The 57,671-nt window shown below is 34.0% G+C and carries 39 protein-coding genes (1 of these 39 cut by a window edge); 17 read left to right on the top strand and 22 right to left on the bottom strand.

Annotated elements, in window-relative coordinates; translation table 11 throughout:
• Positions 1 to 299: 299 nt before the first annotated feature.
• From HGP29_RS09755 to HGP29_RS09775, 5 genes are all read left to right on the top strand, one after another.
• Positions 300 to 995, top strand: a complete 696-nt coding sequence (locus tag HGP29_RS09755; RefSeq protein WP_168882211.1) for an aspartate/glutamate racemase family protein — start codon at positions 300 to 302, stop codon at positions 993 to 995.
• A gap of 114 nt (positions 996 to 1,109) precedes the next feature.
• Entirely contained in the window at positions 1,110 to 2,030 is a 921-nt protein-coding gene (locus HGP29_RS09760) for an SDR family NAD(P)-dependent oxidoreductase (protein ID WP_168882212.1), read from the top strand.
• A 79-nt stretch (positions 2,031 to 2,109) separates the two neighbouring features.
• A complete protein-coding gene (locus HGP29_RS09765) occupies positions 2,110 to 2,679 on the top strand; it encodes a class I SAM-dependent methyltransferase (RefSeq protein WP_168882213.1) in 570 nt (189 codons plus the stop codon).
• A 49-nt stretch (positions 2,680 to 2,728) separates the two neighbouring features.
• Entirely contained in the window at positions 2,729 to 3,079 is a 351-nt protein-coding gene (locus HGP29_RS09770) for a cystatin domain-containing protein (protein ID WP_168882214.1), read from the top strand.
• A gap of 61 nt (positions 3,080 to 3,140) precedes the next feature.
• Complete coding sequence (locus HGP29_RS09775; protein WP_168882215.1) at positions 3,141 to 3,431, top strand: antibiotic biosynthesis monooxygenase family protein; 291 nt, start codon at positions 3,141 to 3,143, stop codon at positions 3,429 to 3,431.
• 60 nt (positions 3,432 to 3,491) lie between these two features.
• Here the strand turns inward: HGP29_RS09775 and HGP29_RS09780 are convergent, their stop codons facing one another.
• The gene (locus HGP29_RS09780; RefSeq protein WP_168882216.1) at positions 3,492 to 4,037 is read right to left on the bottom strand and encodes a hypothetical protein; all 546 of its coding nucleotides are present in this window, start codon (positions 4,035 to 4,037) and stop codon (positions 3,492 to 3,494) included.
• 225 nt (positions 4,038 to 4,262) lie between these two features.
• Between HGP29_RS09780 and HGP29_RS09785 the strand changes: the two genes are divergently transcribed.
• Positions 4,263 to 5,216, top strand: a complete 954-nt coding sequence (locus tag HGP29_RS09785) for a helix-turn-helix transcriptional regulator (RefSeq protein WP_168882217.1) — start codon at positions 4,263 to 4,265, stop codon at positions 5,214 to 5,216.
• A gap of 46 nt (positions 5,217 to 5,262) precedes the next feature.
• Here the strand turns inward: HGP29_RS09785 and HGP29_RS09790 are convergent, their stop codons facing one another.
• The 12 genes from HGP29_RS09790 to HGP29_RS09850 all read right to left on the bottom strand — a co-directional run bounded on the left by HGP29_RS09790 (position 5,263) and on the right by HGP29_RS09850 (position 29,325).
• Entirely contained in the window at positions 5,263 to 6,735 is a 1,473-nt protein-coding gene (locus HGP29_RS09790; RefSeq protein WP_168882218.1) for a right-handed parallel beta-helix repeat-containing protein, read from the bottom strand.
• A 12-nt stretch (positions 6,736 to 6,747) separates the two neighbouring features.
• The gene (locus tag HGP29_RS09795; RefSeq protein WP_168882219.1) at positions 6,748 to 8,187 is read right to left on the bottom strand and encodes a sulfatase; all 1,440 of its coding nucleotides are present in this window, start codon (positions 8,185 to 8,187) and stop codon (positions 6,748 to 6,750) included.
• A gap of 21 nt (positions 8,188 to 8,208) precedes the next feature.
• Entirely contained in the window at positions 8,209 to 9,846 is a 1,638-nt protein-coding gene (locus tag HGP29_RS09800; RefSeq protein WP_168882220.1) for a right-handed parallel beta-helix repeat-containing protein, read from the bottom strand.
• A gap of 72 nt (positions 9,847 to 9,918) precedes the next feature.
• A complete protein-coding gene (locus tag HGP29_RS09805; protein ID WP_168882221.1) occupies positions 9,919 to 11,391 on the bottom strand; it encodes a sulfatase in 1,473 nt (490 codons plus the stop codon).
• A gap of 131 nt (positions 11,392 to 11,522) precedes the next feature.
• Positions 11,523 to 12,971, bottom strand: coding sequence for a sulfatase family protein (locus HGP29_RS09810; RefSeq protein ID WP_168882222.1), 1,449 nt, complete (start codon positions 12,969 to 12,971; stop codon positions 11,523 to 11,525).
• A 124-nt stretch (positions 12,972 to 13,095) separates the two neighbouring features.
• Entirely contained in the window at positions 13,096 to 14,778 is a 1,683-nt protein-coding gene (locus HGP29_RS09815; RefSeq protein WP_168882223.1) for a RagB/SusD family nutrient uptake outer membrane protein, read from the bottom strand.
• A 45-nt stretch (positions 14,779 to 14,823) separates the two neighbouring features.
• Positions 14,824 to 17,979, bottom strand: coding sequence for a SusC/RagA family TonB-linked outer membrane protein (locus HGP29_RS09820; protein ID WP_168882224.1), 3,156 nt, complete (start codon positions 17,977 to 17,979; stop codon positions 14,824 to 14,826).
• A 218-nt stretch (positions 17,980 to 18,197) separates the two neighbouring features.
• Positions 18,198 to 20,165, bottom strand: a complete 1,968-nt coding sequence (locus HGP29_RS09825; protein WP_168882225.1) for a hypothetical protein — start codon at positions 20,163 to 20,165, stop codon at positions 18,198 to 18,200.
• A gap of 933 nt (positions 20,166 to 21,098) precedes the next feature.
• Positions 21,099 to 25,190 (bottom strand): hybrid sensor histidine kinase/response regulator transcription factor, encoded by a 4,092-nt coding sequence (locus tag HGP29_RS09835; RefSeq protein ID WP_168882227.1) that lies wholly within the window; start codon positions 25,188 to 25,190, stop codon positions 21,099 to 21,101.
• A 10-nt stretch (positions 25,191 to 25,200) separates the two neighbouring features.
• On the bottom strand, positions 25,201 to 27,636 hold the full coding sequence (locus HGP29_RS09840) for a sugar-binding domain-containing protein (protein ID WP_168882228.1): 2,436 nt from the start codon (positions 27,634 to 27,636) through the stop codon (positions 25,201 to 25,203).
• Positions 27,637 to 27,785: 149 nt separating this feature from the next.
• Positions 27,786 to 28,421 (bottom strand): HAD family hydrolase, encoded by a 636-nt coding sequence (locus HGP29_RS09845; RefSeq protein WP_168882229.1) that lies wholly within the window; start codon positions 28,419 to 28,421, stop codon positions 27,786 to 27,788.
• Between the two features lie 133 nt (positions 28,422 to 28,554).
• Positions 28,555 to 29,325 (bottom strand): GIN domain-containing protein, encoded by a 771-nt coding sequence (locus tag HGP29_RS09850; protein ID WP_168882230.1) that lies wholly within the window; start codon positions 29,323 to 29,325, stop codon positions 28,555 to 28,557.
• Between the two features lie 311 nt (positions 29,326 to 29,636).
• On the opposite strand from HGP29_RS09850, the gene HGP29_RS09855 reads away from it, so the two are divergent.
• Entirely contained in the window at positions 29,637 to 31,037 is a 1,401-nt protein-coding gene (locus HGP29_RS09855) for a basic amino acid/polyamine antiporter (RefSeq protein WP_168882231.1), read from the top strand.
• A gap of 275 nt (positions 31,038 to 31,312) precedes the next feature.
• Here HGP29_RS09855 and HGP29_RS09860 read toward each other — a convergent pair whose 3' ends face one another.
• Together HGP29_RS09860 and HGP29_RS09865 are read right to left on the bottom strand one after the other, a co-directional pair.
• The gene (locus HGP29_RS09860) at positions 31,313 to 32,686 is read right to left on the bottom strand and encodes a histidine-type phosphatase (protein WP_168882232.1); all 1,374 of its coding nucleotides are present in this window, start codon (positions 32,684 to 32,686) and stop codon (positions 31,313 to 31,315) included.
• Between the two features lie 266 nt (positions 32,687 to 32,952).
• Positions 32,953 to 35,043, bottom strand: a complete 2,091-nt coding sequence (locus tag HGP29_RS09865) for an FUSC family protein (protein ID WP_168882233.1) — start codon at positions 35,041 to 35,043, stop codon at positions 32,953 to 32,955.
• Positions 35,044 to 35,287: 244 nt separating this feature from the next.
• Between HGP29_RS09865 and HGP29_RS09870 the strand changes: the two genes are divergently transcribed.
• Together HGP29_RS09870 and HGP29_RS09875 are read left to right on the top strand one after the other, a co-directional pair.
• Entirely contained in the window at positions 35,288 to 36,271 is a 984-nt protein-coding gene (locus tag HGP29_RS09870; protein ID WP_168882234.1) for a helix-turn-helix domain-containing protein, read from the top strand.
• A gap of 154 nt (positions 36,272 to 36,425) precedes the next feature.
• Positions 36,426 to 37,643, top strand: a complete 1,218-nt coding sequence (locus HGP29_RS09875; RefSeq protein ID WP_168882235.1) for a Gfo/Idh/MocA family protein — start codon at positions 36,426 to 36,428, stop codon at positions 37,641 to 37,643.
• A gap of 314 nt (positions 37,644 to 37,957) precedes the next feature.
• Here the strand turns inward: HGP29_RS09875 and HGP29_RS09880 are convergent, their stop codons facing one another.
• Positions 37,958 to 38,803 carry a helix-turn-helix transcriptional regulator gene (locus HGP29_RS09880; protein WP_168882236.1) on the bottom strand — a complete coding sequence of 282 codons (846 nt, stop codon included), beginning with the start codon at positions 38,801 to 38,803 and terminating at the stop codon, positions 37,958 to 37,960.
• An 83-nt stretch (positions 38,804 to 38,886) separates the two neighbouring features.
• Positions 38,887 to 39,447, bottom strand: a complete 561-nt coding sequence (locus HGP29_RS09885) for a carboxymuconolactone decarboxylase family protein (protein ID WP_168882237.1) — start codon at positions 39,445 to 39,447, stop codon at positions 38,887 to 38,889.
• A gap of 276 nt (positions 39,448 to 39,723) precedes the next feature.
• Between HGP29_RS09885 and HGP29_RS09890 the strand changes: the two genes are divergently transcribed.
• Positions 39,724 to 41,406, top strand: a complete 1,683-nt coding sequence (locus HGP29_RS09890; protein WP_211093254.1) for a thiamine pyrophosphate-binding protein — start codon at positions 39,724 to 39,726, stop codon at positions 41,404 to 41,406.
• 82 nt (positions 41,407 to 41,488) lie between these two features.
• On the opposite strand, the gene HGP29_RS09895 is transcribed toward HGP29_RS09890, so the two are convergent.
• The 3 genes from HGP29_RS09895 to HGP29_RS09905 all read right to left on the bottom strand — a co-directional run bounded on the left by HGP29_RS09895 (position 41,489) and on the right by HGP29_RS09905 (position 45,456).
• A complete protein-coding gene (locus tag HGP29_RS09895) occupies positions 41,489 to 43,054 on the bottom strand; it encodes a DUF1254 domain-containing protein (protein WP_168882238.1) in 1,566 nt (521 codons plus the stop codon).
• A 109-nt stretch (positions 43,055 to 43,163) separates the two neighbouring features.
• Positions 43,164 to 44,093: a helix-turn-helix domain-containing protein gene (locus HGP29_RS09900; protein WP_168882239.1), complete on the bottom strand. Its 930-nt coding sequence runs from the start codon at positions 44,091 to 44,093 to the stop codon at positions 43,164 to 43,166.
• Positions 44,094 to 44,103: 10 nt separating this feature from the next.
• The gene (locus HGP29_RS09905; RefSeq protein ID WP_168882240.1) at positions 44,104 to 45,456 is read right to left on the bottom strand and encodes an MATE family efflux transporter; all 1,353 of its coding nucleotides are present in this window, start codon (positions 45,454 to 45,456) and stop codon (positions 44,104 to 44,106) included.
• A gap of 296 nt (positions 45,457 to 45,752) precedes the next feature.
• Between HGP29_RS09905 and HGP29_RS09910 the strand changes: the two genes are divergently transcribed.
• Entirely contained in the window at positions 45,753 to 47,177 is a 1,425-nt protein-coding gene (locus HGP29_RS09910; RefSeq protein ID WP_168882241.1) for a DUF3500 domain-containing protein, read from the top strand.
• 97 nt (positions 47,178 to 47,274) lie between these two features.
• Here HGP29_RS09910 and HGP29_RS09915 read toward each other — a convergent pair whose 3' ends face one another.
• Positions 47,275 to 48,723 (bottom strand): NAD-dependent succinate-semialdehyde dehydrogenase, encoded by a 1,449-nt coding sequence (locus tag HGP29_RS09915; protein ID WP_168882242.1) that lies wholly within the window; start codon positions 48,721 to 48,723, stop codon positions 47,275 to 47,277.
• 131 nt (positions 48,724 to 48,854) lie between these two features.
• Between HGP29_RS09915 and HGP29_RS09920 the strand changes: the two genes are divergently transcribed.
• From HGP29_RS09920 to HGP29_RS09935, 4 genes are all read left to right on the top strand, one after another.
• Positions 48,855 to 49,289, top strand: a complete 435-nt coding sequence (locus HGP29_RS09920) for a hypothetical protein (RefSeq protein WP_168882243.1) — start codon at positions 48,855 to 48,857, stop codon at positions 49,287 to 49,289.
• 397 nt (positions 49,290 to 49,686) lie between these two features.
• Positions 49,687 to 50,475: a GNAT family N-acetyltransferase gene (locus tag HGP29_RS09925; RefSeq protein ID WP_168882244.1), complete on the top strand. Its 789-nt coding sequence runs from the start codon at positions 49,687 to 49,689 to the stop codon at positions 50,473 to 50,475.
• The gene (locus HGP29_RS09930) at positions 50,414 to 52,885 is read left to right on the top strand and encodes an AMP-binding protein (RefSeq protein WP_168882245.1); all 2,472 of its coding nucleotides are present in this window, start codon (positions 50,414 to 50,416) and stop codon (positions 52,883 to 52,885) included. Before HGP29_RS09925 ends, HGP29_RS09930 begins: the two co-directional genes overlap by 62 nt.
• 49 nt (positions 52,886 to 52,934) lie before the next feature.
• On the top strand, positions 52,935 to 53,654 hold the full coding sequence (locus HGP29_RS09935; RefSeq protein ID WP_211093255.1) for a transmembrane-type terpene cyclase: 720 nt from the start codon (positions 52,935 to 52,937) through the stop codon (positions 53,652 to 53,654).
• Here HGP29_RS09935 and HGP29_RS09940 read toward each other — a convergent pair.
• Positions 53,644 to 54,609 (bottom strand): TDT family transporter, encoded by a 966-nt coding sequence (locus tag HGP29_RS09940; RefSeq protein WP_168882246.1) that lies wholly within the window; start codon positions 54,607 to 54,609, stop codon positions 53,644 to 53,646. The two genes, HGP29_RS09935 and HGP29_RS09940, sit on opposite strands and share 11 nt — an antisense overlap.
• A gap of 202 nt (positions 54,610 to 54,811) precedes the next feature.
• Here HGP29_RS09940 and HGP29_RS09945 point away from each other — a divergent pair, with 202 nt between their 5' ends.
• Together HGP29_RS09945 and HGP29_RS09950 are read left to right on the top strand one after the other, a co-directional pair.
• On the top strand, positions 54,812 to 55,648 hold the full coding sequence (locus HGP29_RS09945) for a CPBP family intramembrane glutamic endopeptidase (RefSeq protein WP_168882247.1): 837 nt from the start codon (positions 54,812 to 54,814) through the stop codon (positions 55,646 to 55,648).
• Positions 55,649 to 56,394: 746 nt separating this feature from the next.
• Positions 56,395 to 57,671 carry the 5' portion of a SusC/RagA family TonB-linked outer membrane protein gene (locus tag HGP29_RS09950; RefSeq protein WP_168882248.1) on the top strand. Its footprint extends 1,855 nt past the window's final position, so the window shows 1,277 of its 3,132 coding nt (coding positions 1–1,277); the start codon lies at positions 56,395 to 56,397; the stop codon falls past the right edge of the window.

The following is a 57,671-nucleotide window of genomic DNA, read 5'->3' on the forward strand; positions in this document are numbered from 1 at the left end:
TAATATAAGTTGGAATTTTACAAGTAGAACATTTGTTCTATCATTAGTTACCCTCTATTCAGTTTAATAAATTACCGTTTTGATATTGTTCTATTTAGGCACTAACCCAAATACTTACGAATTGATTGTAACCCAATAACAACAAGAATTTAATTGCCATCTTCTCGTTAAGACTACTCCTAATAGTACATATTGATGATATCTAAAGGTATCCCTTAACAACGTATATTTAAACTGTTATTTGCACTTAAATAATAACCGGGACTTAGTATCGTAGTTTACCCAAAAACGAACTTAAAATGAAGAAAATTGGATTAATCGGAGGTATGAACTGGGAATATTCTCAGATCTACTATCAGATAATTAACAAAAAAGTAAAGGAACTTCTTGGTGGTCTTCACTCTGCTAAATGCATTATGGAATCATTGGATTTTTCAGAAATTGATCGACTTCAACACAAAAACGATTGGGATGGCTTAACGAGACATATTACTGATGCAGCCATTAACCTCCAAAATGCTAAGGCAGATGTTATTGTCCTTTGTACTAGCTCAATGCATCAATGTAGTACTGATATTATAGAAAATACAGATATACCGTTTTTACATATCGCTGAGGCAACAGGCAAGTCAATCAACAAGAAAAATATTAATAAAGTACTTTTACTTGGTACGAAGTCTACCATGACAGACGGTGTCTACAAAGAAATTCTTCAAAGAGATTTTAATATTGAAGTGATTACTCCAAATGAAGAGGATATAGAAATCGTTCATGAAATCATTAATAACGAATTATCTATTGGGATTACTACCCCTGAATCAAAAGAAACAGTTATGCATATAACGCAAAAAGCTATTCAACAAGGTATTGAAGGTATCGTTTTAGGAGCAATCAATTTACCTTTATTGATTAATAATTTTGATTTCGAAGTTCCTGTTTTTGATTCAACAAAAATACATGCTGAAAGTGCCGTTTTATTTTCTTTGATTCAATGATAACATTGTACACATCTTTGAACCAAAACTACATTTCTTTAAACCAATACTACAAATTTATATTGACCCTGAGCTCTAATTTTGTGATTAAGAAATTATATTACTTCAGCTATTATGAACAAAACAATCTTAATTACAGGAGCCAATTCGGGAATTGGAAAAGAAACAGCAAGACAACTAGCACTGCTAGATACTACTGAAAAAATCTATTTGGTTTGTAGAAACCTTGACCGAGCAATATTAGCCAAAGATGATCTTGAAAAGTCTACAGGTCGGAGTATTTTCGAAATTATCATCATGGATGTTGCTAATATAGACAGTGTCAAAGATGCTCTAAAGTACATTTACGATCCCATTGATGCGGTTATATTAAATGCTGGGGGATTAGCGGGAAGCTCTCCCGAACAAATTACCAAAGATGGTGTCACTTTTATATCAGCATCAAATTTACTAGGCCATGTGGTCCTTGTAGAAGAACTGCTTAAACTTGGAAGAATCAATAATACCGTACTTTTTGCTGGGACAGAAGCCGCAAGAGGTGTTAAAGTGCTAGGTGTTAAAAGACCAGCACTCAATAATTCTGTTCAAGAGTTCACCTCCATATTAAACGGGCAATACTTTGGTGATTCTATGGACAATATGGAGGCCTATTCTCTTGTAAAATATATAGGTGCATTATGGATTTCTTACATGGCAAAACAGCATCCGCATATTCAACTGATTACAGTGAGTCCAGGGGGTACACAAGGGACCTCTTTCACCAAGGAACTTCCATTCTTTCAGAAATTTATGTTCGACTATATAATGATGCCTTTTCTTTTACCTCTTATGGGAATGACACACAGTTTACAGAAAGGCAGTCAACGTTTTGTTGATAGTATACAAGATCCAACTCTTTCAAATGGCGGATTTTACGCCAGTAAAGAAAAAGTAACTGCAGGTCCTATGGTGGAGCAAAGTTCATTTTTTGGTAGTTTAAAAAATGAAGGTTTTCAAAAAAATGCCTATGATGCCATACAGTCTTTTTTAGCTTAAAAATAAATACCTCATTATCTACACAACTAAATAGATAATGAGGTATTTTTGTGTAGTTAATCCTAAACAATCAATAAATATGAAAGGGGAATACTACAAAACAAAAGAATCTGTAGATGAGTACATCCAGAAGGCTAAAGATGTGAATGGAAAAGCCTTAATAGATCAACTTATTACGTATCTTCAACCAACATCTTCTGTTCTAGAAATTGGCTCTGGCCCTGGAACAGACTGGGAGATACTTAGTGCAACTTATCAAGTCACTGGATCAGATTTTTCTAAAGAGTTTATCCAACGCCTTGCTAAAAAATTTCCTAATGGGACATTCTTACACTTGGATGCTTCTACCCTACTTACAGCACAGAAATTTGATGCTATCTATTCCAATAAAGTGCTACATCACCTAACTGATGAAGAGTTACAACATTCCATCCACAGACAATTTGATTTACTAAATGATAAAGGTATCATCTGTCATTCGTTCTGGAAGGGAGAAGAAACAGAATACTTTAAGGGCTTGTTAGTGAACTGTCATACAAAGGAATCGTTAAACAAGTTCTTCGGACAACAATTTGAGTTAATCTTTTTGGAAGAATATTCTGAATTTGAGGAAAAAGATTCTCTACTTTTAATTGGTATGAAAAAATAAATTGTATTTTTATAAGTACAATCAACTCAAAACATTAATCTCTTAATAGATGAACTCATTAAAACATACCTTATTTCTATTAGTTACTGTTGTATTTTTTTCAAGCTGTGGAGGTGATAATGCTAAAAACGACGAAAGCCACAAACAAGAACAATTAGTAGGTGGTTGGAGCGAGTCGGAAGTGACTCCAGAAGCTGAAAAAGCGCTCGACTATGTGCTAAAACAAATGAACACTTCAGCAAAACTAGATAAAATCACCCACCTGAGGACACAAATTGTCAGTGGTAGGAATTATGATATCGACTTCTTGATGGATAATGGAAAAGCTTGGAATGTAAAAGTATACCAAGATCTACAAGGTAATTATGAAATTACCAAAACCGCCACAAGAATCAATTAAACATATAGGAGGGAAAGTATTTCTCTCCTTTTTTTATATACTAACAAATGAATTTTATACTATGATTTTAGAAGTTGCTATTCTTCAAGTAAAACAAGGTGAAGAGAACGATTTTGAGAGGGATTTTAAAGAGGCGGGTCAATATATTAGTTCTATTCAAGGCTATCATAACCATACTTTAAAAAAGTGTTTGGAAGTAGAAAACAAATATATCTTGTTAGTGAACTGGGAAACATTAGAAAACCATACGGTTGACTTTCGACAATCTGATGTATATCAGCAATGGAAAGCAAAGTTGCATCATTATTATGACCCCTTCCCAACAGTAGAACATTATGAGACCATCTTATAATAAAAAAAGAGAAGCCAAATACATAAATATTTGGCTTCTAGACACTTTAATACATCAGAATTAATAAATCAGTTTGTTGGAAATATCTTCTACTATATCCCCTGTTTTTGACACTACTCTTTCTAAATTTTGAGAGGCCTTATCGACATTTAATTTCGAAGAATCACTCATTTCATCTAATAAATTTCTTCCTTTACAAATCAACTCTTCCAAGTGATCTTGTAAATTGATCAACTCGTCTACTGTTTTCTCTGTAATTTCATTTTTGGCTTCCGCTTTTAATAAGTTTGAGTTACTTATCATTTCTTCAGCATTTTCTTTTAAAGAATCCAAAATTTTATCATTGGTATTTTCTGAAAAATCAAGAAGTGCTTTGTTCATATTCGTCACCTTATCAATAATATCTTTTGATGTTGTTTCTATATGATTTAAACTTTCTAATGCATCGATCTCTTTCTGAAGAATCGTATCATTAATTTTTAATGATGCTTCAGCCTTTAACTCTGTTTTCTTTTTATCAGTAACCTCCTTAATATCATCAATATGTTGTTGGTAACTCAGGATATTGGCTTGTACTTTTTGTACTGATTCTTGTAATGTGTTCATCTCTATATTTTGTTTTTGTGATGATACAAATGTCAGTATTCAAACAATATATCAGTCTTAGTTATTGATTTATAATTCTCTCTTTTTGATATCTTATTGTTAAAATTTCAACAAGTCAATCTCTACTGATTTACAATATATTATGACATGAAATCATTTATGGTAATGTTTATCATCAGTAAAGCTGGATGAATGCAATTAGTTTTACCTCAAATTTGAATCAAAATGAGAGAAGTCTATATCGATGAAATTTCATACAAAGAGGTCTTTAGAAGTTTGTCCGATCGGTTTGATGGTGTCACTACTGATGACTCTTTAAACATCCATCTTAATGAAGAAAAAATATTTGCCAAAGGGCATCAAATCAATGCAGACCTAGAGATCACCCAATTCAATGCCTATTTAGAAGAACCAATCAGAATTATTCGAAGAAGTTTACATGAAAATGTATTCGTTATTGTCTATTTCTTAACACCTTTTCAGCTGACCAATGACATTGATGCAGCCTATCAAATCAAGAATAAAAAATATTGGTCTAACCTAAAAAGAGATGAAGTATTTTATTTTGAAGGGCATCAGGAAATATCATTTATTACAATAAAACTCACTCGAAATTTTATTGAAAAGTACAATGTCAATAATCAAAATTTCACAACTCAGTTACTAGATACAAAGGATCCATTTATTATCTATGAGAATATTTCTAGTGCATCTGTAGAAGTACTGAAAGAGATAAAGGAATGTGACTTCAATAACGAAATTGAACTCTTAAAATTAGACTACCTTACTTATAAGCTATTGTATAACTTTGCCAATAAAGTGGCCTACAGGTTTGGTGTACAGGCTTTCCCAAGGTTATTGCCTGATGTCGATGTAGAAAGAGTATTTAAAGTGAAAGACTATATAGAAGAGAATTTTGAGGAAAAAATCACACCTGAACAAATAGCAGAAATAGCTCAGTGTAGCTACAGTAAATTACGTAAACTGTTCAAAGAGGTCATAGGTCAATCTATTTTGAAATACACTAATGATTACAAATTACAAAAAGCACATTCATGGCTCACTAATGGAGCTTATAATGTTTCTGATTGCACTTATCAGTTAGGTTTTAGTAGTATGACACATTTCAGCAAATTATTCGTAAATAAGTATGGCTGCCTACCTAGCGACTTGAAATAATAAAAAAGCCTACGATTCGTACCGTAGGCCTGGATAAAGATAGAAATTATTGGTATTTCTTGTCTCTAAAATCACCATTTTTTACTGTTCTCTCTACAAAGTGATAGAGCTTCATAAACTCTTCATCATTTTCGAAGAGTGGGTGATCTTTAAGAGAATCTAAGATCTTTTGTGGATTTCGCTCTTCATAATTAAAATCCTTTTGTATATCATTTTCTTTCCTTTCAAATTCTATTGCTCCTCGAGGAAGAATCTTTGCTTCAGATTGGTTTCTAACTACATTCTTTTCGAAAAGTGTTTGGACTGGGTACTTCTTGCCCCAATCTTGAAATTCTACAACATGGTTTTCCATTTCTGGATTTTCCTTATCCGGAATAACGACAATATTATGATGAATATTAGTGTTCTCAACTGGTCCAGTAATATGGAAAGTAGGAGCAAAGAATCGCTTATTGTGAGCCTTATACGGACGAATTCCATCGTTAATACTTAAGTTATATTTTACTTCGGTATTCTTCGTTCCTTGATTCATTGGCTGTCCTAACTTAAAGCCATTATTACAAATAAGAATAAAACCGCCCCAATTATCGTAACTTAGGTTGTATTGGAAAGTAGTATTATTACAGTTAAAATCAGAATCATAGCCTTGACCATCCCACTTTGCTCTATGATCACTTACACTATTAAATTGTACTAGTGTATTGTCACTACTCCAAGGCCAAATACCTGCAGCTGCATCACCTTTTGGCATAGAGTCAATGCCTTTTCTAATCACATTGTATTCGATCAAAGCTCCATCACATCCTAATGGAACAATGCCATCTCCAGGGATATTCTCAATTAAGTTTCCTCGAACCACCACTTCCAAACTAGGGTACCAAGCTGTTCTTTTGATATTTCCTTTTGAATTGATTGCATTTCTCTCACAATGGTGCATATAGTTGTTCAGAATTTGAAGATCTATAAATCGAGTTTTCACTTCATTTCCCATATTCTGCCAAAGGATCGCAGAACCGCCACCTTTTTTCTTTTCCAAAAGACCATTTACATCAAATATTTCAAGTCCTTCTAATACTATATGATGACAGTCTCCAAAGTTCTCGGCTCTTACCACTACTCCTCTTCTCTTTGCTGCAGGCTTTACTCCTTTATTCGTAATCTTCAGGTTTCTAACCTCCCAATACTCTACATTGTACAAATAAAGAGTAGACTCTTTATACCCTAAACCATTAATTTGAGGATGATCGCCTTTACCATATCTATCTATAGAAATAACTTTCCCTTTTTTACCAGATCCTTTAGGCATTAACTGTCCTTCATAGGTTGTACCTGCAGCAAATAGAATCTGATCTCCAGGTTGAAAAGTTTGTTGATTGACCTTCCAAATCGTTTTCCAAGCCGACTTCTTAGAAGTGCCATTATTTTTATCTTTTCCATTATTTGCATCTACATAATAAGTGGTACAAAACGCAAGATGTGATACAAAAAATAGACTAATGAATAGAGCTAAAGTTTTCATAATCCTCAATGTTTATAATGATGCTGCTGGCTTATTCCAAACAACGGATTTCATTTTCTCCTCATACTCAGCCATTAATTGCTTGTATTTTTTGTCTTTTGCTAGATTTTCCCATTCATGTGGATCCTTCTTTAAATCATAGAGGTAACGTTTTCCATCAGGTGTAATCGTAAACCTGTAACGGTCAGTTACCACACCATAGCTATCTTTGGCACAAGTAAATGTTATATTTTCCCATTTTGGGTTTTTCTGAGTAAGTAATGGCACTAAGCTATTACCGTGAAGCTTTATTTCTTCTGGTAAGGTAACTCCAGCCAACTCCATTATAGTTGGGTAGATATCGATATTTTGAACAATATTTTCTACCTGTTTTCCTTCTTTAGAATGTGGTAATTTTATAATTAATGGACATCTTAAAGCGACATGGTATCCAGTATTTTTTCTCCATTTACCATGATCCGTTAAATGGTAACCATGATCTCCCCAAACGACAATAATCGTATTATCATACAGGCCTTCCTCTTTTAACGCCTGTATTACTCTCCCCATTTGTGCATCAGCATAAGTGGTACTTGCCATATATCCTCGAATCAACTTTTGTGCAGTCTCATCATCTACTCCCTCATTCCATATCTCACTACCTTTTCGACCTTGATATGGATCTTTTGTTAGATCTCGATCTGCATTTTTGGGTACATACGCTAGCTTTCCTGCATCTTGTGGGTACATATCAAAGTACTTCTTTGGTGCTACCCACGGCATATGGGGACGAGCAAAACCACACGAAATCATAAAAGGTTTAGATTTATCCCTTTTCTCTTTGATGAAAGAGATAACATCTCTAGCCGTCTTACCATCATTAAGTAGTTCATCTGGTCCATCAACAGCGGCATACATCAAAGATGCAGGCCCAGAGTCCTTCTCATAATATGTTTTTATTTGATCAGCTCTCCCACCAATTTCTACGATTTTACTTTCAATTTTCTCACCACCATCATGGTATTTTCCTTTCCAATATTTTCCAGGTATATCCCAGCTCTCTTTTTCAGAAGTAGGAACATTTCCATGATATATCTTTCCACTAGTAGCTGTCCAATAACCATTGGATCTCAACTGATTTGGCCAAGTTTTTTGTACTTGAATTTGCTCTTGGAATTTAAATTTCTTCCCATCAATCCAAGTTTTGTTATTAAACCGGACGCCAGTCATCATCGCCGCTCTTGAAGGGCTACACAATGGATAGTTTACATATGCTCTGTTAAACTGCACCGCTTGATTTGCTAAGGCATCAATATTTGGTGTAAGTGGCTCAGGTTCTCCATATGCACCAATTTGAGGTCTCAAATCATCAAAAGCGATAAAAAGAATATTAGGTCTTTCCTGATCTTGAGCGTACAATAATGTTCCACTACATAAACAGCCAAGAAAGAAGATAATTTTTTTCAGTTTCATCTTATTGAGAAGTTAGGCCTGTTATTTCATTTCAATGGCTCCTAAATCTGGAGCATCTTTTATTGGATTGCCAAGAATATCCTTCTCTACTTTTTCTCCGATATATAACCCCTTCTTATCCCCTGGAATTTTCTCAATCTCAATTCCTTTATTTTTTACTAATGCAGAATTAGTAGGCATAAAATCAGTTGGAAGGTTACCATTTTTATTCTTGAATTCTGGATTACCAAATTCTGGTTGGCTATCTGCGATAGGAGATTCTACTGGCCAATTTTCCTTTTTTAAGTATAAATTATTCTTAAATACGATATTCTCTACCAATACTTCTCCTTCTTCTTCAGGTTTGTATTGATCTCCTAGTACTTGCTTGCTTTCGCCTTCGAAGTAAAAAATATTGTTCGCAATCAAGACCCCTTTTGATGCTCTATCTACAGCAATTTTCACAAGAATATCACTCTTTACATAGATCGTATTATTATAGAAGTAGCTATTGTAAGGGCCTTTTCTTTGGCGTCCTTTTCCATTAAAACCACTTAACCAAAAGATTTTTCCTTCTTGAGATGCAACACCTTTTTTCTTTACTCTATATCCGTCATTAATACTTACATTATATCTGTAAGCACAGTTATAGTTGTTGCCTAAAATCTCACAGAAACCTCCAGCATTGTTCTCACTAATATTATATTGAACGATTACATTTGAGCAATTAAAATCTATATGGCATCCTGCTGAATCTGCAGGACCATTGGCATTTCTAAATTCATTTCTCTCAATCAAGACACCATCACAACCCCAAGTCCAAAGGCCACTACCTCGTCCCCACTTTCTAGTATCATTATTACTACCAGACTTGTTCACGATGTTATGATGAATATGACCATCATTAATTCCACTCATTTGTATACCAGGGCCACCAACTTCTATTACTTTATTGTTGGCTATAACAAGGTTTTTGATAGAAAGAGATTTTCCATTTACCTTGATACCAGTGTGTGCTACATTAGAAATTTCACAGTTGGTAATAGATAAGTTTTTAAAACCAGAGTCCTTCACTTTATTCAGTGCTCTAATTCCCCAACCATACCCTTGAGTACCATTGGGGGTAAATGTTTCTTTCTTTCCTCTTTTAAACCCTTCGTCCATTAAAAATACGTCTCTCACTTTCACATGGTCGATGGTAATATTCTCATATTCTCCTACTTGATCACTTAAAACTAAGATACCACAGCGCATTGTATTTTTGTTTACCTTAGCTTCATCAACACCCCCAGCATTGGCAGTTACCTCTAAATTAGTCACCTTAATAAAACTACTGTTTTTAATTAAGATGCCATTAAAGTATCCTTTTGCATCAATAATTGGTAAGGCATCACTCTTATCATCTTTGGATTGGTAGTTACTAATCTCAATCCATTTATTTTTACGGCCAGCAATGTTTTCTAATTCAATATTTCCATAAAAAACACTTCCATTTGCTAATAAAACTTTATCCCCTGCCTTTAGGTTAAGGCGGTTGATTTTCTTTAGAGTTTTAAAAGCGTGTTTTGCTGACGTTCCTTCATTCTTGTCCTTTCCATTTTTTGCATCTACGTAATAAGTAGTTGCAATGGCAGACTGGGTGAAGAAAAGCATTGTTAGTCCTAACAGTAATAATTTCATTTTCTCTTTATTAGTCAAAAAATATCACATCATCATCTTGTGAAGTAAATCAAAATACAAGACGAAGAAACACTATTTTAGATTTTTTTTCTTCTTCTTTTTCTTCTTTACTGGTGCTTCTTTAAATTCTTCTTGTCCCTCTCCCTGAACACTCCATTTTACGATATATTCTTTTACTAATGGAGCCTCTCCTTTTGGTAGGTATTTTGACAATTCGGCTTTCTTTTCTTGGTAACTTGCATCCTTGGCAAGGTTAGTCCATTCATTATGATCGTTGGTATGGAAGTATAATTCTTCAGTACCATCATAATAACGAATATATCTATAGTCTTTTGTTCTTACCGCATAATTCCCTTTACCCCAAGAAGTAATTGCTGGTTCATCCAATATCTTCGAAGGTTGCTTAACAATTCCTTTTAGCGATGCACCATCTACATAATCTGGTGTTTTTACATTGGCATAATCTGCAACAGTTTTATATACATTGATCAGTGAAATCGCCTCATCATAAGTTCTTCCATATTTTACCTTTTTATCTCTTGTATCATAGATGATAAAAGGAACTCTTGTCGCTTCTTCCCATAGTGTAAACTTTTTAAATGACATCTTTTCACCTAAATGAAAACCATGGTCTGACCAAACAATTACAACTGTATTATCTGCATAATCACTTTCTTCTAAAGCAGTAATTACTCTACCTATATTATAATCTGCCCATGAGATACATGCTAAATATGCTCTTCTTACATCCTCCCAAGCATCATCATTTCTAAAACGTCTATCATCACCTGCTTTTCTCATCGATTTTCCTTCTCTAGGAATATCACTTAAGTCGGTCTCTAAGATTTCTGGAGCTAAAATTTCTTCTGGTAACGCATCAAAAAACTGCTTTGGTGCATCAAAAGGTAGGTGTGGTTTCACAATACCTACAGCTAAGAAGAAAGGTTTTTTATGTTTCTTTTCTAAGATATCCACACCATAAGATGCTACTTGATAATCTACATGCTCACTCATTGGGTTATGAGTAGGTCTGAAAGACATTTTTTTGTTGACTTTATATCCTTCTCCTTCTTCAAATACCTTTCTCGTATTTAAGTCTGTAAGGTAGCCAGTCCACTCTCTTCTATCGTCTTTTAAACCATGGTGAATTTTTCCTGCACCATAAGTAGCATAACCATTCTCTTTTAACAACCTTGGTAAACTTGTATACTTATTCATCAAATCATTATGGATTTCATGCTCATAGAAAGGATACAGACCTGAGTTAAAAGGTTCGATTCCATATAACAAAGCATTTCTACTTGGTGAACATCCCGGAGCAGAACAGTGAGCATTGGTAAAATTTACTCCTTTTTCTGCTAGTTTATCTAGGTTAGGAGTAATAGCCTGTGGATGCCCTCCTAAAAATCCTGTCCAATCGTTCATATCATCAATAGCGATGAATACGATATTTGGTTGCTTCTTATTTTTTTGTGCCTGAACAACACCTGTGGTGATGAATAACCCAAAGAAGAAAAGAAGAAAAGAGTTGGTATGTTTTTTCATGGTTGAAGTAAGTAATTTGTCATTTCATGTTCTGTAAAAGTAAGATGTACTAACACAAATCAGTACTACAAACCCTTCAGTGGTGGTCACGAAACAAACCATGTTATGTTTTGTCGATTTTGTGTTAAAACCTAAATGCCTCCTTTCTTCAATAAAGGCTCATCAAACTCCTTCATCTGAGGATACAGTTCATCTTTTAGCCTCTTGGCAATTGATTTGTATTCAGGGTCATTGTAATAGTTGACTAATTCGTCTGGATCCTTTTCTAAATCAAATAACCATGGTTCATCAGATGGTGATACAACTAACTTATATCTAGCATCGACAGCCGCTACCCATTTGCTTCTAGCATTAGTGATATACACTGTTCGATCCATATCTATGACCGATTTTTTTGATGTGAAGTCTTTTGCTGCATTGGCACCATGAAAAGTATAAGCTGATTGATCCACACCCATAATCCCTAATATTGTTGGTGTAAAATCAGCCATTGAAAAAGCCTTCTGGATTGTTTTATTCTTCTTAATTTTTGATGGATAACGAAGCATAAATGCTACTCTAGCAGACATTTCGTAAGGTAAGCCTTTGTTATCTTTACCATGTTCTCTTAATAAGTCTCCATGATCTGAAGTGAAAATCACGATCGTATTTTTTTCTAGATCATTATCCTCTAGAAATTTTAAGATTCGACCTACATTATCATCAATACATTTTACCATTCCATAGTATTGACGCATCGCATTTTGTTTGATGGGTTTTGTATTGTGTTTCTTCCCTTTTCTAGCCACCCAACCTGGAGATAAATCACCTTCTTTATAAATTGTTCTTGGCTCTTCAAAAGTTAGATGATCGTACATCGTGTTGTAAGGTGCTCTTACTTGGTTTGGGCCATGTGGATCTGGTATCGACAACATCAAACAAAAGGGTTTGTCTTTGTCTTGTTCTAAGATTTTTAGTGCTCTATCTACTAAGAAATCAGTAGTAAAAGATTTCTCATCGACCTTATCCTGATCAAAGACCATATGACCTTTTTTATTCTTCTTCTGATCTACAATCACTCCATTCTCTTCTTCCTTAAGTGCTTTCCAATGCCCTCTGTTGATCATGTATCGATTGTGTTCAAAACCAAACTTCCTTTTAGGAGCAAAACCAGGCTTATCCTCTCCGTCTAAGTGCCACTTTCCTACATATGAAGTAGAATACCCGTTATCTTTTAAGATCTGTCCGAACGTAATCACATCGTCGTTCAATGGCATATCATTTACAGGAGAACCTGTAGCCACAGGATATAAACCTGTCATCATAGATGCTCTTGAAGGGGTACAAACCGGTGATGTCGCATACCAGTTTTTGCATAAAACTCCTTCATTGGCTATTCTGTCCAAATGTGGTGTTTCAACAATAACATCCTTTCCCCACATCATCGCCTGTTCTTCTGACATGGTATTTCGGTAGGCACCAATTGTTCTTAAATTATGTTCATCTGTATGTATGATTAATAAATTAGGTTTGTCTTGCGCCTGTAGGAGACATGAGCAAAACAATACCAAGGCAGTCACTAATGGATAGGTTTTCATCATCTTTAATAAAAAAAATAAACTCTTATTCTCAATATAGGCTATTGAAAAAAGAGGACATATTTTAAAAATAATAATCGCAACCCATCTTAAAGAAGATCTTTGAAGATGAGTTGCGAAAAAAATATTACCAGTTTTCTTTCTGGTTAAGAGAAGTGTTAATGTTGATTTCTTGTAAAGGGAATGGTAAAACCATATGCTTTGCAGGATTGAAATTGATGAATGGTCTCTTATAACCATCCATTGCCCAGAAAGTTTCACTATAATCTGGGTGTGCTCTCATAACTTCTTCAGTGAAACGTAATCTTTCTTCTAATTTATTCCATCTGATTAAATCAAATTTACGAACACCTTCGAAGCAAAGCTCTCTTAAACGTTCATCCATAATTTCTTGGAAAAACGCATCCTTTCCAGCTAATGAAGAAGGAGAGTCTTCTTCCAAAGTACCTAAACCAGCTCTTTGACGAACTCTATTGATACACTCAATAGCTTGACCTGTTGGGCCACCATTTACTTCATTCAATGCTTCTGCATGCATTAATAATACATCCGAGAATCTAAGAATTGGGAAGTTGATTGGTGTTTGGTTTCTTGAAAGAATTGTCTCGTTCGTTAACAAGATATACTCTTCACCATCAGGGTTGTTTGTATCAATTTCCTCATAGTTTGCTGGTTCCCATCTTCTGAACTTACCAGGACAGTTTTGAGGAGCAAATACATTAGAAACTCTAACAATCTTAGCAGATTTATTCATTTGGAACATTGGAACGTTCCATTCCATTCTTCTGTCTTCGATTTCATAGATCTGGTTCATTACAGGAGTAAGTGCAACAGATTTTTGAGTAGTTGGATGGTTGTTGCCATCAACATAATCGAATGCTATACCATTATAGTTACCAACAGCACCCATTGTTGAGATACCAATGTCTAAGTTATTTTTATATGAGATTTCAAATAAAGACTCCTTAGTGTTGTATGATGAACCTCCAATATAGTTTAAGAACAAGTTTCTGTATCCTAATGAATCTTCAGAAGTTGTCAGTTCATGCCAACCGTCGTTATAAATGATATCCTCAGTATATACTAAAGCACTATCATAATACTGTGTCTGTTGGTAAGGGTAACCTGCCATTTTCATGTAAAGTCTAGCCAACAAACCTTCTGCAGCCATTTTATTTGGTCTTCCTGGCTGGTACTCTGAATCTGATGCATGAGGAAGATTTTCAATCGCATATTTGAAGTCTGCTTCAATAGCTGCGTATACTTCTTCTAATTCTGCTGCAGGTTTGTTGTTATCAAATTGGTCTTTTGTATAATCCAATCTTAATGGAACTTCATTCCACCAGCTTGTTAGATTGTAATAAGCAAAGGCTCTTAAGAAACGAGCTTCTGCTAAATACCATTCGTATTGGCCATCCTCAAAAGCACTTTCATCTAAACGAGCAATCATTTGGTTACACTCGTTGACAGCTCCATAAAGTTGTCTCCAAGATTCTTCAATTGCTTCTGAGTTGGAAACGTGACTGTATAAAGATACAGCCCAGTTTTCATCCCAACCTCTAGAATAGTACCCTTCATCGGTACCGTATTGCATTTCCATCGAAAGTGTACTTCCATAACCTCCAGCCGATGCTGAGAACTTTGAAAAAATACCTGCAATACCTAAATCTACTCTAGATTCACTATTATAGAAGTTGTCTGAATTCCAACTTGATTTTGGTTCTACATCTAGAAAACTTGAACATGAAGTCCCCATGCCTATAAGCACAGTCGCCACCAATCCGAATTTCTTTATATATTTTGTATTCATCTTAATCGAATGTTTAGTCGTTGATCGAATTAATTTTAAGTAGGATTAAAGTGTTAGTTTAATGCTTCCTAAAATTGTTCTGCTTTGAGGGTAAGCTGAGTAATCTAAGTTTGGTGATACACCATTACCTGCTACACTAACTTCTGGATCATATCCTGAGTAGTTGGTCCAAGTGAAAAGGTTTTGTGCAGATACACCAAAGTATAAACCTTTGATTTTAGCTCTCTTCAACACTTTTGATGGGATATTGTATCCTAATGAAACAGTTTTTAGTCTGATATAAGAACCATCTTCAATAAATCTGTTATCAATTTGGTTACCCACTCTAGCACTACCTAATGAACCAGCATATGTAGAAGCGTTGATATTAGTATCTGTATGGAATGGTGTCCAGTGATCAGCAATTGTAGCAAAACCATTGAATGATTGAGAACCCCAAGGTTTGTGCATTTCCACTGCGTTACCGTTCATTACATCAAATCCATAAGACCATTGGAATAAGAATGAGAATGAGATGCCTTTATATTGGAATGTGTTTGTTAAACCACCGAAGTGTTCTGGATGAGGGTTACCAATAATTGTTCTATCCTCTTCATTGATTGTACCATCACCATTACGGTCTACAAACTTCACCCCACCTGGAGCGATATCTTGAGCACCATTATCAGCAACACCGTCTTTCAGTTCGAAAGTTTGTGTTTCATTATTCCAGTTAAAGTCACTTTGTTGGTAAATTCTATCGAACTCAAGACCATACATCATACCTACTGGCTGACCTACTCTAGTTGTGTAGTTGTCTTCGCTGAATCTTGCTCTTGTATAGATAGCGTCATCGCCTTGGTTCAACTTCAATACTTCATTTTTGTTGAATGAGATGTTGAAGTTTGTTGTCCATTTAAATGACTTCTTGTGAATGTTTACTGTATTTAATGAGATCTCTAAACCTTCGTTTTGTACCTCACCAACGTTTTGGAATACTCTTGTAAAACCTGTACTTGTTGCCATGTTAGCATTTAATAGTAGGTCGTAAGTATTCTTTCTATAAACATCAACTGTCGTTTCTAATCTTTGGTTGAAGAATGATAAATCAACACCAAAGTTTACTTGTTGAGTAGTTTCCCATCTTAAATCTGGCACTGCTAAGTTAGATTGTACAGCACCTGGACGGTAAGCTTCTGTAGAACCCCAGTTATAACCTGACCATTTACTAATAGCAATTTGGTTGAATGCTGCAAAGTCTGCAATTCTGTTATTACCAGTGATACCCCAACCACCTCTTAATTTCATTGTAGAGAATACTCCTAGATCTTTTAACCAAGGCTCATCTCCAATTCTCCAAGCACCAGAAACTGATGGGAAGTAACCCCATTTGTTACCGTCAGCAAATTTAGATGAACCATCTGCTCTGAAGTTGGCAGTAATTAGGTATTTGTCTTTGAAGTTGTATGTAGCTCTACCGAAGTAAGATAATAGTGTATTACCTGTCCAAGAAGTCTGTGCTAATGTTGCTGTAGTACCAATACCTAAGTTATAAATACTAAAGTCATCTACTGGTAAGTTACCATTCTGTAATAACTGTGTAGAGTAGTCGTTGTAAGAACCTTCAATACCACCCATTACTGAGAAAGTATGTTGACCTGCTTTCTTCTTATAAGTTAAAGTGTTAGAAGAAGCGACTGTTTGTCTTACTGTTTCTTCAATGCTACCTTGAATTCCTAGAGGTGAGTTCTGACCAGCTCTTGTTTCTTCACCATAGAATAATGTATTCTTAGATAATTGAGCTTGGTAGTTTGCATATAAGTTTAATGTTAAGTTCTTATGGAACTTGTGTGTAAATCTTAAGTTACCTCTAAATACGTTTTGGTAATCCTTATCCTTTGTATTCATTAAGTTTGGTACCGGAGGGTACATTACTGATTGGTTAGGATCTGTTGGATCATATCCACCTGGCTCTAAATCATCTGGAGTAACTGGATCGATTGGTCTAAAACGAACTGCATCTCTAATAATACTTGAGTAACTGTTCTCTCTTAAGTTTGGACCTTGTCTAACAGCATATGAATGCATTAAACCAGCATTTAACGTTGACTTATCAGAGATAGTGTGTTTTACTCTTAAGTTGTTGATTAACTTTGTAAACCTAGAAGTAATTAAAGTACCTTCTTGATCAGTGTAGTTACCAGAGTAGTAAATGTTAGTTTTCTTATTACCACCACTGATCGATAAGTTGTATTTTTGAATAGGAGCTTGTCTGAAAATTTCATCTTGCCAATCATGTGCTTCTAAACCGTTTTCCTCATAGTTTCTATATAACTCTGGATCTAACCACTTATCATAAAAATTATTGATTTTGTCATAGTTACCTTCTAAATCCCACTTACCAGATGCCCAAGCTTGTGCTTCCTGGTATTTAACATACTCGTATGGGCTCATTACTTCTAAATACTTTGTAACATTTTGAACACCATATGAAGCATTTAACGTTACTGTAGTTTTCCCATCTTTTGTAGCACCACTTTTCGTAGCGATTACAATTACACCATTTGCACCACGAGAACCATAAATTGCAGTTGCAGAAGCATCTTTAAGGATGTTGAATTCTTTAATATCTTCTGTATTAATTGTTGCTGGGTCAAAGTTCTCTAAAGGAACTCCATCTACTACGTATAATGGTGAGTTATCACCAGTAATTGAGTTACCACCACGAATGACAATATTCATAGGTGAACCTGGCGTACCTTCAGAGGCAGAAACATTTACACCTGCAACTCTACCCATTAACGCCTCATCATAGTTGGCTGTAGGAGCATTCACTAGATCTTCAGTATCTACTGTTGCTACTGAACCTGTAATGTCCTTTACCTTACTTGTACCATAACCTATTACGATTACATCTTCTAAGACGCTCATCTCAGGTTTCATCGTAACATTGATCTTAGATCTATTTTTAATGGCAAGGATCTGTGTTTCAAATCCAATAAATGACACTTCTAAAGTATCTGTCGGGAGAATATTGGATAGCTTATATTCACCTTGGATGTTCGTCATGGTACCTACTGTAGTACCTTTGATCACGATATTTACACCAGGAAGTGGCTCTCCTGAATCGTCTAATACTTTACCCCCAATGGTTGTCTCCTGTGCAATGGAGAATAACGGTAAAAGCATTATTGCTATTATTCCTATTATATATTTTTTCATCAGTTTATTGATTTTGAAGTTGTTGAGCTTGTGCTTAGATCATCGAAGAGTGTTTTAGGTGAGGGCAGGCTCCCCTGCCCCCTCTTTTTGTTAGGTTAAATCAATAAATATTATTAATCCAACACTCTTCTTTTTGAATTCCCTTATAGTTGTCCCCTACAAGGAAATGATGATATAGATGAATGATTTCTAAGCTTCACTACTTTCACAAGATTAAATTAGATTCCGTCTACTTGCTCTACAGCTTTGTAGTTGATATCAGAGATAAAGAATTTACCTGATGAGTTTGAGAAGTCTGCAACTCCTACTTCTCCTGTATCTGTTCTAATTACTTCAGTTAGATCACCTGTGAAATATGTTTTATATCTTAAAGCGAATGTAAATTTCGTTTGATCTTTATATGGACCTAAATCCAATTCATATCTTAACCATTTTTGATATGTCGCTCTTTCTGGATGTTTTGCATTATCTGGATCTGGACCTGCTTGGTCACCTGGGTAAGGTGTACCAGTATATTCGTCTCCTTGACCTTCAATTTTGAACTTGATAATATCATTTACTTGCGTCCAATTTGTTGTTGATACATCTCCAGTATAGTTATCTGTTACATAGATCTCCATATCTGCTGCTACTCTACCGTCAGTTTGGTAAGCAGCAAAGTCATTTTTCATCCAGAAAATTGCTGATAAATCAAATCCTGAAGCATATTGTGATAAATTTTGCTCCTTCATAATCATCCAAGAATCATGTTCTGGGCTTCTTGCAGGACCATAAACAATATTATGCATATGAATTGGAGTATTATCTGTAACAGATTCTGGTCTGTCTTCCGCTGCAAGATCACCAGGACCTGCTGTTGCTCCTTTATATTTCCAGTATACACCTGAACCTAATCCACCTTTTTGTACTGCTACTAGGCTATAGTAATCTTTAGTTGCTAATGAAGGATAGAAGAAGTTGAATACTTCTCTTGGTGGAGTATATGGCTCCAATGAGATAGCAATCTTCACAACTTCAGCATAAGTTTGCTCTTCGTAACTTACTTTACTTGTTACTATTATTTCAGGATAAACGATCAATGCATCCTCACCTTCTGGCAAGTCTAACACATATGCTGGGTTTAATGAAAGCGCCCCTGTCTCTCCATTAATTTGGAATTTATCATGCTCTGAACCTAATGAGAATGTTACACTAGGGTTACCGCTAGAAACATCTGGCGTTGTTGTCCATGTCCCTTCTCCCACTACTAAGTTCTGACCAAATGGGCTATAAACTACAGCTAACGGTAATAGAGGACCAGCATTTAATTCTAATGCTTCATTCGACACTACCAATAAGAAATCTTCTGCTGTAAATTCAAAGTCTACATACTCATCAGTAATATTACTAATCAGACGAATTGTTGGAGAATAAATTTCATTTTTAGAGATCGTATAATCTGGATGTAAAGAAATTGCTCCAGTTAATGAATCAATCACTAATGTATCAGCATATCCAGTTAATTCGTAACGGAAATCATATTCTTCTACTTGATCTTTCGCAAACATTACTTTTGGTGCAGCCGATGCAGAACCTTCTTGACCAACAACTAAGTTATGTTGAACTACATCATATGTTAGTCCGCTTGGCAATAAAGGCATTACATTTAAATGAAAAGCATCCTCAAACACTTTTGCATTCGACATATCATCTCTATCAGTAGCCGGTCTAGCCTGTACTGTAAAGTAATAGTCACCTTCTTTAAACATATTGTTGTCTTTGATATAGATCTGACCTGCTTTTGCCGGATCTATAATTGGCACCTTGTATACTGGCACCTCTTGCTCAACAGTATCACCATCGATGACAACTACAGCTGTATCTTCTACAGCAATTTTTTCTAATGTATCTAATACAGCACTTGCTATATAAACACTATCTAAATAAGATGGATCCAATTCTCCATCTGCAGTTCTTACACTAAGTATTTCGAAGACACAAGGAATGCCCTCTGAGTTATAAGTGGGTATAGAAGAAGTAATCTCACTGTATGCCCTGGCATTAACTACTTCAGAGTAGGTTAACCCAGTGATGTTAATATCTGTCGGTACTTCTGAATTTTCCATAAAAGCAGAAGGCTTCTCACACCCTGCACCCCATATCAGAGCAGCACAGCACAAGAGTATTTTAGTCAGATTTTTATTCATGGTTCATTATTTCATTTCATTGGTAAAAAATTGTGCGAATCTCAATATCATTTCTATTCGCCTTACATTTCATCATTCAGTCACAAGTAATAATAAGTATCGTAAAATTATATCATAGATAAATAGATATTGTTTTGATTATTAATTGAGCTTTGGAGATAAATTTCTAATGATCTACCGGTAAAAAAATTCATTTCAAAATCCATCTCCATTTGTCAGATTCTTTTCTTGTTGCTTAAGTAATCCAACACTACAAAATTAACAAACTCTAACTTAAGACAAGACACTTATTATACAATTTTTACTATTAATTGTATTTCGTACAGTTTATATCACTAAATGTCATTTTTGTGTCCTTTTTTTCCTTGGTATCGTCAGATTTAATATCATAAATAGAAAAGAAAAACCGAGCAATGTATATTTCGTGATCATGTTGACACTTTTTGGATAACCTATCATTTCATTTTTCCTTCAAAGAATATTCAAATAATTCAATTAAAGCTTTATCATATATAGGTCCTTGTCTTAATATTAAATTGTAAAGGCATGATGATCCAAACTTTGTAGTGTTCCTGGCAATGAGCCTTACGTGAGATAGTCGAACAATAAGATGATAAATGAAAAGACACCTACCAGCAAACTACCCCAAACAACTCTTTCTTTGATGCTATTAACTTTCATACTTTTCTCATAGTTATCGATTTTATGACTAAAATTTTTCATTACTTATTTTGTGACTTAAATAGTTGGGTAATCATTAATTTTACTACCCTACTCTACAAACCTACCTATCAAAATCAACAAAGTTGTGATGTATTCTAGTCAAAACTGACACTTTTTAAATGAACTCTATTTATGTCAATTCTATAAAATCTGTGTCAAAAAAAGCCTGCTAATCAGCAGGCTTCAAGTATATTATCTATTTTGTGTCCATTAATCTACGGCCTCCTTTTTCGTAAATTCTTTTGGTGTTACTCCAAAGACCTCTTTAAAACTCTTTGAGAAATACGACCTATGTGAGAAGCCTACCATGTACATCACATCAGAAACATTATAGTCTCCTTGTTTTAAGAGCTGTCCTGCTCTTTTTAATCGCACATTTCGGATAAACTCATTGGCTGTCATACCCGTCATGGATTTAATTTTTCGGTACAGGTTAGTTTGTCCCATTCCGATATTCTCTCCGAGCATTTTTACGTTAAAATCGGAATTATCCATGTTCTTCTCGATTTCTTGCATTACCTCATTTAAGAATTTCTCCTCAAACGATGGAAGTTTCACTTCCTCTGGCTGAATATCGATTTCTCTCTTTATACTTTTCTTTAAGTGTTCCCTTTGAGTGATAATTTTACCCACTCTTAATCTTAGGTATTCTACATTAAATGGTTTCGCAATATAATCGTCTGCGCCTTTCTCAATCCCTTCCATTTTGCTTTCAATACCACCTTTAGCTGTTAGAATAATCACAGGGATATGATTGGTGAGTACATTGGCTTTCACTTTATTACAAAGTTCAATACCTGTCATTTCTGGCATCATCCAATCTGTAAGAATCATATCAGGCATTGTCTTCTTAGCTACTAGCCATCCTTCTTTACCATTGGCAGCAGAAGTAACATTAAATTGCTCTTCTAAACAATGAATTAAGAATTGACGCATATCTTCATCATCTTCCACAACCAAGATACTTGGTCTACCATCTTTATTCTGCTCTTCTATAGCTTCTTCATCTTCGAAGTCTTCATGGTCAACGTCAACTTCTGATTGATTTGTGTTATTTTCTACTTCTGTAGAAGTTTCCACTTCATCAATTTCTTTCTCCTCATAGTCTTCTAAGTGCTTTTTGTCCAACGGTATATATAGAGTAAATTCTGCTCCATGTTTCTCTTCACTCTCAACAGATACCCAGCCACCATGCATTTTTACATAATCATGTACTAACGATAAACCTATACCCGTACCCTGTTGGCCCAAGTAGTTCTCAGTTTTGATGTTTGTGAATCTATTAAAGATCTGTGATTGAATCTCTTTAGGAATACCGATACCCGAGTCCATTACTCTAATTCTCTGATAATCCATCGGAGGCAGCTGTTTTACAGGATGTTCTGCTTCTACTACATCTACTTTCACCTCTATCTTACCGTTATCAGGAGTAAACTTGATTGCATTTGAAATTAAGTTATATATCACCTTTTCGATTTTTTCAAGGTCAAACCAAATTACGCGTTCAGTCTCCTGAGTTCTGAAATTAAGATCTATATTACGCTTTATGGTAGCATCCATAAAGTCATGAGTAATATTCCTAGTCAGACTTACAATATCATATTCTTCAATAAGAAGCTTTTCACCTCCTTGATCAATTTTTCTAAGATCAAGTACTTGATTGACCAATCTGCTTAGTCGCTCAGTATTTCTTTTGATGATATTTAAGAGCTTAGATTTTTGTGGATCTACCTCTAAAGATTCCAATTCTTCTAAAGGACTACTGATCAATGTTAGAGGTGTTCTAAGTTCATGAGAAATGTTTGTAAAGAATTTAATCTTCATTTGATTAATCTCTTCACTTTTTTCTCTTTCAATTTTCTCCAATTCCAGCTTATTCTGAACCTTAACGTTGGATACAGTAATGCGTTTAGCAAAATAGAAAAGAATACCTAGTACAATAAAGTAGAATACTTTTGCATACCAAGTTGCCCAAATTGGCGATTCTATTGTTAACTGCAGACTTGCATACTCTTCTCCAAATTTCCCAAAATTATCTGAAGCTTTAATCTTAAAAGTGTAATTACCTGGTTTCACTTTGATATAAGATACAAAGTCTCTACTGCCATCAATTACTTGCCATTTGTCTTCCCACCCTTCTAACTTAAACATATACTGATGGGCAGAAATATCTTGATAATCCAAAGATGAGAAATAGATAGAGAATGTATTCTCTTCATAATCTAGGTTGATTTTTTCTACATCATTTAGATCTTTAGTATATAATACTCTTTCATTTAACTTCTGATGTGTATCAATCTCATGATTATCCACTTTAAAAGAAGTAAACCTTACTTTGTTAAAGGTACTTTCATTATTCAACCCATTGGGATCAAACGATAAGAAACCATCATAACTATTAAAATAAATGCGATTTTTTAGCTGCACTACATCTCCCGCTTTATAGGTTCTGATTCCAGTGTTTGCAAAACCAAAGCTTACCAACTCTTTAGTAGATGGAGTATATTTATTCAGTTTATTTTTTGTGGTAAACCAAAAGTCTCCTTTCTCATCAACAAATAACGAAAGTATAGTATGGGGATGAGTGTATACAATTTCAAAGTGTTTGCTCTTATCATTAAAAGTAACGATATCTTTAGGTGTGAAGCCCCACATTTTTAGATCGTTACCAATAAATGTATTCTTCAAGTAAAGCCACTTATTTTCTTTTTCTTTAAAGTGAACAACATTCCCTTTTGTTAAATGGAAGTAATCAATACCATTACCATTCGAAATCCAAGGGTTTTTATCTGCACCTCTAAATATAATATCTGAAATATAGTCCCCTGCGATAGTATTTCTATTATTAGGGTCGTGTCTGAAGTTGATAAATTCTAACTTCTGATTTCCCTTCTCAATCACTTTGTACACCCCTAGCATTGAACCAATCCAGATATCCCCTTCTTCGTCCATGGCAATTTTGAATAGATAATCTGTTTGTAAGGCTAATGGGTTAGTCTTATCAGCAACATATTTATAGATCTTATCCGTCTTGGGGTTTATCACATTTAAACCTCCAGGTGTAATTACCCAAAGCATGCCTTTTTTGTCCACCAATAGTTCTTTTACATTGCTGTGTAATATCTCTGGTGTCTTATAATAAACATACTCTTCTTTTTTAATATCATACTTAATTAACCCTGAGAAGTTAGTGCCTATCCAAATATTGCCTATCGAATCTTCTGCAATAGTATTTACAGGTAATCCTTTGGGTAATAAGTCGTTTTCATAACCAAAAGTATTTATAGCAAATGCTTCATTATGAAAGGAAACTTTATCTACTCCATTATTTGTACCCAACCAAATATTCCCTTTTTGATCATTATAAATAACATTGATTATATTACTAGTAATAGAATAGTGATTGTTATAATCCGAGAAAAGGTGTTCGAAAGTGCCTTTGCTTTCATCATAGATATTCAAGCCAAAACCTGTACCCAACCAAATCTCATTGTCATTCACTCTTGTGATACTTTTGATCACATTATTACTTAAGGTTTTGTCCGTCTTTCCTTTATAAATTTTAGAAAATTCTCCAGTTGTTGTGTCAAAAATAGCAAAACCAGTTTCTGTACCTACATATAACTTAGAATCATCCTCTAAAGAAAACGGCTTGATATCTAAGATCAGGTTGTTTTTCTTATTCTGCTCTGACCTCTTCTGTAGGCGATAGTGGGTAAATGTACCTTTTTTCTGATCGTATTTGTTCAATTGATCTTGAGTACCTACCCATAATATTCCTTTAGAATCTTCGTATAAAACTCTAACAACGTTGTCAGAAAGACCTTCACTTAGACCTGGAATTTTTCTGATGACTGTACTTTCATTTGTTTTTGGATCAAGAATAAAAATTCCAGCTCTTGTACCAATATACAAGTCACCACTTTTCAGAAACTGAACTTTAAAGAAAGTAATATCTTCATTGGTTAATGATATTCTTTCAAAAGTATAGGTAGCTACATTAAATTTAATCAAACTCTTAAAAGTAGCAATCCAGATATTACCATTATTGTCTTTCGTGAGATCAATGATGTTTTCAGTAAGGATAGTTTCCGCTTTATAGCCATCATAACGAACTAATCCGTCAGATAAACCAATCCACATAAATCCATAATCATCTTCCAAAAAACAATTTACTTTTTTGTTAGTAATGTTCTCAGGGAGCTGGATATGTGAGAATTCTAAAAACCTATCTAGTGCAAATAGTGGGCTCTGCGGTAATAACAAAGCACATGTTAGTAATAGTATTAATAGTCCTTTCATATATATCATGTTATCGAATCACCTTCAATGATTTGAAAGTCATTGTTTTGGAATTTAATTTAGTTGATTTCACTGTTAGCTTGATCAAACCCGCTTCATCAGAAGACTGAAAAAATAGGACACACTTACCATTAAAAACCTTTCTAAATTTAGCTTTATTTGAAGATAAATCCAATATGTCTCCATTTTCAACACCTAGAATTTTTGCGGGACCATCAAGAGTAAACTCAACAAGGTGGTCAGCGTCTGGAACAAAGACGCCATCCTTATCTATAATATTTACTTCACATCTGATAACGTCAGTTTGGTTTGCGTATACTTCAGTTTTGCTAGGTATGAGTTGGAAACTATAAGCTTCACCACTACTTCTAACGATATCTTCTGCTACTTTCTTATTTTTATTTCTTGCAATTGCCTTAATTTCCCCTTTTTCGTAAGGAACCTGCCAAACAAGTTGTCTTTCCTTACCCATCACTTTTTCTCCAAGTGATTTCCCATTTAAGAACAATTCTACTGAGGAAGCATTTGTATATACTACCACTGGAATTTTTTGTCCTTCTTTACCTTGATGATTCCAATGGGGCAACACATGAACCATCGGCTCGTTACTCCAAAGACTTTGATAGAGGTAATAATGATCTTTAGGGAAGCCTGCCAAATCGATGATACCAAAGTTGGCTGTTCTTGCAGGCCAATTAAATGATTCTCCAAGGTAATCAAAACCTGTCCATCTAAAGTTACCTACATAGTAATCGTATTTTTCAACGCGGTTCCAATCATCTCTAACACCAATTCTAACAATCGAATTATCATAAGAAGATTGGTATTTGTTTGTAATGTTAGGGAACACTTCTTCATCACTTAAATTAGGAATTTTATAGACCTTATTTTCCATCTTCGCAAATTGCTCCGGCTTCTCCCATGGTGCAGGATTATCTTTGGTTCTATACCAAGTTTGTGTTCTGTAAATTCCTCTCGTCTGTAACGTATGAGTAATCTCTGTACCAACGATTAATTGGTTAGGATTTTTTGCATGATAATCTTCAAGTACATTCTTAAATTCACCATGCCCATTAAACCCTGCAATATCTATATGAGTCCCTTTATACCCTCTACCTTGGGTTACAAATCGTGTTGGATCTATTGATTTCACAAAGTCAACTAATATTTTTTGTTCTTCATTAGTAAACTTATGTACCTCATTACCGATACTCCACATAATTACTGAAGGGTGGTTACGATCTCTTTTTAAGAAGCCTTCTAGATCTTTTTGCCAATAATCTGCAAAATAATTCCCGTAATCAAATTTCGCTTTTGGTCTCCACCATCCATCAAATGCTTCGTCCATCACCATAAAGCCCATGGTATCGCACATCGCATAAAATTCAGGAGAAAAGGGGTGATGTGCTGTACGTAAAGCATTACACCCCATTTCCTTAAGTAATTTTAATCTGTGGTAAAGAACATCATTTGGTACGGCTACACCTAAAGCCCCTGCATCTTGATGATTACTTAATCCTTTTAATAAAATAGGCGTATCATTCAAGAATAGTCCTTCGTTATTTTTCCATTCTACTTTTCGAATACCAAAAGGAGTAGAATAGGTATCTTTTATTATTTTATCTACCATTACTACACTCTCTAATGTGTACATATCAGGTGTAGTTGGTGACCATAATTTCGGATTTTCTAATTGTATATTTTGAGTGATCTCCCCAGTTTTTTGTAGCTTATATTTCGTTGTTGTTTCACTAACTACTTCTCCTGTATTAGACCTAACAATACTTTTTAAAGTGATTTTCTTGGCAGCTTTTAACTCACTTTTTAAGCTAGTAACTATTTTTACTGAAGCAGAAGCTTTGGATACTTGAGGAGTCGTTACGAAAGTACCTGATTGAGGTATATAGATATTCTTAGTTTTCGTTAACCATACATGTCTATAAATACCCGATCCAGTATACCACCTTCCACTTGGAAGTTTTGAATGATCTACTTTAACAGCAAGGGTGTTTTTCCCTTCTTTTAAATGTGGCGTTAGGTCATACTCAAAACTTATATAACCATTCGGGTGAAAACCTAAATGATGACCATTTATCCAAACATCACTATTTAAATATACCCCATCAAAAGTGATGAAATATTTATCGTCTGCGTGTTTGTCTGCTACTTGAATTTCTTTTCTATACCATCCTATTCCACCAGGAAGAAATGCCCCTGATTTTCCCGACGGGTTTTCTTCTCTATATTCACCTTCAATACTCCAATCATGAGGAACGTTTAATACTCTCCAATTCGAATCATCAAAAGCTACCTCTTGGGCATTAGATACCTCTTCCTTTGTAAACTTCCAATCAAAATCCAATGAAATACGTTCACGAACCGTTTGTGAAAAACCGATAGAGGAAAGAAAAAATAACCCAACAATATGTATAAAAATTAATCTCATTTCAGACAAGTAGATAATAAAAAAGTCGTTATCGTATAGTCAAAACTAGATCATAAATGTTGATTTAACGGTTATTTAAAAATGCAAAAGTAGCACATATCCAAAAGTCGGATTTGTGCTACTTTTCAACACTATTTGTATAATTTATGCTATTTAATTAGCACTAATAGGTCTTTCATGGAAGTAAAAACATCTATTCCTTGAGATGAAAACTTTTCTGCATCTTCATGTGGACAATATGCTAACACATTAAATCCACCATTTTTTGCTGCTTGTATACCTGATAAACTATCTTCAATAACTAAACTATCCTCTGGTGCTACATTCAAATGAGCAGCCGCTGTAAGAAATACTTTCGGATCCGGCTTCCAAGCATTCAAGTCGTAGGCACTAAACATATTTCCTTTAAAAAAACTGTACAAGCCAGTCGTTTTTAAATTTAATTCCATCTTATTCATAGGACCATTGGATGCTACAGCAAAAGGGAGTGATAAATGTTCAACTACTTCTTTAATTCCTGGTATTGGCTGAATATCATTTTCAAACGCTTGGAATGTTCTTTTTCTAAATTCAGCCTCAAAATTATCTTTTAACGTCACCTGATATTTCTCTTGTATATAGCTAACAATTTGATCAAATGCTTTTCCAGTTAGAGTTTGTATCGCCTCTTCATAAGTAATGTCAATAGAATAGTCTTTAAATAGATCGATGAATACATTCATGGTAATCGATTCTGAATCCACAAGAACTCCATCACAGTCGAAGATGATTGCTTTATATTTCACTATGTTGTTATTTATCAGTTTATACTTCTTTCTTCAAAGGTAATAAACCCGAAAGTGATTGAAAAAATAAAAGGTACCCTGTATATAAATCATACAGAGCACCTTTAACATTCCGAATTACAAACTTTATATCTTATTGCTGAATAACTTCTCCTGAGCTACTTGTGTTAGCTTCTCTCACTGTTGGGTTTCCTTTAAAATAGAAGTTACCACTTGATGATAAATTTACATTGTACTCATTCACACAATGAACATAAGCATCTCCTGAAGAAGAAATATCAAAATCTACTTTATCTGATGTCATATCATTAGAGTAACAATTTCCAGAAGAACTAATACGTCCGACTAATTCGCTTGTTGCTCCGACTAACGATGCATCTCCTGAAGAAGAAATATTAACCACTACTCGATTGGCCTCAATATTACTTGCCTCTACATTACCAGAAGAACTAATGTTTACAACCAAATCACTGCCTATTCCTGTAGCATCTTCTAATTTGATATCTCCACTAGAAGACGTATTTAGACTTACTTGAGAAGAACCTTCTCCAACTTCAGAGATAGATATATTTCCACTAGAACTCGCTGTAGCTTCTTTTAACTGAGGAAGCGTAACATAGATATTCAAATCAAAATTAGACAGGTTTTTATTAATTGAGATTTTCCATATTTCATCTTCTACTTTCTGAGAAAGATGTTCAAAAACCTCAGGTTGTGTTTCTATAGTAATTGTTTGCTCTTCACCGTATTGGATATATACATGACCGGTCGTTTGGAAGTTCACTCCTTTGATATCTGCCAACTCCAAATTATAGTTTGACGTTGGACCAGAAACGTCCTCACTGTTACAACTCACAAACCCCATCACTAAAGTGATAAATAAAATTATGTTTAAATTTTTCATGCTTTAAATATTGTTTTCAGTTGTATAACACTTGACAGTTAGTTTACCCCTACTCCCAAAAGAAAAAAAATATTTTTTTTTCAAATTGATCAAATATTGATACCAATACTGTTCATAAGATACTCTGTTTCCAGAGTATCATCCAACAATTTTAAACCTTTATTTATAGTAATCAATCACCTTTTTATAGCTTCATTTTTATTAAAAATACTGCCGAAACAATGGAATAAGTAAAGTCGTTACCAAAAGTAACCTAAGGTCTAATTGACTTTAAAAACACACATACAAATCATCAAAAATCTTATTCATCAATGGAAAATGAAAAAAAAGTTGGACTGTGGGGACTTGTCGCCATTGTTTTCGGTTCAATGATCGGAGGAGGAATTTTTAATATCCCCCAGAATATGGCTTCAAATGCTGGGTTAGGTGCCGTTATGTTATCTTGGGTGATTTCAGGAATTGGTATCTGGTTTTTAGTAGAAGTATTTAAATCTTTAGAAGAAAAACACCCTGAATTAAGTTCAGGAATATATGCATATGCACAAAAAGGATTCGGCAACTTTGTAGGCTTTAGTAGTGCTTGGGGATATTGGATTGCTGCTATTTTTGGTAACGTAGCTTTTGCAGTACTATTAAATGATGCACTTGGTATTTTCTTTCCAAGTCTATTAGAACATGGATGGCAAACAGTGGTTTTCGGATCCGTGTTAGTATGGTTGATGACGACCATTGTTTGGTTTGGAGTAAATAAGGCTTCATCATTGAATACACTCTCAACAGTGGCAAAATTCTTATCACTGATTGTAATATTTATTATGCTAATCGTTGCCTTCGATTTTGATGTTTTTACAGCTGATATCTGGAGATTTGGATTAGGAGGTATCGGCAAACAAATTAAAGGTACTATGATGGTAACACTTTGGTGCTTTATTGGTATTGAAGGAGCAGTTGTGATTTCAGGAAAAGCAAAAAAGAAATCGGACGTTAGTAAGGCGACAATAATTGGTTTTGCAGCAGCATTACTGATGTATCTGTTATTATCGGCTTTATCTTTTGGTATCCTAAAACAAGAAGAATTAAGCGTTTTATCTTCTCCTTCTACAGGTGGTTTATTACAAGCTGCTGTTGGTAGTGATTGGGGATTGATGCTAGTAAATATTGCTGTAATAATATCAGTATCTGGAGCTTGGTTAGCTTGGACAATTCTAGTTGCTGAAACACCTTACAGTGCTGCAAAGGATGGCATCTTACCAAAAATATTTAGTAAAGACAATGCACATCAATCACCAGGGATTTCATTATTAATGTCTAGTATTATTGTTCAATTGGCATTATTTATTGTCGTTTCTGCAAAGGATGTTTACTTGGCAGCTGTTGATATTGCCGGAGTGATGATTCTTCCTTCTTACTTGTTAAGTTCCATGTTCTTGCTAAAAGAGGCACTAAGCAAAAAAGGATATTCAACGAAAATCAAAGTGATTGCTTTATTGTCGTCGTTGTATTGCCTTTGGTTAATTTATGCAGCAGGCATTAACTTTTTACTGCTTTCCATGATGTTTTATGCTGTAGGTATTCCATTTTACCTTAAAGCAAGAAAAGAACAAAATGGATCACATGTGTTTGCCAATTATGAAAAATGGATTGCAGGAACAATGATTAGCTTATCTTTTATTGGGGTTTATATTATATCCACAGGTGCAATGGCACTTTAATCATAAAAAAACAGCCTCAGTAATTACCGAGGCTGTTTCTAAATCTTTACATCTTTAAACTATCATCATCTTAACAAAGCATTATCGATATGGGCAAAAAATTATCGATATTAAAAAATCGTTTTTGGGTATGTTTTAATCACTATTAATTGAACTACAACTTTATATACTCTTAAAACATGTACCTCACCTTTTATATTTCAGTAGAAAAGTTTCAAAATCTGACTTCATAAAAAAACGCCTTGAGATAGAATGTTATTCTCAAGGCGTTTTTTTTAAAACTGATTTATTGTTTTCATGTAGTTTGTATCACTTATCTGATTAGGGGTGATCAAAGTTTCTACATAATCGAGATAACTATCTAATAGGTAAACATTATCTTGATTACCTTCCAAAGGCAGTGTCGCCGGTTGTTCATTAAACCTGACCTGTACAAACTTCTCTCCTTCTTTTTCCAACAAAAACCATTCGATATTGGAAGCCATACTTGCATACTCGCCTTCAGACCATTCAATATTAAGTACATGGTCTGATTTTCTATTGATGTTATTGAGATCTAACAATACAGCTAAGGGTAATGTGGTTTCAGCATGGGCAAAATTAAAATACCCTTGATAATCTAAAGTTCCCTTCGAAGCTAAACGTAGATTGTTGCTAATATTCATCAGTAATGTCGTTGAATTAGCATAGGAAGTTTTTCGACCTTTATACCCTGGCCCCTTTTCATAGAAAGCTTCGACATCGCCTATTTTGGCTAGAAGTTGAGTCTCAGAGGGTGTAAAAACAAGGAAGTCTGGACGTTGGTCTGGTGTAATCGCAAAAGAGATTTTAAAGCATTCATACAGTGCTAAAATGATATCCATCTTCGATGCAATAACAACTTCTCCTTCATCATCTTTATATACTTTCTCACCATTTTCAATATTATTGATTATTTGAGACTTAAAATAGTTAGGAAGAATAGCATCCACAATGTCTAGATACTCCTTTGATTTTTTTAGCTCCACTATTTGCTCCTCCCAAATTGCTGAGTCTTTGTATGCTTTATAGTTAGGAGAAATTTTATGATATCGTAAAAGCGGATCTTTCCCTTTAATAAAATTATTGATTTCCCATTCCGGATGGACATCCTTCTCTTTCAATCCTTGTATAAATGCTCCTCTTGAATTCTGAGTTCTTGATTTATATGTCGCATTTCCAATAAACTTTGTAGAGGACTTAAAGAAATCAGGAGCAATATCGTATAGCCTTTGTCCTATAGCGAAATGTTCTTCTTTCCCTAGTGGAGTTAGTTGACCATAATTGTTTTTCTGAAGATCAATAAGTTGCTTTACCTCTTGCATCAATAGTTTGCCCTCCTCTGTTAATTGGTTCTGCTTATCTGCATCCATCATCAATTCATATAATGCAATATCTTCTCCCGGACCACTCATATATCGAGAACCATGTCTTGCAACATTTGTAATAAAGATGGTTTCATAATCTTCTGGTATAGGAGTAATTTCTTTTGGGGGCATATAGTTCTTTTTCGAACCAATGTTCCACTCTTGTTCCGTTGTTAAAGATTGCTTTGTATTTTCCTGTGAACAGGATGTCATAAAAAAGAATTGGAATGTACTCAATATAAGTACTGTAATTTGTCTGTTCATTATTTAGCTTAGTTATTCAGTTGGTCTATTTCATATTAGGTTTCAGTTGATTATATATCCTCTACATATCAATGAAATATAAAAATGGATTTAACAGCAGCGAAAATAAGTAATTTATGATTACGGAATTCTGTGTTCATAAAAAGATAATATTGGCGTCATTAATTGTTATTTCACAAAAAGTCCTTTACCTAAAAAAAGATAAAGGACTCCAATAAATACATTATGGATTGAGTAATGCTGGGATTATAAAGTATCGTATTTTATTAAGCAAAACGCTCTTCTTTTAAAGTTTCCCATCTCACCTTATTACTGTACTGTTTGTATTCTTCCATAATATGAATCAACACCCAGTAATTATTAAGAATCTTGTGGAAATCAAGAGATGCATTACTTTGGTCTAGCCTTTCAAGTATGTTTTGAGCTTTCGCTTTTACCGGGATAATACTAGAGGAATTACCAATTTTTTCATCTTGTAACATATACAAAGTTTCTTCCTTGAGTGTTGAAAATTCCATTAATGATTCCTCAAGAGTATTACTTTCCTTCATTCTTTTTATCAGTAACTGAATTCTTTTAGAGATTCTATGAATGTAGAAAGTAATATCGTTTAGTTGTTGCTCAGTGATTCCATCAAATAAATCATATTTAATAACTGCACTCCATTTCTCTAGAGTCATTGCAGCAACTTCCACTTCTCTTTTGGCTAATCTAATTTTTATAACCTTACTCAATTGGTACCATTTCACCTTATCTTTGGCATGAACAAGCAAATAATGGGCACTATTAAAGAAGCCGTTTATCTTATTCATAAATGCTTTTTCGGGCCTAGTTGTATTGAGCATATACCCCAAAATCACGAGCCATAACAATGAAATAGTATTGAAAATATCTGTATTTATGATTCCATAAAAATCATACGATTGATTTTCATTTGTTATCCCCAATAGCATCACACCAAAAGCTGCAGTGACAAATGCAAAACCCCTTAGGTAATAATAGTTGATAAACATGTAGATAAATAAGAAGACACTTAATGTATAAAAGCTTCCCAACGCAGGCATAATAAAAGTATAAATTAGCGTCGTAAAAAAGCTCATGATCGCAAAATATTTGAGAAACTCTTTTGCTTTCAGTTGGGGTGTTAAAGCAATAAACATGGCATTGGCTCCAGATGACATATACCATTGCGAATGCCCTGGAGGGTCGAAAAATATCCAAATAAGAAAGCCTCCCATTACAGCAAAAGTTGCATAGAGGGCACCTACAAAATATTGCTTATCTAACAAGGTGAAATCATAAACCTTATGCTTTGCTACTTTTCTAAATCTGTTGGGAGAATCGTTGACAAGGTGATTGGTGACATACGTTAATTCTTCTAATTCATTCATTAGATCATACATCTCCTCTTGAATCAGTTTCAACCGAGTATATTGAAGTTTATTTGAATGATTTTCTTGATCTATTAGAATTGTCACCTTATTAAAAGTGAACGTAGTTGCTTCTTGTTTAAGCATTTGAACGACTTGAGACAATCTCTGATGAATTTCATCGTAGGCAGCTATAAATGGCTTTTTTTCTAAATATACATCCTCTTCATGGTTTAATTCTTCGACATTTATCAATAAACTAACCAAGCTGTTCGACACCTTATTGTACCTAAAAACAAAGTCTGCCCACAAGTCTTTTCTTTTATGATCATCCGTATTATTGTAGTCAGCTAACGACAGTAAATCAACCAACTCACTTTTACTTTTTTCCATTTTATGATTGAAAGTTGATGCATCAATCGTTTTATGTTGAAATTGGTATTTTATTAACTCAAATTGTTTTTGAAGATGATGTATTAGTTCTGCTGCTACTTGCTTTGGCTTTCTTTGTTCGTAATAAGGCCAAATCACAAATGAGATGATGGTATAGATACCTACGCCCAAAACGTTTTCTAGTGTTCTGTACAAAGCATGGTCAAAAGCATTTATTGGATCAGAAGCACCAGCAGTTGTGATGATCAGACAAGTGAATCCTAACACATTCCATAAATAACTATGCTTTGCATCTGCCATCATCATATACATAGTAATAAATACCCAAAGGCCTGCTAAAAACATAAATAAGAAACGACTTTGAGGAGCAAGTGCTAGAATGATTAAGCCGACAATACTTCCGATCACCGTACCAATTATTCTTAATGTTCCTTTTCGAAAAGACTGATCGATTCTGAAATTGGGCATTGCCACCATACAAATACCAAACCCTGCCCAAGCAGGATCAAACCAATTTAATTTTAAAGCGACAGCATAAGTAATCACAAAAGACAATGCTACTTTTACCGCCTCTTTCACTTGTCTGTTTTCCATTGTTTATTGTGTCAGAAGTTGATGAATAATTAAAGCATATCGCAAAAGTAAAAGGGGCGTTTTCAATTCATTGGTAAAAATTTAGGGGAGATTAGTAAAACTCACTATTAAGCTGCGAGTAGGATCTCTTTGAATGTTTTCAAGGAAATATTGACACATTCTTCTTTTAATAAATACATTAATAAAGGTTTTTGTAAATTATTTAATAGAGTAATTCACAATATCATTCCCTGAAAATTATCTAATGGAAGAAGTACATTTTAACGACAGAGGAGATAGTACCTACTATGAATATTTAAAAGAAAACCTAAAAGGGAAGCCTGTAGATAAATATACTTTATCCCTTAAAAGCGACCTTATCGATGGTACTCTTTTCGTCGTAGAAGAAAAAGGATTTAGAATTACATCAATCGATTATAAAGTCCTGAAAGACTTCTCCATCAACTTTACTTCCGATAAGCAATTTGATTATACTATTATCTTCTTTTGCGAAGATGTAACCTATTCGGGTCATGATGATAAGCCCATTCACTTTAGTGTTCCTACAGGGTTTTTAATTTTAGATAATACTCAAAACATCATTTTTGAAAGAAAAAAAGGAACTCACCAACAAAGAGTCACCTTATATTTTAATCGATCAGATGTATCTCCCTTTTTAAATGAGAAACTCAATACAATCAAAGACTTTGCTTTTCATAAAGGGGATGATCATACGGCTATATGGAAAAAGGTGTACTTTGATAAAGGGCCGAAAGACATTAACCCTAAACTGAGAAATAGGTGGCATATCATTAAGTTACATGAGCTTTGCCTTATCATTTCTAATATTCTCCTTTCATTTAATGGAGAAGAAGACTTGAAGAAAATCTACATGGACCATGAGTTTGAAGCGGTTTTTGAAATTAGAGATTACATACAGCATAACTTTCATGAAAAACCCATCATGTCAAAACTGACAAAAAAATATGGGATCAATTCGACAAAACTTAATGAGATTTTTAAGTATTGCTTCGGTCAGACCGTCTATAAATATTACAAACATGCAAGAATTTATAAAGTAAGAGACGAAATTATTACCACACATAAATCATTGACAGAAATTGCTTATGAATTTGGGTTTTCCGATATCAACCACTTATCAAAAAGTTTTATTGAGGAATTTGGAGAAAAGCCAAGCGAATTGAAAAACTCTTCCAAAAATGATTCACAAAAAGGCCTTGACAAATAAAGAAATAGCTAACTAAAATTGATTCATAAAATGTTATCGTTAAAAGATTTTAATTGTCTCTAATATCTAAGGAACTCTACTCCTCCTGATATATATTTAGATAAAATTTATAAACCTTTTCCTACAAACATACGCCTACTCGATCAATTACAAGATGCATAAAGTTAAGATTGGACTCATTGGTGCTGGATACAGAGGGATAATACATCTAGAAAATTGTTTGCAAAGAGATGATGTAAACATTAAGGCTGTAGTGGAACCCAACATAGAACATCACCAGAAAATTCATCAGTTATTTAAGAAATACAAGCAACCACTACCTACTATTTATAAAGACAGTAATGGTTATAAAGAAATGATGACTTCCATAACATTGGATGCTGTTATTATTTCTGTGCCTTGGGATTTCTTTTTCGAGATTACGGCCTTTGTTCTCCAATTCCCTGTTTATGTAGGTATTGAAGCCGCTAGTGCTACCTCCTTAGAACAACTTTATACATTAAAGGAAATTAAAGAGACACATGGTACGCAATGTATGTTACTTGAAAACACTTGTTTCCATAGAGATGTCATGGCGATTCAAAATATGATTGATCAAGGACTTTTTGGAGAGTTAGTACATTGCAGAGGGGGTTATGAACATGATTTACGTTCGATTAAGTTTGATGAAAACATGAATTATGGAGAAGGTGCGAAAGGTGAAGCAAGTTGGCGAACAAACCATTCAATCACTAGAAATGGCGATTTATATCCTACCCATGGTATTGGGCCCATTGCCTCATTCCTAAAGATTAATAGAGGAAATGAGTTTGTATCTATTGTCTCTCATGCGTCGAAGTCTGTGGGTCTAAAAAGTTATGTAGCCAAACATAAAGGTGAGCACCATCCTAATGCTAAAGATAAATATATACTAGGTGATGTCATTACATCTACACTTACGACCAAAAATGGTGAAACGGTGATCCTAACACACAACACTAATGTGCCTAGGCCATATTCTCTCGGTTTTAGAGTACAAGGAACGAAAGGCATTTGGATTCAGGAACATGGCAACCACCTCCATTTGGAAGATTATACAGATCGTGATGAATGGATGAATCAACCACATCAGATTTTCAATAAATATGATCATCCGGATTGGAAAAAATACCAATATGATGCTGCAAAAACTGCTAGACATCAAATGGACTATTTTGTCTTAAAGGAGTTTATTGAAGCAATTAAATCACATAGGACACCAAAATATGATATCTATGATATGCTAACTTGGCTGGCCATTTCACCGTTATCTGAGCAATCAATAAAAGAAGGAAATAGGACCATTAAGTTTCCAAACTTCAAAGAAAAAAGAACGGAGGAAGCGATTTATTAGTATAGTATCAACCGGAATTATACAAGGTTTAAGCTCATCAACTCTTTTATTGTACTGTTATAAACTTTCACAATCCGGTTATTTATAATTTTTTTTTACCAACGATTGTTCTTTTTTTACTAAACCAGACTTTCGACATCGCCGTTTATTTAACTGTAACACATTAAAGCAGACAAAAGAAATTACACATCATCAGTTTAAACAATTACATTAAAACAAAGCATTTTTAATACGAGCAGAAAAAGTCGACCTTTTGGATCGACTTTTTTTTATTGCATAAAAACAGCTCCAACCCAATGAAACTGTTCAATATATTACGATTCTATTCTTGTTCGATAATGTGAGGGGGACACTCCAAATTGTTTCTTAAACAGTCTGGTAAAATATAATGGGTCGTTGTAACCTACTTCATATGCTACATCACTTACTGGAATTTCGGAAACCTTCAGCAATTCTTGTGCTTTTACCAACCGTTCCTGCATAATGTACTTCGAAGGCGAGATCCCATATACTTTTTGGAACTCTCTTTTAAATGTGGAAAGGCTCATATCATTTAGTTTAGCAAGCTCCTCTAAAGTTAAATTAGAGAATTTATGCAATTCAATTACCTTTTTCAGTTTAACGACTCTTGGTGAATATAGATCATGGATAAGTTCAACAACTGAACTTACATTTCTAGTTTGTACCAACAGTAAAACCAATTCTTTGATTTTAAGTTCAATAAGATCTTGATTGACCAGAGAAGGGTTATCAAAATAAAACTCTAACGAATCTATAAACCTAGCGATTACGGCATCATCTACTATATGTTTTGTATTCGTGGGCTTATCTCTTTTCTCAATAAGTTTGGGTAGTTCGTGAATGTAGAGTTTCTTTAATACTTCTGGATATAAATGCACCGCGATTACTTCAACATTTCCAGAGTTTTGTTTACCTAAAAACTCAAGAAAGTAAGTATCACATTTTAACAAGACAGCTTCTTTTTTCTTGATGTCCATTTTTTCATTTGCAGAATGTAAAGTGATATCTGCATCTTTCATGTATAGAAAACACCCTTCATCCTGAAAAACCCGTTCTTTAGTAAACGGGACCTCAATTTGAATTTTTTCTATTAATGGCTTTCCATCATATTCAAAAACCTGTGTTGTAATTGCTTCCATTAGATTAAAGTTATGGAATAATATGAGTTATTGAAAAAATCCTTCTACATCAAATATTAATGCAGAAGGATTGATTGAAGAGATTAGACAGTAGCTTCTTTTTCCCATTTAAAGGATTGGAAGTTCTTATCTAATGGTGTTTGTGATACATGATTGGTATAATTACTAATTGTTTTTTGTGCTAAACCTAAAATCACATCCAATACATTTCTATGTGTGTACCCTGCAGCATAGAAGCTATTTAAATCTTCATCTGATACAAAACCACGTTTTCTGATCATCTGTAAAGTAAATGTTCTTAGCGCTTCAAGTTTTTCAGACTGTAAAGGAGTTTCGTTTCTTAACGCCTCAGTGATTGCACTATCTATGTTCATTGCATTTGCAATTGCAGTATGAGCAGGAACACAATAATGACATTCGTTTTCAACATTAATCGTTTGCCATACTACAGTAAGTTCCTCTGAATTAAACGATGAGTTTGTAAATAATTCATGTAGCTCATCATATGCTTTTGCCAACTGAGGAGATTCTACTAATGTCCCGATTAAGTTGGGTACAAAACCGAAAGCTTTTTGCTTTTCTTCCAAGATTGATTTTGCTTCTTGGTCTACAGTGTCGAAAGTGTGTACTTTAAAATTTCTCATGGTAATAGGTTGATTTAAATTTGAATAACTATTTCGTTTTGTTGTTGTAACAAATGTAGCAGAGTTCAATTCGTTTAAAATGGACTATTAGGTCAAGAATATGGACAAGTCAAAAAAACACCCCAAGACTATTAAAAAGGGTGATTCATAGTGTCAGTCTTTTTTACAACAACCTCAGCTTTTCATACAAAAGATTACTTTTTAAATCCCCCACCTTTGTATTGTTCGATAGGAACAACAAATCAAAATCTATTCAACCTTTAAAAAATTATTATTATGACTATTTCAGAATACGTACTAGTTAGATTAAATGAATTAAATGTAAACCACTTATTTGGTATCCCTGGCGATTATGACTTACCTTTTTTTGATGAGATGATTGATAAGAAGACAGGCGTTAAACATATTAATAGCAGAAACGAATTAAATGCAACGTATGCTGCTGATGGATATGCAAAATTAAATGGATTTGGTGCTGCTGCAGTTACATTTGGAGTTGGATCCTTAAGTACAACAAATGCCCTTGCAGGTGCTTATGCAGACAATACTCCTATAGTAGTTATATGTGGTGCTCCAAATAGAAATACTTCTAAAACATTAGGACGAAAGCAGCTCCACCATTTAATTGATCAGGACTTAGATACTTCACTTAAAGTGATGTCAAATTTTACTGTTGGTTCAATTCGCCTAGAAAATTCTGAAACGGCTGCAGAAGAAATTGATCAGCTTCTTTTAAAATCTTATTTCCAAAAGAAACCCGTTTACCTTGAAATCCCTTATGATTTACAAAAAGCGGAAGTTGCAGCTCCAGACAAACCATTAGACCTTAATAAAAATATATCGAACCCTCAAATGCTATCGGAAGCTGTAGAAGCTATCAAGAAAGAAATTGAGAAGGCTAAAAGCATATCTAGCTTGGTTGGGCCTGTGTTGGATCGTAATCAGCAGATTTTAAATGCAGATAAAATCATTAGACATCTTAATGCCTGTGTAGGTACCGTTTTTACTGGAAAAATCTCTCACTTTGAAGACCACCCAAATAGTGTGGGCTTATATCAGGGAAAAGTATCCGAAGAATATACTTATAAAATGATAGAAGGGGCTGACCTAGTAATTACCTTCGGAAACCCGTATACTGAATTTGATAGTGGTGTTTTTACTGATGATATCGGTACTAACCAAGCTTCTATTCATATCCAAAATGATCATGTTATCATTAATGATGAATTTTATATGGGTGTATATCTTAAAGACATTTTGCCAATTCTTGCCGAAGAAGTACAATCGTTAGCCCCAAAATCATTATCTATAGATCCTACTCAACGAAAATTTTCCTTCGAATTAAAAGATCAGTTTACACCAACAGACAATGCCATTACTATTGATCGTTTGTTTGTGCAATTTGCCAATTTCATGGAATCAGGAGATACCCTATATGGTGATACTGGCGGATATATTAATTTGTCACAAGCTGAATTCAAGAAAGACATTAGTATCATGGGTTGTGGTAACTGGGGTTCTTTAGGTGCCGGATTTGGCATGAGTGTAGGTGGATCTTTTGCCGCTTCAGAAAGAAAAACGGGTAAAGTAGTTTCTATTACAGGAGATGGAGCCTTCTTAATGTCGGCTCAAGATTTATCTACTCTTATTGAGCATAAACAGGATATCACACTTATAATTTTAGATAATAGTGGATATGGAGCAGAGCGTCAAATTTATCCAGGTAAAGAACGTAGTTACAATGATTTCTTACCATGGAACTATGAAAAACTTGCCCCTGCTTTGGGAGGTGTAGAAGGTGTAACTTGCCACAGTTATGTTGCCAATACCGAAAAAGATATCGATAAAATCTTCACTGAAGTTATTGAGAATAAAGGTGTCAATGTTGTGAGAATAATGATTGATCCTTGGGATAGTGCTTCTTTCAATGTGAGATTTAGTGAAGCATTAAGACATTAAAATACATGAGATAATTTGATTAAAATTGATGATCGAAAAGGACACTCTAAATGGAGTGTCCCTTTTTTATATCTATCACAAATTAATTTCTCTGTAATACTATTTCCCCTGGCTGCCAAGTTTTATTGAACCATGGGTTTAATGGCCCATATAAACGAAGGATTGTAAACCAGCCTTTACCCGGTACTGTCTGTATCCAATTGGATTCATGGCCTTTTGGAGAGTTAGGCCCAAAATACAAAGTATAAGATCCATCTGTATTTTTTTGTAATGGATTCCTTTGGCTATTTATACTTGGAAATCTCTGACCTGTTTGTAATTCCGATCTTGTCTGTGGATCATATACACATACCGACCAGAAGTTTTTGGCAGGTACATCTTTTGGAAGATGTAAAGTATAGTTTTTACCTCCATCAAAATAATGATCATCACTATCCTTGCTTGCAATAGCATATTGTGATCCTATACCTTCCAATTTCCATGTCATAGCAGGAGTGTTTACTGTCGCCATGTAAAAGAATCGAGATCGGGCATCAAGGTTTCTTCCTCCCTTGCCTTCATCTTTCAACCATTGATAATTTCCACCAATAAAACCCGACTCCCAATTAGATTCAGTATATATTTTAGCTTCCTTATCTCTTGGATTAAAAGCTAATGCTCTTGCTGTCCCATTGGCTACTTTTACAGCATCTGTCAAAATTGCCTTTTTATGAGCATCCGGTTGGAACAGTTTCCCTTTTTCAATTCCAATACTTGAGAAAATACCTCTTAATTCAGGGTCAATAAGCGATATTGGTTCTCTTTGAATCACAGCATTTAATTCTTCATAGAAATGAAAATCATTTGCATGAATGGTATTAAACGTTTTAGAAGACATATCGATAAACTCCATTTTGGGAGCTGTTTCTTTCTTTTTATATGGATAAACTTTTAATCCGTTTCTAAATAGTTGGGATGAATAATTTGGTTTTTGATCAACAAGAAAACCTCTAAGGATTACCCAGTTTATATAACTTTTAGAGGTTGCGACATAATATCCATGGTCAGGAACATTCCCTTTATAATCTGGAGGAAGAATTAGATATTTTCCTCCTTTCCCTCTATCGGGACCTGGTAATCCCATATCAATGACATATCTAAAGAAAGCATCGTTTACTGTGGCAGGACCACAACCTTTTGGCACTTCAATCACCATGGGTCCATCTTGCTTTAAATCTAAAAATACGGAAGCATAAACAGTACTTGTATTTCCTGTTAAGAAGAAAGCATTTGATCCCATTAATTGATCAAAAATGCCGACTTTATTATAATTATCAGCACCCATACTCACTACTCCTCTTCTAAATGACTCCAATGAAGCAGCAGGTATTCCATTTAAAAAGGTTTCAATTCCCCTTAAATGATCCAGGTTATCATATAGTTTTTGAGTGGTTTCCTCTGTGGGCATTCCATCAAAATAGTTTAGTTCACCAATACTTGTAGTGACTTTATTGGGGGTTAATATATCATGTGGAACTGAAGTATTATACTTAGCAGCAATATCTTCAAACTCCTTTTCCCTTTTAACTGAAGTTTCCTTTTTTGTATCACAACCTATGAATAATTGGGATGCGATTAATGATGAGATAATAATAAATTTACGTTGCATAACTTTGTATTTGATTTGATTTATTCAACGGTAGTTATGCATCGTTTTTTTATATATTCATCTGAAAAAATAACATATTTCTATGAATGATCTTTTTATCAATACTACTCTATCTTTGCTTTTTTTGATACTCTTTTGGGGTAAGACCAAATGTTTTTTTGAAAGCCATAGTAAAATGACTGCTGCTTGAAAACTCTAAATCCATAGCTATCATAGCGTTGGTTTTATCTCCTTTCAATAAAAGTCTCTGGGCCTCCTCAAGCTTTATTTTTAATATATATTGATAGATAGACACCCCAAATGTTTTAGTGAAATTATAGCTTAGGTGACTTTTGCTTATTCCGCACTCCTTAGATAGTAGATCGATATTTACGCCTATTCCATTTTTAGTATCGATCATCTGTCTTGCCTGAAAAACACCTTTAATATTTAAAGTAAGATCGCCTTCCTTTTTCACTTCAGCTTTCTTACTGATTTGTTCCAATAATAAGTGGAATAAGTAAGAACCGCAGGAGTAGATCAATTCTTTATAAAAAGGCGATTGTTGGATTTCTAATATACGATAATACGTTCCTTTCATTACCTGATTCATTTCTTCAAAAACAAGAAATGATGTAGACTCCGGAAATATCTCTTTCAGTGATGGTACTCTATCTACTAATTGCTGGAAATAGGATTTCTGTACTCTAAAATTCAATAAGCGAATACTTTTATTGACGGGAAGCTTCCATTGAATTTCTCGCTTATCATTAGTCATCAAAGCTCCCTCTTTCAAGCAGATTTCTTCATCGGACTCAAAGAGAATTGATGATGTATCTGCAAACATAATAGTGATAAATTGCTCATCATCAGCAAAGGTTAAAGTACTGTTCGCTACCTCTTTTTTTAAAGACATATATGTTCTAAAAAGCTGCAATCGCTCAGTAAGTAAAAAGCCTTCAACTTTCCCCTCACCAATTTCATTGTCGAAAATGAAGGTATTATCTATTACTCTTCCATTAAAATTTGTATTCCACTGTTCTAGAATATCCTGTATCATTGTACTATGATTAGCTTACGGTTACTTCACTTTTTAGAAGTTTGTTCGTCAAATAGAAATAAGCAACAGTGAGAAATAGAGCTCTTAGAAAAACACTAATACCTATTGCATACCAAACTCCATCTACACCCATTCCCATATTGTTGGCTAAGAAAAATGCCAATGGGACTCGAATTACGGTCATAGAAGTATTGATCACTGCCGGGTACTTTGTTCGACCCAACCCATTGATAATCCCTGTAGTTACCATCTCTACACACATAGATACCTGAGCTACACCAAGTACTTCTAGATAATCTGCTCCTATTAATATAGTATTTCTTTCACTCACAAAGACTCCCATTAACTCTTCATCAAAATGATAAAAAAGAAGGCCTGTAACGACACCTAAAAGTAATGAAATTATCATGGCATAGAAGTACCCTTTTTTAATACGATCAAATTTCTTTGCCCCATAATTTTGTCCTGTAAATGACAACATTGCTGAGGATAAACCAGAAATACACATAAATGTGATGGCTTCTAGCTGGTTTCCTATTTTTTGAGCTGCGATAGCATCACTTCCCCAATCTGAAATAATTTTTGTGATGGCGATTCCTACAACTGTAAAGATGATTCTTTCCAATGAAGTGGGTAACCCTACTTTGATCAATTCATTAATACGAATAAACCGGAAACCCCACTGGGTTAATCCTCCGAAAAAAGTTCTAAAGGATTTTCTAAGAAACAGTGCAAAAGCAATAAACTGAGCAATACCTGTGGCCCAAGCAGCCCCTGCGACTCCCCAACCAAAAGTGAAGATAAATATTGGGTCCAATACCAAATTGATCACTACGCCAATAGAAAAGTAGAGAAAAGGCTTTTTGGCATCCCCTCTTGAATTACTGATTTGAGTCAATAATAACGTCCCTAAAGAAAAGATGAGAAAGATCGACATCCAGCTCAAATAAACATACGCACTATCAATGACTACCTGTTTTTTGAAATTGAAGAAGCCAATGATTTCATCAAAATAAACTTGGAGAATTATACCCATTAAGATAATGATCAGCATTAATGCCTTAACAGAATCTCTACTATATTCTTTAGCTTTTTTGTTTTTATTTTCTCCAATAGCTTGAGAAACAAGAACCCCAGAACTTACTAAAAAGATCGATGCAAAAGCCCACACTAATTGTAGGAAGATTGTACTTGTACCTACTCCTGCAACGGCATCACTACCCAACTTTCCTATCCAAACGATGTCCACAACATTTGTAGCCGTTTGCATAAACATGGCACCAATAATAGGAACTGAAAGTGCAAGAATTCGCTTTAATACAGGACCATCCGTAAGGTCTTTACTATTTGTTTTACTTTTCAAGTGATTGGGTTTAATCTGTTGATCGAAATGAGCTTTTAACTATGTTCAGTTTGCAACATATTAAATATAACTATATGTCATTGATAAAAATAATTAATCTGGAGTTTAATACAGGGTATTATTGATATACTAAACTTTTGAATTGGAAGGATACAACATCATAAAGATCTGACTAGTAACTTTTTGTAAGATCATGAAATATTTTTTTGTAAAAAAAATGTGTGAGATTAGGTACAAACTTATTTCCGCTCTCTTATATGAATAGAAAGCGTATTTTTTTACATACTCATAAATTAATGAAACTCTCAAATCTAACACTACTCATAATCTTAGGAGGTTTAACATTTACTGCTTGTGACGAAACAACTAGTAATGATGATGAAGCTTGTACTGAAACTACTTGGTATCAAGATAGTGATAACGATGGCCTAGGTGATCCCGATGCTTCTACTGAAGCTTGTGAACAACCTGAAGGTTATGTAGCCAATAGTAATGATACCGATGATACTGGTGGTAGTTCTACATCAGAATGTGATACCCCTGGTGAAGTAGACCAGTCAACAGATACAGAGATTGAAGCTATGCGACAAGCAATGCTAACGTTTAGAAATTCTCTTTCGTCTTCATTATTATCTGAAGCATCAACTTGTTTAGACGACGAAAGATTGTACGTTTGGCACAACACTCCTAACTCTAATGGTAGTCAACGAGACGGTATTATTTATGGAGATCTTTCTGACGAACAAATGGGGTACTTCCAAGATTTATTACAATTGTTTTTAAGTGATGGTGGTTACCAGAAAGTAGATGAAATCACAATGCTTGCAGAAGGTTTACTAAGTACTGAAAATGGTGACGTTTGGAGTCCTGATTTCTATTCTATCGATATGTTTGGTGATCCAGAAAATAGTGGCTCTTGGGGTTTCCAATTGGACGGGCATCATCTTGCAATCAACTTTTTAGTTCATGGTGATCAGGTTTCTATGGTACCCGCTTTCTTGGGAGGTGAACCTGCTGTCTCTTCTTATAACGGAACAGAGTTTGACATCTTTAAAGACGAGAGAGACTTGGCCTTAACTTTATATAATGGGCTTACTGATAATGAGGCTGGTTCAGCGGTTTCTTCGAGTAGCCATGCTATGGAAGTAGGTCCTGCTGACACTCCAGGTGATGTTGACCCATATAGAGGTGATTACGATTACTCTGGTTTTGCAGGTACGGGTATTAAATACTCGGATATGTCTGCTGATACTCAAGCCAACCTTATCTTGGTAATGCAAGAATATGTTTACAACATGGAAACTACTTTTGCAGACGCTTGGTGGACAGACATTATGGCCAACATTGATGATACTTATTTTGTATGGATTGATGAAGTAGATGCACCTTCTACAACCTCTCCATTCTATTATAGAATTTACAACCCATATTTATGGGTAGAATATAATGCAGAAAACGCTCTTGGTGGTGGTGGTGCAGATTACAACCATGTTCATACAATTACAAGAATACCTAACAACCCATCTACAACAGATGGTGGAGATTATGGTGTTTTTGCTCAGATTATTAATGAAGGTGGTGTAAAGACTTTATATGAGCACTACGCTATCGCTGATCACCACAAAGCAAGTGAGATGTTGTTTGATTACACTGTACAGTTATCACAAGGTCAAGCTATTGAGCATTCTCACTACCACGGAAGACACACACATACACACTAGGGTTCCAATAATATTTTTTTGCTTACTGTCTTAACATTCATCCACTTTATTCTTAACTCGATAACTCAAGATTTCTTGAGCTATCGAGTTTATTATTTTATCCAAAACACATGTATTTCATTTCAAGGTATTCGTCAATTCCATATTTAGAACCTTCCTTACCAAATCCGCTTTCTTTAATCCCACCAAAAGGTGCTACGGTTGTTGAGATCATTCCTGTATTAATACCTACCATACCATATTCCAAAGCTTCTGCTACTCGCCAAACCAACTGATAATCTTTACCATAAAAATAAGCGGCTAAACCATAAGGAGTATCATTGGCCATATCGATGACTTCTTCTTCAGTAGAGAATTCAAAAATTGGAATTACCGGACCAAATATCTCTTCTGTATAAACATCCATCTCCTTGGTTAGATTAGAAAGAATCGTTGGCAAATAAATCTGATTATTCTCATCTGATCGCTTGCCACCTAGATCAATTTCACCACCTTTCTTTACTGCATCATCGACTACTCCTTCCACAAACTGTACGGCAGATTCATCGATTAGTGGCCCAATTTGAACACCATCTTCCATCCCATTTCCTAGCTTAAGATTGGCAACAGCTTTCTTTAATTTTGAAGTAAAAGTTTGATATACATCTTGATGTACAAAAAAGCGGTTTGAGCAAACACAAGTTTGTCCTGCATTACGGTATTTCGACGCAATTGCTCCTTCAACAGCTTGATCAATATCTGCATCTGCAAATACAATAAAAGGTGCATTTCCCCCCAACTCCATAGAGACTTTTTTAACAGTGTCTGCACATGCTTTTATTAATTGTTTCCCTACTACTGTTGACCCTGTAAAAGATAATTTTCTAACAATAGAATTAGACGTTAACTCATCTCCAATTTCACTTGTTCTACTGGATGTAATGACATTAAAGACCCCTTTTGGAATCCCTGCCCTTTCTGCTAAAACACCTAATGCTAAAGCGGATAAAGGAGTATATTTTGCAGGTTTAACAATAATGGAGCATCCCGCTGCCAATGCTGGAGCGACCTTTCTAGTAATCATAGCATTAGGGAAATTCCATGGCGTAATCGCCGCAACTACCCCGACAGGTTGCTTAATTGTCACAATTCTTTTATCTGCCTGGTGACCAGGGATTACATCTCCATATGTTCGTTTTGCTTCTTCGGCAAACCACTCCACAAAAGAGGCTCCATAAACTATTTCTCCAATAGCTTCTTGTAATGGTTTCCCTTGTTCCAGCGTTAATATTTTTCCTAAATCTTCCTTGTTTTCTATCATAAGATCAAACCATTTTCTTAAACGGATTGACCTTTCCCCGGCAGTTGTTTTTTTCCACTCTTTCTGGGCAATCTCTGCCGCTAAAATGGCTTTACGAGTATCGTTTACATTAAAATCAGAGACAGACTGAATCACAGACTGATCGAATGGATTTTTTACTTCAAAGGTTTTATTCTCTTCACCATCAACCCAGCTGCCGTTGACATAACATTGGCTTTGTAATAGTGTAGTATCTTTTAATATCATGGTGCTATTTTATCTATTGTAAGAGTGATCAACGAAGTTAATAACCAGTACATCAATTGAAAATAATTTTTATCAGAACTAGTCACTTTTTGTCATAAACATTATGGGGTTTTACTTGTTCTTTATTTGTTATGCTATTAGAAACTACTTACGGGAAACCGAAAAATTATCAAAAAGGAAAATCATTAGTTGGAAGGCCATTTTCGATATTTAAAATTTTTAAAATGAGAGGAAGTTCTTCACCCAGGTTTTTCATAGAAAGTACCAACCTTGCTGTTGACTATCATAAGGAGTTACAATCTGATCTAGATGCTGCTATGATTGAAATCAGACGCAATGGGATTATCGTTCATATCAATGTCAAGTTACAGATTTTTGAATGGATGATTCCGTATTACCAATTGGTGCTATATAAAACCAATGAATATTTTAGTATTCATGCACATGGTCGATTTTTACAATTTACACTGGATAAATCGCACAGTGAACATTTAAAATTTATAAATAAACTGGTCTTTGAGAAAGAATCACATATGAGCCAATATCATTTTATTGATGGGCGGTAATGTAAATTGTTATATTCTGTGTTAGAAGCTTAAATGTTAGAAAAATTCAATTGTTGGATTCAGGAAATTTCCAACTAGAAAAAGTGCTTAAGAACAGTATTCATATCATTTCAGACATAATACTTTTAAAAAGATAATGTGATTTATTTATCTGACAGTGTCGTCGATTTTATAATGTAGCTTTTATATGAAATTAAATTTAACCTTTCCATTGTTTAAACTGGGTAAAACTTTATAAAAGACCACTATTACTTAAATAACTTAACATAAAAGTAGCTTTATGTATTAATAATTTATCCTTAGATAAAAGTTAATATGTAAAGCTTTTTTAGTTTGAATTCTTCAACTATATTCAACCCGTTATCTATTTTTTATGGATTTACCCGTATTTCCAAAAATGCTACTACAACATCCTGTCTTCGAATATGATATGTATCGTTTGGAGACTTATAAACAGAGAAAAAGAAATATTGCGATTAACAATTACAAAGGGTATTTATCATTGATGTTTGAAGAAGTGGACTACTTCAATTACTTATACCTTAAGACTAACAATATTTCTATAAAAAAATTAGGCCTTCCCTACTATGAAAAAGGGATTGATCGAATTAAAATTATACAATCTAAAGAATCATACTATCATCATGATTTCTTAGATCTTTCATATCAAGATCGGACCATTGTAGCATGCTATAAGGACCTTTCTACTTACATCCCTTCATCTAATATCACAACCATTAAACCGGTCAGTAATGACGAAGACCTTCTCCATTTTACGAAGTTATATCTTACTGTTTTTGGATCTTCTAATAAAGATTATGATGAGGTAGCAGAAAACTTCAAATTACTATTACAGTCTAAGCAATCTGATCTGTTCTTTATACAAGAAAATGGTAATACAATAGGGGTTTGCTCTAATTTCTATAATGAAGAGTACATGTTCTTAGCCTCATGTGGGGTATTACCAGAATACCAAAACAGAGGTTTTCAAAAAAAAGCAATTAAAGAGCGTTTGTCCATCGGAAAGCAAAAAGGATATAAAAGTTGTTATGTTTGGGCATACGACAATACTATTAGTTTAAGCAACCTATTAAAATCTGGACTTTCTATTCACAAGACATATCATGAAGGATTATCAAAACCTTTGGGTGACCTTATTAAGCAACAAGAAATATTACAAGCATAAGCCTCTACTTACTTATAAAAACCAATCCTATTCCTTCGATTTATTTTTAGAAAAAGTAAGACTTTTATGTAATATCCTTCTAAAACAGCAAGAGAAAATCATAGCAATTCAAGTCTCTGATCCTATTCATAGTCTATTCTTAATAGTTGCTTCTTTAGTGGCTAAGAAAACTTATTGGATGGTAAATGAAGAGGTTATACAATCAGTAAACCTTAATATTTTAAAAGATGTGCTTATTGTTGATGATCAATTGTATGAGCATTTTATTGATTCTAACGATGATGCAGAATTACCTTTATCAGTTAAAGCAAACATCTCAGGTTTTCATCCTTTCTGTTGGGTAAATAGTTCTGGATCGACCGCAAATCATAAAATAACCGAATACCTTTATCAGGGTTTATTAGAAGATACACTTAGACAAATCAGAAACAATAACATTACTAACAACGATCGAATTGATATTGTCTCTTCCCTAAATTTCAGTGCCTCTTTATCTTCTATATTCCCAGTTTTATATAGTGGCGCTTCTCTTCACCTGTGTGATTCTACTTTAGACATCATTGACTTTTGGAGACAAGAGAAAATCACCATGACTACATTAACTCCTTCATTATTCAGAACCTTATTAAAAAGAAGGGTTTCTATTGATTTACCACATTTAAGATTTATCTGCTTAGGAGGAGAAGAAGTTTTTACGAGTGATATTCTATTATTTAAAAAGCATTTTCATAAGAATCAGGTTTTACAATTAGCCTTAGCCAGTTCAGAAACAAGAATGATTGGGGAGTTAAAGGTGAAGGCTGATACTAATGATGAATATAAAGAAATAAAATATCAACCTATTGAAGGTAAAAAGTGGATTATTTTAGATCAAAATGATGAGGTAGAGGTAGAAGCAGATGAGAAAGAAGGACGAATTGCTATACAAAGTCATGCAATTGGTCATCGATATATCAACTCCTATGATAGCTTTAAACAAGTGGATGAGAATACCACATTGTTCATATCGAATGATATGGGTAAAATTGATCAGAATGGTCAGCTCCATTTTAAAGGGCGTTCTGATAATAGAATAAAAATTAAGGGTACTTTTATTAATTTATCTGAAATAGAAGCCAATTTAAGTCTTATTGAATCCATTAATGATATAGCAGCTATTGCTGATAGCACCTATGAAAATCTATACGTTTTCGTAACTACTTCTTCTAATGGTAAAGACGAAATAAAAAGAATCATTCAAGCAAGCTTCCCTAAACTAACTTATCAACTTATTATTCTTGATAAATTCCCTAAAACTAATTCAGATAAAGTTGATCGAAAGAATTTACTTAAAAGGGTTTCCTCTGTTGAGAAAGTAAAAGATCCTTATCAAAATGCCTGGAGGAAGCAATTCCCTCTGATTGATAATTTTGAAGGAAAACACTTTTTTAATGACTTAGGTGGCGATTCACTTACTTCATTATCATTAATAACAGAATTAGAAGTAGTCATTGGAAAAGAACTTTCTCCACAACTTATCTATCTATATCCAACATTCGAAAAACTAAAAGATGCATTATATGATTCAAATACTTTTAATCTAATACAAGTAACAGAATACAGTTCATTTAAAGAAAATATATTATTTATTCCATCTATTCATGGAAGCCATGAGCAATATCGATTCATTCAAGAATCTCTTAAGGAAAAATATAACATTTATCTTCTGCAGTATCCTTTAAAAGAAAATCCTAGTGATAAACAATTTTACAGTTTTTCGATGTTAATACAGCAATGTGTATCTTTTCTTGATCAGTCAAATATTTCATTTAAAGCATTCATCGGGTACTCTTTATCTGGGTACATAACATACGAAATAGCTCATCTGATTCAGCAACAACCTTCGGTGTTTATCATTGATACTCCAATTTATGAAAAGCAATCATTATTAATGAAGGTTATGAATGACTCATTAAAAACACTGAAAATAATAAAGAAAAACTTTTTTAATTCCTCTGAGCTTGTCATCAGTTACAAGCGCTTAAAAAGAAGAATTAAACAACAATATTTCCATACATCTTCCAATGATGTGTCTATTCAAACAATTCATGATTACTTCTTCTCATTTTATGCTGAATTACTTCATTCAAAAATTAAGGTTAGCACAACAACGTTTCCATTAGGTGTTTTTATAGCTAACGACCAATCATTCTTTAGTAATGATATTAAAGCTACTTATCAATGGGAAAAGTACAGTCAGAATTTACTATTTAAGAAGACTCTTACTGGGAATCATGGATCCATATTAAATAAAGAAAATTCTCTAAGCATAGCTGCAACTATAATTAACGAGTTAAAAGAAGTTACAGACTATAATAATAGGATATTAGAAACAGCATTAACTAAAGAATTGATCATTGATATTGAATAATAAGATGAATTGGTATGATTTTCTTTAACAAAAAAGAAAACTAATTACTATGGACATCTCAACAATCGGATTTATTCTTTCGGGCATCAGTGGAACGGCTTGGACTTTAGTCTATATACAACTCATTCGCTTAGGGTTTCAACAGAAAACATATGGCATGCCTTTTATTGCATTAGCTTTAAACCTTGCTTGGGAGGCATTATATGCTGGAATTGGTTTAATGGAAGCTCCTACAAATATTCAGACGATTGTTAATGTTGTATGGTTAGGGTTTGATATTGCCATTGTTGCCACCTATTTTAAATATGGGAAGGAAGATTTTAAGAAGTTAGCCAATAAAAAATACTTTATACCTTGGTCTATTATTGTACTACTGATGGCCTTTACATTACAGGTTGCTTTTTATCAAGAATTTGGAAAAAGTGACGCCAAATATGTTGACGATATGCTTTGGTTTATCAACCCTTCATTAGGTTGCTGGTATTCTGCTTTTACTCAAAACCTTATTATGTCTATTGCTTTTATTAGTTTATTGGTACAACGAAAGTCATTAAAGGGACAGCATTTATCAATAGCTATAGCAAAATGTATCGGAACATTAACGCCTAGTATTTTATACGGGGTTATTTTGGAAAGTAATTTAGTAACCTGCCTTGGGGTATTTATATTGATCTTTGATATTATTTATATCTGGATGATTATAGATTTTCAACAACAGAATAAGATAACTCATAGTGAGTTTTATAGGGATGCAACGCTTAGTGAGTAATATTGTAAATCACTTTTTTGATATTTAATTCAAATTCCAAAACATCATCTTTACAATAAGAATAGAACTTCACTACAACATAACCAATAACACAAGTAGCCACTCCAAGTTCTAAATAAGAGATCAATTCTATAGCATGTGCTATTGTTGTCTCACCAGCAGTAAATAATACTTTTGCATACTTCTGAAGTGCCACTGTACCTATTGCTAACGGGAAAGTAAAAGCAGCAAATCCAGGGTTAAACTTTCTTTTTAATAGGTGGAAAAAGGCAATATATAAGACAGATGTCATTAAGATCGACAATGTAAGTAGTACATGGCATATAAACTCATTGGGGTTTTGTGTGATGGTTAAGTACCCTGCAAAACACAAACTTGCTGGTGCTGCCATGATTCCAAATGTTTCTACAGTATCGAATTTATAGAATGCTAACCTGTAAATCATAAAGGCCAGCATTACAAAATATAATGGGGTAGCTATCCACCAAATCATTGTAGCTAGAGTTGGAAACCCCATATAAGTAGCGTTTACACAAGCTACAACAATACCAATTGGAGGAACAAACCAGCTAGGCATCATGTGCTCAAAAGAAAAATTCTTCATTCTATGGTAAACAAAAGTCACTAGACAAATCAAATGTATACCGATGGCTAATAACCATAAACCTTTGCCCAAAATTGGATTCACCTTCACCAATATCCCGGCGAATACCATCATTGCCATCGCCATAGTAGGAACATAACTTCCCAAAACATGATGTTTTAGTTCCTCTTTGAATACATCAAAATGTAATACGTTTCTTAAAATTAGAGATAAGAAATAGAATAATGCGATAGCTAATGTGATATAAGATACCCATCCAATATGAGCATTTCCCCAAGCTGCACCTAATGTGGCAGTACCTAATGCAACACCAGTAAGTCCGACAGGTAAATTTCTTATTTTATCTTTCATAATATTACTTTTAATTATTTGATAACAGATTGATACTTATTAAAACGCATTTATTCAATCACTGTTACCTAATAAAAAGAATAATAAATAACTTATAGTTATAATTAAAAGATTTAGGATTCTTACAAAAAATCAGTAAGTAATTGATTTAAAAACTTTTATTATCTTGGGAATCATTTCAAAAACAAACTATTATCTCTAAATGAATACTATAAGTTATCCTAACATTAAACAGTCTTTTGGGATCTTCGGAATTTATCTTCTCTCTTTACTCATCAGTGTACCTCTCTATTTCATCTTCGAAGCTTTCAACGTCAACCAAAATGTAATGATCTTATTTAGCTATTTGGTCAGTTCATCATTTACATTCTTAATCATTCACTACCTAAGATTTAAACAAAATGAAGTCTTTAAATATCAATTTAGAAAGACGCCATTTATGGTGTATGCTTTAAGTCTATGTGCTATGTTCTGTTTCCAATTATCTATCATCACACCTATTTCTTCATTAATACCACTAACCAATGATTATCTTGATACAGTGAAATCAATGATTGACGACCGGTATTTTCTCACTTTATTTTCGATAGTGATTATTGCACCGGTAATGGAAGAATTTATTTTTAGAGGTATCATGCTCGATGGGTTGCTAAAAAATTACACCCCTTGGAAAGCTATTTTTCTCTCTTCATTTCTATTTGGATTGATCCATATGAACCTTATTCAAGCAGTTCATGCTGGTTTGGGTGGTGTATTGTTTGGCTGGATCTACTATAAAACCAAAAATTTATTACTTCCGATACTATTACATAGTATCAATAATTTCTTTGCATTTAAAGAGTTAACCTCTATTCCTGATGATTTTGATATAGAACAACCTTTTTATGACGTAATGGGAGGGATAGAAAATTACCTTCTAATGGCAGCTGTGGCATTAATTATTTTAGGTCTAAGCATTTATCAAATTAATACTCTTTTAGGAGAGGATGTTAAAAAAGGTGATGAAAATGAACCCATTAATGTGATAAAATCACAGTAGATACTAAAATGGAAAATCAACATTGTACAAAACCTTTGATTTTAAACATTGTACACCTTGTTGATTTTCCAATATTTTTAAACGATTGTAATAATATTTAATAGTCGTTAATACACTTTTCTAACAAAATTTCACTTCCTACATTTGTTATATGAAAATGAAACAAAGCTAAAACAAGTACGATTTCAATACTAAATTACAAACAATCTATTCCATAAATAATAAATGAAAACATCTACCTATATAACGATTTGTGTAAATGATCTTTTATTTCCAATTGATCATATTTCCAAAATAAAATTCAAAACTGATTTGCAATAATTCAGCAATCGGTTTCGGTATATTCTATTGTTTATTTTTCAAAATTATACGAAAAGTAAGCCTAGATGCATACACTCTTTAATTTCTAAAATGAATGAATTACTGTCTTTAACCTTAATCAGTGATACATATACGGATATATAACATTGTAACCACTGCGAATATTCAGAATTAATTTAAGTGAAATAAGATTAATATAATGTTTTGATTACAACTAAAAGACATCTCTTTTAGGGGTGTCTTTTGTAAGCATTGCATAACTAATCTATCATATTTTCATTGAAAAAAATTGAATATAAAAGTTTGTATATATTCGTTAGCATTAAATTAAATTCTTATCTACATATATTTTAGCATAGAAATATGTTTCGCTGATCTATGCTATAAATCCAATAAATCAAGCGTTAACAAACAACAAACAACCGATGAAAGTAAGTAACTTTTTACGATTTATTCTTTCTGCATTCTTCTGTACGATGCTGTTAGGATTTGCCCCTGTTTTTGGACAAACAAGGGTCATTACAGGTACAGTTCATGATGAAATGAACGAAGCTTTACCAGGTGTAAACATTCTTATTAAAGGAACATCCAGTGGTAGTATTACTGATTTTGATGGTAAATTCAGTATCGAAGTAGGTAACGGTCAAAATGAGTTGGTCGTATCGTACATCGGATATATCACTAAAACCATCGCTATTGGCACTCAATCGAATGTTTCCATTAAAATGGAATTAGATGCTGAGCAACTTGATGAAGTTGTCGTAACCGCCTTAGGCATTGAGCGTTCGGAAAGATCTTTAGGATATGCAGTAAGTGCTGTAACTGCTGAAGATATGGGAGATGCTGGTGTTGCTTCTGGTAACATGATGAACTCATTATCAGGTAAAATTGCAGGTGTGCAAATTGCTCCAGTAAGTGGTGCAGGTTCATCTTCAAGAGTAGTTATTAGAGGTACTGCCAACCTAAATGGTAACAACCAACCATTATACATTGTTGATGGTGTGCCAATTGCAAATAACACTTTCAAAGATGCAGGTGACTCTCCTGACACTGGTGATGTGAACACAGGTGACGGTCTATCTTCGATCAACCCTGATGACATTGAATCGATTTCAGTATTAAAAGGTGGTTCAGCAACAGCACTTTATGGTTCTAGAGCAATTAATGGTGTTATCTTAATTACTACCAAATCTGGTAAAGGTAAAGGAGCTAAAAGTGGTGTTGATTTCAACACTGGTGTTACTCTAGATGTTGTAGGGATTACTCCAAAAGATCAAACTACTTACGGACAAGGTGTTGACCACGCACTAGCTGGTAACCCTAAAGCAACGAATGGAATGTGGGGTCCAAAAATCACTGGTCAAAGAACAGATGCTTACTACGATGGTAAAGAAAGAACTTTACAAGCATACGATAACTACAATAACTTCTTTAAGACAGGTATTACTTCTAATACAAGTGTGAGTGCTTACACTTCAAATGAAAACTCAAGTTTACGTTTCTCTTATTCAAATATGGATAACCAAGGAATGGTAGACAACTCAACTTATAAACGTAATACATTTAATATTAGAGGTACAACTTCTATTAGTAAAAGATTACATATCGACGGACGTTTGACTTATGTGAATCAAAAGGCACACAACCGTATGGAAATGGGTAATTCTGTAAATAACTACATGGGTATGTTATTAGGAATTCC

It is taken from the genome of Flammeovirga agarivorans (assembly GCF_012641475.1).
Taxonomy (GTDB): Bacteria; Bacteroidota; Bacteroidia; order Cytophagales; family Flammeovirgaceae; genus Flammeovirga; species Flammeovirga agarivorans.

Bases quoted from the DNA above. Each gene is read 5' to 3' on its own strand.
- HGP29_RS09755 (WP_168882211.1), top strand. From the start codon at position 300: ATGAAGAAAATTGGATTAATCGGAGGTATGAACTGGGAATATTCTCAG.
- HGP29_RS09760 (WP_168882212.1), top strand. From the start codon at position 1,110: ATGAACAAAACAATCTTAATTACAGGAGCCAATTCGGGAATTGGAAAA.
- HGP29_RS09765 (WP_168882213.1), top strand. From the start codon at position 2,110: ATGAAAGGGGAATACTACAAAACAAAAGAATCTGTAGATGAGTACATC.
- HGP29_RS09770 (WP_168882214.1), top strand. From the start codon at position 2,729: ATGAACTCATTAAAACATACCTTATTTCTATTAGTTACTGTTGTATTT.
- HGP29_RS09775 (WP_168882215.1), top strand. From the start codon at position 3,141: ATGATTTTAGAAGTTGCTATTCTTCAAGTAAAACAAGGTGAAGAGAAC.
- HGP29_RS09780 (WP_168882216.1), bottom strand. From the start codon at position 4,037: ATGAACACATTACAAGAATCAGTACAAAAAGTACAAGCCAATATCCTG.
- HGP29_RS09785 (WP_168882217.1), top strand. From the start codon at position 4,263: ATGAGAGAAGTCTATATCGATGAAATTTCATACAAAGAGGTCTTTAGA.
- HGP29_RS09790 (WP_168882218.1), bottom strand. From the start codon at position 6,735: ATGAAAACTTTAGCTCTATTCATTAGTCTATTTTTTGTATCACATCTT.
- HGP29_RS09795 (WP_168882219.1), bottom strand. From the start codon at position 8,187: ATGAAACTGAAAAAAATTATCTTCTTTCTTGGCTGTTTATGTAGTGGA.
- HGP29_RS09800 (WP_168882220.1), bottom strand. From the start codon at position 9,846: ATGAAATTATTACTGTTAGGACTAACAATGCTTTTCTTCACCCAGTCT.
- HGP29_RS09805 (WP_168882221.1), bottom strand. From the start codon at position 11,391: ATGAAAAAACATACCAACTCTTTTCTTCTTTTCTTCTTTGGGTTATTC.
- HGP29_RS09810 (WP_168882222.1), bottom strand. From the start codon at position 12,971: ATGATGAAAACCTATCCATTAGTGACTGCCTTGGTATTGTTTTGCTCA.
- HGP29_RS09815 (WP_168882223.1), bottom strand. From the start codon at position 14,778: ATGAATACAAAATATATAAAGAAATTCGGATTGGTGGCGACTGTGCTT.
- HGP29_RS09820 (WP_168882224.1), bottom strand. From the start codon at position 17,979: ATGAAAAAATATATAATAGGAATAATAGCAATAATGCTTTTACCGTTA.
- HGP29_RS09825 (WP_168882225.1), bottom strand. From the start codon at position 20,165: ATGAATAAAAATCTGACTAAAATACTCTTGTGCTGTGCTGCTCTGATA.
- HGP29_RS09835 (WP_168882227.1), bottom strand. From the start codon at position 25,190: ATGAAAGGACTATTAATACTATTACTAACATGTGCTTTGTTATTACCG.
- HGP29_RS09840 (WP_168882228.1), bottom strand. From the start codon at position 27,636: ATGAGATTAATTTTTATACATATTGTTGGGTTATTTTTTCTTTCCTCT.
- HGP29_RS09850 (WP_168882230.1), bottom strand. From the start codon at position 29,325: ATGAAAAATTTAAACATAATTTTATTTATCACTTTAGTGATGGGGTTT.
- HGP29_RS09855 (WP_168882231.1), top strand. From the start codon at position 29,637: ATGGAAAATGAAAAAAAAGTTGGACTGTGGGGACTTGTCGCCATTGTT.
- HGP29_RS09860 (WP_168882232.1), bottom strand. From the start codon at position 32,686: ATGAACAGACAAATTACAGTACTTATATTGAGTACATTCCAATTCTTT.
- HGP29_RS09865 (WP_168882233.1), bottom strand. From the start codon at position 35,043: ATGGAAAACAGACAAGTGAAAGAGGCGGTAAAAGTAGCATTGTCTTTT.
- HGP29_RS09870 (WP_168882234.1), top strand. From the start codon at position 35,288: ATGGAAGAAGTACATTTTAACGACAGAGGAGATAGTACCTACTATGAA.
- HGP29_RS09875 (WP_168882235.1), top strand. From the start codon at position 36,426: ATGCATAAAGTTAAGATTGGACTCATTGGTGCTGGATACAGAGGGATA.
- HGP29_RS09880 (WP_168882236.1), bottom strand. From the start codon at position 38,803: ATGGAAGCAATTACAACACAGGTTTTTGAATATGATGGAAAGCCATTA.
- HGP29_RS09885 (WP_168882237.1), bottom strand. From the start codon at position 39,447: ATGAGAAATTTTAAAGTACACACTTTCGACACTGTAGACCAAGAAGCA.
- HGP29_RS09890 (WP_211093254.1), top strand. From the start codon at position 39,724: ATGACTATTTCAGAATACGTACTAGTTAGATTAAATGAATTAAATGTA.
- HGP29_RS09895 (WP_168882238.1), bottom strand. From the start codon at position 43,054: ATGCAACGTAAATTTATTATTATCTCATCATTAATCGCATCCCAATTA.
- HGP29_RS09900 (WP_168882239.1), bottom strand. From the start codon at position 44,093: ATGATACAGGATATTCTAGAACAGTGGAATACAAATTTTAATGGAAGA.
- HGP29_RS09910 (WP_168882241.1), top strand. From the start codon at position 45,753: ATGAAACTCTCAAATCTAACACTACTCATAATCTTAGGAGGTTTAACA.
- HGP29_RS09915 (WP_168882242.1), bottom strand. From the start codon at position 48,723: ATGATATTAAAAGATACTACACTATTACAAAGCCAATGTTATGTCAAC.
- HGP29_RS09920 (WP_168882243.1), top strand. From the start codon at position 48,855: ATGCTATTAGAAACTACTTACGGGAAACCGAAAAATTATCAAAAAGGA.
- HGP29_RS09925 (WP_168882244.1), top strand. From the start codon at position 49,687: ATGCTACTACAACATCCTGTCTTCGAATATGATATGTATCGTTTGGAG.
- HGP29_RS09930 (WP_168882245.1), top strand. From the start codon at position 50,414: ATGAAGGATTATCAAAACCTTTGGGTGACCTTATTAAGCAACAAGAAA.
- HGP29_RS09935 (WP_211093255.1), top strand. From the start codon at position 52,935: ATGGACATCTCAACAATCGGATTTATTCTTTCGGGCATCAGTGGAACG.
- HGP29_RS09940 (WP_168882246.1), bottom strand. From the start codon at position 54,609: ATGAAAGATAAAATAAGAAATTTACCTGTCGGACTTACTGGTGTTGCA.
- HGP29_RS09945 (WP_168882247.1), top strand. From the start codon at position 54,812: ATGAATACTATAAGTTATCCTAACATTAAACAGTCTTTTGGGATCTTC.